The organism is Aporhodopirellula aestuarii, from assembly GCF_023701485.1.
Taxonomy (GTDB): Bacteria; Planctomycetota; Planctomycetia; order Pirellulales; family Pirellulaceae; genus Rhodopirellula; species Rhodopirellula aestuarii.
This window is the reverse complement of sequence record NZ_JAMQBK010000082.1, coordinates 1-48753: the sequence shown is the minus strand read 5'-3', so window position 1 is coordinate 48753 and position 48753 is coordinate 1. Positions and strand designations below refer to the sequence as shown.

The following is a 48753-nucleotide window of genomic DNA, read 5'->3' as shown; positions in this document are numbered from 1 at the left end:
CCAGATGATTCCTGCATACCTGCTTGCAGAGTTCAATCCCCTTCTCCGCGATAAGGTCGAGGACCTGTTGTCAGAGAGGGAAAAAGGGAATGCCGTCCATCCAGGCCACAGCTTCCGGCCCAGTTGGGCTCGGAAGTTGTAGACCTGGAAAGGGTGAGGTTGTTAGCGTCTACAAGTGGTCGACCAAAAAGGCATCTCTACTCCTGAGTTGGCGTTTTGTCCGGATCCGTTTTGTCAAATACCATCTCAGGATGCGCGTCCATATAGGCTTTGATTTCGTCTGTATTTGTCGTTACGGACGGTTCGGGACTCCCACATCCAGCGGCGTGGAACAAGCCGAAAACAACACACATCATCAACAGGAAGCGATTCATCAACGAAACACCAAACGGCAAAGGACTTGAAAGAAGGGAAGGGCAATCAGTTGAGCGTTAGAACTCGCTCGTCGTCTCCCCGGAGGCCCGGGTGCCAAGAGCTCCCCACAACCCGTAGGGGCTTGGAATGCCAGGGACTGCGGAAGGGGAGTGCAGGGAGTGAATCCCAACCTGTCCGAGGCTAGCGTCACCTGATTCGATGGAGTCGGTTACAAATTTCACCGCCCCATCACCCATCAGCACATGCACACCGCCTTGGTGACGACTGCTCGGCGGTGCCACCACGATCGAGATCGCGTTGGAGTTACCACAGAGTTCGGCATTGGGTGGCAAAATAGTGAACACTTGCGTGTAGACCGGGAGTAGCGATGCCCACTTATAGCCACGCCTTTCCTCAACGCTCACGAACAAGGTGTTCGGTGTTGGGGTACTAGACCAAAACTGGGGTCGGGTGGCGTCGATGCTGACCCGGCAACCTAGGTTCCCACCTGCGCTGATGATATTGCCGGACCCCAGAGCCATGATTTGAGTTCGTTTGTCCTGATCGCCTAAGTCCGTCGTGATCTCTCCGGCGAAAATGGTATTCGACAGGCCATCAAGACAGTCGCGAAAGCCGGTTTTAAATTGGACTGCAAACGCGCCCCGCATCGATGCCTTCGCTCGATCGTAAGTCGTTCCGTTGGGCGCGCCCGACAATCGGTTTAGCGCACCTCCAAAACTCGTGTCTGTTGAGTCCCCGACGCAGACGGCATAGTTGGTGCGACCTTGAGCAGGCAGCCCCTGGCCAGGATCACTTGGGCAACGCAAGGATGGAACGTTGGTAACCCATGGATCGTAAGTACCTTGTGTGCCGTAATTGGTCAGCGATGTGTTTGGCCACGGCCCCATCGGATTATAGGTCTTGGCTGTTCCGGAAACGTCAACCAGAAACGGGTTGCTGATCTGTTCCCACAAGGCCTGCTGCTCGATAAAGGGCATGAGGCCAACCAATGCGGAGAGTTCAATCCGGTTGTTTCCGCGAGAATCACTTGCGGCTTTGCCAGCATCAGCCCCTTTCGTGCCGGTACCTTGAGTAGGCAACTGATTGTAAGTTGCGTGGTAATTGTGAATCCCAAGTCCGATTTGTTTGAAGTTGTTACTGCAACTCATTCGACGTGCCGCCTCGCGGGCTGCCTGGACTGCTGGCAGAAGCAGACCTACGAGGACTCCGATAATTGCAATAACCACGAGCAGTTCAACCAACGTGAAGCCCTTCGGCTCATTTCGTTTCCACATCATCTGTAGCACCGTGAAGAAAATTTGCCGCGTCGTTGCGAGAGAAGAGTGCTTGAACAGAACAAGCATGCTGACGCTTTATTTGGTGTAACCACGCAAGTTGCTTTCCTGCATTTCAGGAGGGAAAAAGCGTACGTACACCTCATTGCGCAAAAAATAGGAATCGCGCTCAGACTGGTATTGGAAAATTCAGTTGGCATTCTGAGATTATGCGCACATCTTTTCGCGAGCCATCCAAAGCCTGTTTCGAGGGCACCCACCCGTGGCGTCACGAGGACCCTCTAACCAAAGCAAGGCGTCTCGTGAGGTGGCCTCTTCGGTGCTTCCCAAACCGACCCCTGCTCGCATCGGGTGGCAAGTGAGTAGCCGAACGTTCCGCGGTCGGAAGATGGTGAAGTACCAGCGCGGAGCGTTCGGGCACACTGATCCAACAAGGAGCGGACGGATTCACGCAGTGGCTCAGGACTGGAAGGAAAAAGAATGTGGGCGAACGCTCCGCGGTCGCTGCACTCGCACCAGAGAACCCGGCCGCGGAGCGTTCGGCCACACTGTTCCGGCAAGGAGGGGACGGATTCGCGCGGTCGCTGTACTCGCACCAGAGAAGCCGACTTCGAAGCGTTCGGCCACGTTGCTGAATCTTGCGACGGTGGGGGACTGATCTTGACAGCGGGTGATTAAAAAACGAATGCTGCGGCAGCAGGGGCGGTGATCTTGAATGGTTCTTGCGAAATTCGCTTAAAAAACAGTTGCCGGTGCTCGACTCAAACTTCCTCTATCGTTTCAACACTGAATCTCCGATGCGGATGGTTCATGCTGCTGTCCTCATCGCCTGCGTCGTATTGGCGGCGGGGAATTTGTCGGCTCAGAATGCCGCCGACCCCTACGCGACCAGCGGATACGCGACGCCCGGGGCAGGCTATGGGCTCCCCGCAACTAACATCTTTACGTTTCCTCCCGCTTGGCTGACCGCGAGTCGATCGGCTGGCGGATCGTCCGGATACACTGGGATTCCCAGTGTCGGCTCACTCATCGGCGTCAAGCCCGCCAATTGTTTATGGCTCCGTGGCGAGTATTTGCACTGGTGGACCGAAGGCATGCAGACACCTGCCTTGGCCACAACGAGCCCGGACGGGACCGCCCAAGACGAAGCCGGGGTGCTCGGATTCGATAACACAACGGTGCTGTTTGGTGGCGGGAAGATCAACGACGATTCCACGTCCGGCATACGGCTCAAAGGCGGCTTTTTCCTGACATCGACCGCGGCATTCGGAATCGAAGGCGAGTATTTTTCGCTCAAGGAACACAACGACGGCTTCTCCGGAGGCACCGGTAGGCAAATCCTGGCTCGCCCCTTTTATGACACGGACGCCGATCAACAAACTTCGCAATTGATCGACTACCCCGGGCTGGTCGACGGCAGTTTAGGGATCGGTTCGGATTCGGATTTGACTTCGTATCTGATCGCGGGTCGCGCCTCGCTCTGCCCCACCTGTGGTGGAAACTGCGTCGCCTGTCGCAATACCGATCGCGTCGATTGGATTGTCGGATACCGCCATATTCGCTTGGAAGACGGGCTTTCGTTCTCCGAAAATCTCGAGTCGCTCGATCCAGCGGCCCCTGGGACGATTCAGCTGAGCGATCACTTTCGGACGACGAATGAATTCGATGGGCTTCAACTGGGAGTCGCTTATCAAGCGAATCTCACTCGCATTTGGCTGGAGTCACTTCTCCGCGTCGCCGTCGGTCGAAACACGCAAACGGTCAGCATCGGCGGTCAGTCGGCAGTCACCGAACTCGGGGTTACCGAAAACTACTCCGGCGGATTGTTGGCGCAACGCTTCAATTCGGGCTCGTACGAACGCGATGAATTAACGATGATTCCCGAAATCGGTCTCACCTTGGGCGTCCGAATTTTTGACTGGATGCACGCGACGGCTGGATACACGCTAGTCTATCTGCCTGCAGTCGTTCGCGCCGGTGACCAAATCGATACCGATATCAATCCCAACTTATTGGCGCCTCCGATCGATCCGCTGACCGGTTCGCGGCGTCCAGAATTTAGGTACGTCGAAAGTGACTACTACGCTCAAGGCCTCAGCCTCGGACTGCAACTCCAGTTCTAGGCATCGGGGCTCTTCTCACCCCATGCCGACTGTGTCTTCTCCCAGCCAACCTGCACCGGAAACCGAAAACCTCGATCGCAAGATCCGAGAGGTTTGGATCTCCGCATCCCCGAAGGCTGGCAGCGGCGCGGGACGACATCAAATTGACCGCTTGGTGACCCGGCTCCGCGGCAATGGCATCGATTGTCACGTCACCCACAGTATCGAAGCGTTGCAAAAGCGCATCGCCGACCCGTCCACCTCGACAGCCCATTTTGCGGTCGTCGCCGCAGGAGGTGACGGCACCGTCGCCCTGATTGCTCAAAATATTCCACGCGAGATTCCGATCGTTCCGATGCCGATGGGCACGGAAAATCTGCTCGCCCGCCACTGGGGATTTTCGCCCGACGCCGTCGACGTCGCCGCGACAATCGAACGGGGCGAACGATTCGTGATGGACGCCGGGCTCGCCAACGGTCGGCTGTTTCTCGTCATGGTCACCGCCGGGATGGACGCAGAAGTCGTCCGCGGAATGCATCTAACGCGCCGCGGTCACATTCGCAGATGGAGTTACACGCGACCGATTCTCCGTGCGATTTCTCGATACGCCTACCCATTGATCCGGTCCGTCGAAGCGGTCACGCCCGCACCCGAGCCGGGCAGCGAGACAACCATCTCCGCCGACACTGACGATATTCAGCAACCGCCGATCGAGGCGTGTTGGATGATGGCGTTTAACTTGCCTCGTTACGCCGCCGGTCTCGGGATTGAGCCCAACGCGAAACCCGATGATGGTTTGCTCGACGTGATCGCAATGCGTCGCGGTTTTTTTTGGAGCGGCCTTAACTACCTCGCTCGAATCAAGCTCGGCTGGCACCTTTCGCACCCCGACGTTAGCCGCCGCAGAGTCCGCCGGGTCACCTGGACGGCACCGACACGCGTGCCCTATCAAGTCGATGGTGACTACGCGGGACGGCTTCCCGTGGAAATCGAAGTCCTCCCTGCTCGCGTAACGTTGTTGCGTCCAGCGATTGCGTAAGCGGCTCGTCGTTTCGACCTTCCGAGCGACACAAACTTGTTAGTTCTGTCGGTGCGGTCCAAACGACATGATCAGATGCTTACCATCGGGCGTGTAGATCGGGTCGCGGGCAACGACTTTGTCTGGGATGCCCTCGAATAACACGTAGGGTTCTGATTCGTCGGTCGGTACCGCCACGGGAATCATTCGCCCTTCCGAAATTCCGGTAACAAGCACCGCCGCGCCGCTGGGATGCCAGTCGAAAGATGCACCGTCGGCGACCCACGGCCCATCGACTGGCGGAAGCAGAAACCTCAGGCTCGAGATTCCTTCGTCGACCTGGATCACTGCCGACGCGCTTCCGCTGCCGTCTTTCAGCGTGCCACCGAAAGCGACAACTCGCTCGTCGCCTTTGCTCCATTCAAAATGAAAGCTTAGATTGGAGAATGGTGATTCCTCAGGGCTGAATACATTTGTTGTTTTGCCGCTCGCGACATCGTAAAGACGCAAGCAGGTCTTGGGCACCGTTTCACCGTTGTCATCAATCCCTCCGTGAAAGACGATCGATCTGCCATCAGGCGACCATCTCCCGCCCCACGCGCTGCGGTCGGCCAACATCTTCTTGTTGGTGCCGTCGACGCCCATCATCCAGATTGACATTCCCTTGGCTCCATCTTGTTTGGCGTATTTGGGCGGACGGCTGACCACCAGTTTCGTGCCATCGGGGGAAAACGACGGCATCACGCCATCGGAAATGTCACGGGCATTCTCGCCTTGGATGTCAACAACGATGATGCGAGATTCTTGCCACGTGAAGTCTTCGCTGGCCGTCCAAGCATCGAACGCGACACGCTCGCCGTCTGCGGAAACCTCAGGTGTCCCTTGGCGATCGAACTGATGTCGTAAAGACACGTCTGCAACAAGTGGACGAATGGGTGTGCCGTCCTCTGCGCAGTAGTGGAGCAGCAATCGATGGGGATGCAAAAAGTCCACGTCGATGGAACCGTCCTCGGCGTTCGCAGGTGGGGCAATCAAAAGCAGGATCAACACATAGAGCGAGCAAGGTAGTCGTCTCATTCTCATTCCTTAAATACTCCGCATGTTAACGAAAAGAAGCTGGCCAGTTTTGCGCCAAGCAATTGTTCGCAAGCAAGATCACGACTCTTTGTCATCTCGCCTTGTGCTATGACGTTGCAGTCGGTCCACAACGGTCACTGGGCAAGGTATCACAATTCCAATCGTCCTGCCGAAGATGAACTCAAGATGACACCATGCCGATCGGCGTGATGATGTTGAGGACCATCGCACCACTGCCTGCGGCGAGGAAGACGAAGCTGGATTTCCGCATTTGCAGATGGGGCAATGGGGGCAACATGATAGCGGTGCAAGCAGCCACGGCGAGCCAGCTGCTCGCCCACTGACGCGACCTCAACGCGAGATGCAAACCGGTCTGCGAAAACGCCTCGCTGATTGCGACCAGATTCGGAATCGTCAACGCCAGGTAGTTCGCGACGAACGTCCCCATTGCTAACGTCGACGTAAGTTAGAAGCGACACGGTGAGGCCATGCTTGAAATCGACTTCATGCACGCCTGCCCGCCACCGCTACGTCCGCCACGTTTGCCGATCGCGATCTCCTGTGTGAATTTGTCGCAGGCGTTTCAAAAATACCGATCACGTTGGCGCGGGTCGGTCCAACACTCGCGTGTCCGGGTCGGCTAGACTCTTGACTGCGAAGTGCACAGACTCGAAGATGCGGCGATCGATTTGGAAACCGCGATTCGTTCGTCCTGCTCGCTTTTTGGTGAAAAAATGACCTGTGTCGGCCATCCGGTTCGGGCAGGATTGATAACTAACGCTGAACATAGTTGTGTGGTGCGATCGGGTTGGAAACGCTCTCGGAATTCACGTGCGAATTGTCGGAGTCTCGCTTTCAGAATGGCGTCTGCAGTTCAAGGACGTGGATTCGTTGGCAAGTCAGGTTCGGCTTTGCGTCCAACAGGACATCGCCACTTTGCGCAAGAATATCGTCAATCACCGGTCAAATTTAGCTGTCTGCGCCAGCAGGTGGATCACCGGCGTTTCGCACACTTGTGCGAGCGTTGTTACGTCGACGTTTCGCCTTCCCATTAAGTGCTCGTCTTTTTGCTTCTCTTGGTTGTTTAGAAATCTCATGGTTCAGACATGAATAGAGCATGGTCTAGTTTCGTTGCCGGTCTATTAATCGGCGTGCTCGTGGCGACCGTGGGTTTCGCCAGTTTTCTGCGTCATCAAAGTTCCAGTGGCGGTGGTCGTGCCGATCAAAAGGTGCTCAAACTCGGCCATGGTCTCGACACCAATCACCCGGTTCACGTGGCGATGGAGTCGATGAAGACGCGGCTCGAAGCACTATCCGGCGGAACGATGACTGTTGACATTTACCCCAGTGCCGTGCTGGGGTCGGAAACCGAGTGCATCGAACAGCTTCAGAATGGCTCGCTGGCGATGACTAAGACTTCCGCTGCTGCACTCGAAAACTTCATTCCGACGATGGCCGTGTTCAGTCTCCCGTACGTGTTTCGTGATGAAGCTCATTATTGGAATGTGCTCGAAGGCGACGTGGGTGAGGAACTGCTCGGTGCGGGCGAGAGCAAGTACCTTCGCGGTCTGTGTTACTACGACGCTGGTAGCCGAAACTTTTACACCAAGACCGACCCCATCCGCACTCCGGATGACCTGAAAGGCAAAAAAATCCGCGTGATGAACAGTGCCACAGCGATCGATATGGTCAAGGCGATGGGCGGAGCCCCCACGCCGATCGCATGGGGTGAACTCTATTCGGCGCTGGCCCAAGGCACGGTCGATGGCGCCGAAAACAACGCGCCAAGCTTTTCGACAAACAAGCACTATGAGGTCTGTAAGCATTTCTCACTCGATGGCCATTCCCGGATCCCCGACATGCTTTTGATGAGTCTGCCGGTATGGAATCGGCTGTCGGAACAAGAGCAGAAATGGCTCCAGCAAGCGGCAAACGAATCAGCTGAATTGCAACGAGAACTTTGGCGAAAAGAAACCGAAGCGGCCCTGCAAAAAGCCAAAGAAGAAGGCGTCACGATTTACGACGTCGATGTCGACGCTTTCGCAGCCAAAGTGCAGCCGATGCTCGAACGCATCGACAATGCGGAAATCAAAGCGATGCTCGAACGAATCGAAAACGTGAACTAGAGCGTGAAATAACATGCATCGTTTAATGAAAAATGTTGTGAGTGGTCTGACCGTGTTCTTGCAGTGGTTGTTGATCGCTGCGATGACACTACTCGTCTTTGACGTCGTTTGGGGAGTCCTCACGCGTTACGTCGGTGGCGAACAAGCGAGCTGGACGGAGGAACTCGCTCGATTCTTGCTTATTTGGGTTGCACTTCTCGGCGGCGCCGTCGCTTTCGAAACTAAGAGCCACCTTGGCGTGGATTACTTTGTCGCCAAGTTTGAAGAGAGCGTCCGCAAGAGTGTGAAATTGTTCAGCCATGTCGTCGTGCTGTTTTTTGCGGTCTCGATCTTCATCATCGGCGGCGGACGAGTTGTTTACGACGCACTCGCGCTTGATCAGACGACACCCGCATTGGGTTGGAAGATGGGACACATCTATCTCGCTATCCCGATCGCTGGATTTTTCATGACGCTCTTCACTGTTAGCAATCTCATGGAAACGCTCCTGTCGAGTGGCCATGAAGAGCCCGGGAAGGTGGACTGATGGGTAGCGTCGCTGTCATTCTGATCGTGACTTTCGCGGTCCTGCTCGTTCTCGATGTGCCGATCGCCGTTGCGATTGCACTGGCAAGTTTTGTGGCAATTGTTGCCGAAGGCTCCGACCCGTCTGTGGTCCTGGCGTCTCGGATGGTCAGCGGGGTCAATAGTTTTGCCCTCCTGGCGATCCCGTTCTTTATTCTTTCAGGCCACCTGATGGGCAAAGGCGGGTTGGCTCGGCGGCTGATTGATTTTGCTGCCACACTCGTCGGGCGATTGCCGGGTGGGCTGGGGTATGTCAACACGTTGACGTGCATGTTGTTTGGTTCGATTTCCGGGTCCGCTGCTGCCGCGGTTTCCTCGGTCGGTGGATTCATGATTCCGGAAATGAATCGGAAGGGTTACGCCTGCGAATTCAACGTGGCGGTCACCACGACGGCTGCGACGACGGGGCTGATGATCCCGCCGAGTAACATCATGATTGTCTATTCAGTGGCGGCAGGTTCGGTTTCGATCGCCGCGATGTTCATGGCCGGCGTCTTTCCCGGTGTGTTATCCGGATTGTTCATCATGCTGGTCGCCGGAGTCATTTCGATTTTCGCCGGGTATCGCGGCGAAGTGATTGAGATGCCGAAATGGAAACCCGTGGTCGCCACAACAGTGATCGCGGGCTTGCTCGTCACGGCCATCCTTTCACCTCGCATTGGCGTGACGGCTGCCTTGGCACTTTGCGGGGTGCTCTCTGCCGTGTGCTTGGCTTGTTTCACAACATTCAGACGGGCTTTCTTTACCCTGCTGTTGATTATCATCGTGATCGGCGGAATCCTCGGTGGGATCTTCACGGCGACGGAAGCGGCCGCGATCGCGGTGGTTTACTCGTTCGTGCTTTCCGTGCTGGTGTATCGCGAAATCAAATTTTCCGAATTACCCACCATCGTGCTGGAGTCCGGTATTACCACCGCGGTCGTCATGCTGCTGATCGGAGCCAGCTCGGGAATGAGCTGGATCATGACGATGGCCAACATTCCGCAAACCGTGAGCGCAGCCCTGTTGGACGTTTCTGACAACCCGTTGGTCATTCTGTTGCTGATCAACTTGCTGCTGATCCTGGTCGGGACGTTCATGGACATGACGCCAGCGGTCCTGATTTTTACACCGATATTCTTGCCCGTGGTCACGACGCTCGGCATGCACCCGGTTCACTTTGGAATCATGATGATTGCCAACCTCTGCATCGGATTGTGCACTCCACCGGTGGGCACATGCCTGTTCATCGGCTGTGGCGTTGGAAAGACATCGATAGCCAAAGTCACGCCGACAATGCTTCCGTTTTTTGGGGCGATGGTGATGGCTTTGATGGTCATCACCTACGTGCCGTCGGTGTCGCTGTGGCTGCCCGTTCAAACAAAACAACTCAAAGCGGCTGAAGTGGAGAAAGCGTTTTTCATGTCTGAGTCGCCGTGACGCTGCTGCCCGGGCTGACGCTGGAACGTCAGCACAAGAATTCATTTACATTTGGTTTATGTACCGAGATATCGTTCGAGTCGAGAACGTTTGATTGAAAGAGAAAAACTGATGCACAACATGAAATTGCGATTCGCCTTCATTGCGTTAATGCTGGTGAGCGGCCAGGGGTTTGCCGAGGGCATTTACCACGACGGTTGGATCGACCGTAATAAGAATGGCGAGATGGATCCCTACGAGAATCCGAAACTCTCCATCGATGAGCGGGTGGCCGACTTGATCGGTCGCATGAGCGTCGACGAAAAAACCGCGCAGATGGGAACCATCTACGGACACAAGCGTGTTCTCAAAACAACTCATCCGACCGAAGAGTGGAAGAAACGCGTTTGGAAAGATGGCATCGCGAACATCGACGAACATGCCAACGGTGTTCGCGAAGTGATGGACATGACTGGGCATGCGGAACATGCCGATCTGCTGAACCTGATTCAGCGTTGGTTTATCGAAGAAACTCGTTTGGGCATTCCTGTCGATTTTACCAACGAAGGCATCCGCGGCCTCTGTCACACCCTGGCTAGCAACTTCCCGAGCCAACTCGCGATCGGAGCGACTTGGGATCGCGAACTCGTGCGTCGCATCGGTGAAATCACTGGGAGGGAGGCGAAAGCGTTGGGATACACGAACATCTATTCGCCCATTCTCGATGTGGTTCGCGACCCGCGCTGGGGACGCACCATCGAATGTTATGGCGAGTCTCCCTACCTCGTGGGTGAGTTGGGCAAAGAACAGACGCTTGGGTTGCAATCGCAAGGCGTCGCATCGACGGTCAAACACTTCGCTGCCTACAGCACGCCTCATGGCGGTCGGGACGGACGTGCTCGTACGGATCCCCAGATTCCGTACCGAGACATGCAAGAAATTTTGATGCATCCGTTCGAAAAGGTGATCACCGAGGCGCATCCCAAGGGTGCGATGAGTTCTTACAACACTTACGACGGCATCCCTGTCACGGGCAGCCACTACTTTCTCACCGAATTGTTGCGAGACACGTATGGCTTCAAAGGCTACGTCGTATCCGACAGCGGTGCGGTCTCTCGGTTGCATGAACAACACGAAGTCGCAGAAGACTTTGAGGATGCGATCGCTCAAGCCGTCAACGCGGGCTTGAATGTTCGGACAAACTTCAAGAAAGCCGAAGACTTTATTTTGCCGCTGCGCAAAGTGGTCGCGGACGGCCGCATTACCCAAGAGACGCTTGACGCCCGCGTGGCCGACGTTTTGCGAGTGAAGTTTGAACTAGGGCTGTTTGATGCTCCATTCGTTGACGCTGAGGCGGCTCCGAGCATCGTGCATAGCGAAGCGAACGCCGAGACAACGCTGCGTGCGGCACGCGAAGCAATGGTGCTGCTCAAGAACGACGGCATCCTACCGCTCAGCGCTGAGTCCTGCGGCACGGTTCTCGTCACCGGTCCGGCTTCCGACGACGCATCGCCGATGATCAGTCGATACGGACCCGGCACCTCCGATGTTATCACTCCCTTGGCAGGTATCAAAGCGTTCCTCGGCGATCGTGCCGATGTGATTCACTCCGAAGGCGTTGCTTACTACGACGCGACGTTCCCCGGTTCAGGCATCTTGCCCCAGCCGCCTAACGAAGAAGAACAAGCCAAACTGGATCAAGCGATTGAGGCGGCCAAGAATGCAGACGTGATCATCGCTGTGATGGGCGATAACGATGATACCGTCGGTGAATCACGATCGCGTACCGATCTGAACTTGCCCGGCCACCAGGACTTGCTCGTTCAAGAGATGGTAAAAACAGGCAAGCCCGTCATTGTCGTTTTGATGATTGGTCGTTCCGCGAGCGTCAATTGGATCAATGAGTACGCCAATGGTATTCTCGTTTGTTGGCATGGTGGCGAGAAAGTCGGCCAGGCCGTTGCCGAGACTGTCTTTGGCGAGAACAACCCTGGTGGAAAACTGCCGATCACGTTCCCCAAAACGGTAGGGCAGATTCCATTGGCTGTCCCCCATCGCAATGGTGCATGGGCCAAACAAGAAGCTCGCCACGATCCCAACGGCTGGGGAACCACCCGCGTGCTAGGGCCGCTCTACTACTTCGGATATGGCCTGAGCTACACAACGTTCAGTTATGAAGACATGCAGATCAGTCCGACCGAAGCGACCGCCGATGAGGAAATCACGGTCACCTGCCAAGTCACCAATACGGGCGACCGAGACGGAGACGCCGTCGTGCAGCTCTATACCAAGGACGCCGTCGCATCGGTGACGCCGTTCGAACAGCTCTTGCGTGGATTTGAGCGAGTTTCGCTCAAGGCGGGCGAGTCGAAAAAAGTGACTTTCAAACTCTCGCCCAAACGAGATTTGAAGATGCTCAATCGCGAGAACCAATGGGTTGTCGAGCCTGGCCGTTTTGACGTGATGATTAGCGATTCCTCCGGTGAGGGCGGTATCAAGCACAAAGGCAGCTTCACGATCACCAAATAATTGGTTGCTCGTTTCGCGACCCGATCCATCATCGATCGGGTCGCGTTTTTTTGCGCAGTATCGATACGCACCGAATCGCCGACCGATCACGCGAATCCGAATGCGGGCTCGCGTTTTACACTCTCTCGCAGTGTAAAAACCCAACTTGATAGCTGGCGACGACTTGGTCATCGCTGTCTCGATAGCTAGAGTCGTAGTCCTTGATCAGGGATGCGAGTTCGCCACGATTCAGCGGCGTGTGTGACTGCGACACGGTTCCCCCGGTCAGGCCTTGTTGATGAATCGCAGCGAGCAGTTCGCGAGCCGATGCATGTCGAACCGTAAAGACACGCTGCGAGCGGTGGTGCGTTAGCCAGCCCAATCGAGACGAAACGTCAGAAATATCGGCCAGGGTTGGCAACCGCGATCGAGGCGGTTTGTGCGGCGTGACTCGTAGCCGGGCGTCGTGCAGTTCGCCAAGTGTGTCGTGCAGCATCATCGCCAACACGATTTGACTACCGGGCCGGGCGGCGCGATCGATCGCATCAAACGCTAGGTCAATGGGTGTCACCCAGTGGAGTGCCGAGCTGCTGACGATGAGCGGGAACGGCTCGCTCGTTTGGTAGTCGCACACATCTGACACGATCCATTCGATACGTTCGTTTCCACCCAGATTCGTTTTGCCTTGGTCGATCATCGCGCCGGAAAGATCGACGGCTGTGATCGCCGCATTCGGATAACGCAGACAGACCTTTTGAGTCAGCCGCCCCGTTCCACACCCCAGTTCTAAGATGCGATCCACATCAGATAGAGGGGCGGTGATCTCGATCAATTTATTTGCAACTTGTTCCTGGACGTGTGAATGGCGATCGTAGGTAGATGACGACGCGGTGAATCTCGCGTGAATCGTTCTATCCTGCATCGGGGCGAGCCACATCGGATTTCCAGAAATCAAGTAGGTTGGCAGCGACCCATTGGGGGTCTCGCATGGGTAAGTCGTGACCATTCTCGTCGTGAATTCTTAACTCAGAATTCTGAATTCGTCGCGACAGATCCTGAGCCGCCTCAGGCGAAATGACCTGGTCATCGCGTCCATGTAAAACCAACGTCGGAACGGTAAGGCGATCAGCGACGTCACGCAAATCGGCCTCACGAAGGTATTTTAGCCCTTCCAGCAATTCTTCCCAGTCGTCTTGGTCATGCCAAATGGCGGGCAGTGGGGGATGCGGCAGTGCCGTCTGTCGGCGAAAATTCGCGAGCGTTTGCTGAGGTTGTCGCCGAAACGCGATCGCCATCGACCGCACCTGGGCCGGTGGCACGCCGTGCGGTGAATCGTCGCTCGCACAAAACTTGGCCGTGCTGCCAATCAGTACCAACTTCGAGCCTTGCCGCAGTTTTGCCGCCGCCGCCAGTGCTAACATCCCCCCCAGAGACCAGCCGGCGAGCACGCATTCCTGATCGGCGGGCAATATCTCGGCCAATTTGCCAGGCCGAAGAAGTTCCTCCGACGAGAAACAGGTCACGTCAAATTCCGCCCCCAACTGCTCGGACACCCCCTCAAGGGCCGCCCGACCAAATGCCCATCCACTGACTAAGAACAATTTCGTTTTCATAGTCGCATTTTGCATGATGATCGATCGCAGGGCGATACCCTGGGTTGGCGTGACAGAGCTCGGCTATTGGTCCGTTCGCGTCGTCCACGTGCAACGCCGTCACACATTCCATGCGTGGTTCGGCATTCTGTGATCGGATCGCTGGCTCCGAAAGGTGTGGATGCTGTGCCCAACCAGCACTGGCGTTGCGTTATCATGCGGGCATTCTCATTTATCCGCCGCTTCGAGAGGTTTTGACCGATGCGATCTATCAATCGATCTTTGCTGTTCGCTGTTTTCAGTTGCATGGCTTTCGGGCCGGTAACGTTTGCCGAGGAGTGGACTCGGTTTCGAGGCGAACATGGATCGGGGGTTAGCAACACCGTCGTCCCAACGACGTGGAGCAACGAGCAAAACCTGCGGTGGAAGACGAATCTGCCCGGAGCCGGTGCGAGTAGCCCCGTCGTGATCGGCGATCGGATCTTTTTGACTGCCTACTCAGGCTACGGAGATTCCGTGGAAGATCCGGGATCTCGAGAGGATTTAAGGCTCCATGTCGTGTGTTTGTCGCTGCACAGCGGAGAGGTGCTTTGGGACAAAGAGTTTGAACCCGCACCGGAGGAGCAGCCGATTGGTAAACGTGTCGCCGAACACGGGTACGCCTCTCCGACGCCGTGCGTCGACGAAGCCAATGTCTATGCTTACTTTGGGCCGTCGGGCGTGATCGCATTGACGCACGATGGCGAGTTTTTATGGCGCAGGAACGTCGGCACCAAGACTGTCGGATTTGGTGCCGCGGCGAGCCCGATCGAGTTTGAAGGGCTGGTCATTATGAACGCCTCGATCGAAGGAGGTGCGGTCTACGGATTGGACAAAGCAACCGGCGAAGTGGCTTGGAGAACCGACAACATCGTCAAGGCTTGGACGACGCCGACGGTCGTGAAGCTCGAAGACGGATCGTACGAACTCATCCTGAACCAACAGGGCAAAATCCTCGGACTCGATCCGCGAACCGGCGAGAAATTGTGGTCGTTCGATGCGATCGAGGACTATGTTGTGCCAGCGATCGTCGCCGATGGGAGCACGCTTTACTGTAGCGGTGGACGCAGCAATAAAACGTTTGTCGTGAAAGCCGGAGGTCGCGGCGATGTCAGCGATTCGCATCTCGTGTGGGAGGTCTCCCGCGGCGCCAACGTCACGACCCCGGTTCTACACAGCGGACACTTGTACTGGTCGCACGACAAGGCGATCGCACTGTGTTTGCGGGCGAGTGACGGCGAAGAAATGTTCCGCGAACGGTTGCCCACGCGAAGTCGCGTGTACGCATCGATCGTTGCGGATCGGGAAAAGCTGTTCCTGACGACCCGCGACGAAGGAGTCGTTGTTATCGCAGCGGAACCAACCTACCGTGAACTCGCGATCAACCGAGTCGGAGAAGAAGGCGAGATCTTCAACGCCACCCCGGCGATCGTCAATGGTCAACTGCTCCTGCGTTCCAACCAATCCATCTACTGCATCGCCGGCGACGAGTAAACAGCCTGCATTCTCAGTTGGCTGTTGATTCTATGAACCCAAAGCGGCAATTTTGAAGTCGTGCGTTTGGGATTCAATCGTGCCGGAGGTTCAGCAATTTGACTAGGCCAGTCCAGCGGACTGGGGACACTGAGCGTCCCGCTGGGTTCGCGTTTCTCGATGGCGATAGATCGCTGCTGCTTAGCTGGGTAACCCCAAGCCGCGTGCTGGCATCGGGCTGCGAAGGTTTATGCCTCGACAGGACCGATCGAGTCGGCAGCGCGATCGTGATGGTGGAAGTGCTTCGCTGAGAACTGGGGGCGATTGGAATGCCGCGTGGTCAAGAAGCAAGAACCTACAGGTAGTCGTGATTAGCTTTGTTGACACAGCCTGTAGTACTAGCGATTTCGCACAGCGTCATTGGCGTCAATCGATCGCCCCAGCCATATCTGAAATCATGACGGAGCCCCGTCGCCATGTGATGAACGCACCGACAGATGTCCCCGCGTGAACACGAAGACTAGCCAATCTGTCGCTTTTGTGACGGGCAAATTCGAGGCTGAACTTGCGGAATCGCTTGACTTTGAACAATTCCTACCTTCCGCCGACCTGCGCGAAATTTGCGAGTTGCTTGGGTATCGCATTCAAGATGCAATCGACACACCCGTCGTTACGCTGAAGATGTTTCTTGACCAGACCTTTTTGCCCGGTCATTCAAGTCGCGATGCGATTCCTCGCTTCATCGCTTGGCGTGTCAATCGTAGCAAGCAAAAAGCGGACTCCATTACGACAGCCTTCTGTGAGGCGTGGCGGCGACTTCTCAAAAGGATCGTGGAGACGCCACGTTGAGGAAGGTTCGCAGCGTCAGTGAAAGCCGCCCCATCCCGGTGAGAAACGCCAAGTGTCGATACCACCGCGCACCAGTGGCACGTATGCCCCTGGTGCGTTCTCGTACCTTCTCCGAACGGTCACCCGCCACGATTACGGGGCGACTTTCAGATCGATGCTACTGAGCTAATTGGGCTTCTCGCCACGCCGTGAGACTGGTGATGGTGTCGTCTTCCTGGTTTCCCTTGGGCAGTGTATGAGCCAAGAAGGCGAGTGGATCTTCCATGTCGGCGATCGAATCGATCACGACGTCGGGGCCAAACGCGTAGTGGTCCAAATCTTCCGGTTTCGTCGTACCGGTCAAAGTCAGCACCGTGCGATAGCCCATTTGGACTCCGCCCAAGATATCCGTGTCCATCGTATCGCCGATCATCACGGTTTGTGATGTCGCCAGTCCGAGCTGTTTCCGAGCGGCACGCATCATGATCGGGCTCGGCTTACCGACCCCAAACGCTTTGATGCCGGTCACGGCTTCCAAGTACGCGACAGTCGCCCCGCATCCTGGCCGAGTCCCGTTGATGGTGGGGCAGTTCGGGTCCAGATTCGTTGCAATCAGCTTGGCGCCGTCCATGATCATGTTGACTGCCCGCTCGAGCGTATCGAGCGTGATCGTGCGTCCCTCACCGACGACGACGAAGTCCGGTGAGTGATCAACGATCGAATAACCTTGTCCGTGGAGAGCCTGCAAAAGCCCGCCTTCTCCGATGACATACGCGGTGCCTTGCGGCTTGCGCGTCGCTAAATATTGTGCCGTTGCGATCGCACATGTGAAGATGTGCTTCTCAGCCACGTCAATTCCCATTCGTTCCAACTTTGTCGCGACATCCCGGCGGGTACGCTGACTATTATTGGTCAAGAATAGAAATGGGATGCGCTCACGTTTGAGCGCTTGGATGAATCGGTCGGCACCGGGAATCAGTTGACTTCCCCGGTAGATCACACCGTCCATGTCGATCAACAGTCCTGTCTGCATCGATAGTCCCTTGAGTTTTGCTTCCGTTAGTAAAACGTGTCGATCAGTAGATCGTTCCCCCACTGCCCAGGTCGGTGCCTGCGGGAGGCGAATTGTCAATGGTTGTCGCAACCAATCATTGATCGCCGTGTTGTTGGCAGTATTGCGGTGTCAAAAGAGTGGTCAACCGAGGTTTCGTTGCCCGGCGAGAACACGGACACTGCGCGATCGGGTAGGGAGGAAATCTGACCGGAAGATGACGGCGTTTTTCAATCTTTTTTTGATTTTGCCAATTTGCGAGATATCAAACGCAACGGTTTGCGTGTCAAGAAGCGGAGGTGCCATTAGATTGCGCCGAAGTATCTAGATCACACTGGATAGCCTGGTGAAATCGACGAATGCGGCCGCGAATGATTGGGAAGCGTGACGCATCGCACCAGCTGCACTCGAAGCTGTTTTGCATCGACAAGGATGGCATGATCACCGCAATAGCACACATTCGGCATGTGTGTTTGTCCATAGAACCAGACGAGTGCACCGAAGATTCTGGAGGGCGGCAGTTCTTTGATGAGGCGTGTTTGCTCGAATGTGTTCTGTGCTGGCAAATTCCCATTGAGCTGTATGCGCCGTCCATTATCTCAGATGCCAAATGCGCATTGAGCGAATCGCAGTTCTGTTGAAGCCTTTTACTGATACTCGGTTTGCAGCAACTGACACTAGATAGGTTTCGTGTCGCGCTGAACGTCGGTGTCCGCAATCAACTGAACATTCCGCTCGTTGTGGCGTCGTCGATCTCAGGCTTACGGTCCATTTGTGTAATTGCTATCGTGTTCGGATGAGATGGAAAGACGCAATGCGACTCGCTGCAGCCCGGCTTCGTCGAGAGACGTCGGTGTTGTTTTCACGCAAGGATGACTGGAACGAGCAGATAGCGGGCGTGCTAACGGGCTACACGCCATTTTGCTACGCGTTCTCGCAAGTCAAGCTGAGTCAATTCGAACTGTTGTTCCCGATGACGGTGCCCGATCAACGATATTTGAATCGCCATGCTCGTTACCTACATGGTTCAAAAGCGATCGTACCGTCGGAGGATGTGTTGGACCTCTGCGAGGACAAAATGGCTTGGTCCATGCGTCTCGCCGAACTGGGGTTCGGTGAATGCGTTCCCGCATCAGGCGTGCGTATGGACTACCCCTACGTGTTGAAGAAGCGAGTTTCAGCCTACGGAGATGGAACGGCCGTCATTCAAAACGCAGAACAAGAGCGTGAGTTTGAGTCTCTTCTGCGTGCCGACACGCACTTCGTCCAAGAATATGTCGAAGGAGAGACAGAGTACGCGGCTCATGCCATCGTGGTAAAAGGAGAGATCGTATTCAGTCGAGCGTGCAAGTACTACTTTCCCACCGGACCGTATGTAAAAGGACGTGCGCACCGGGCGATTCATCGCGAGACGTTTGAATGTGCACCACACCTGGACCTGTTTGCCGAGATACTGCGCGCGATCAATTACGAAGGTATCTGTTGTATCGATTTTAAAATAACGTGCGACGGCGGCGTCAAAATATTCGAGATCAATCCGCGTTTTGGTGCGACAATGGCGTTGTTCATCAATGACGCGTTGCCTGCGTACGAACAAGCCGTTCGGGGTTATTAGCGATAATCGATTAGTGATGCGGGGCGAGTTGAGTGTTTGGGGACTACGTCGGTATGCCCCAGGCATGCCGGCTCGCGCTCATTGATCACGGTTGTCGGTCGCAATTGTCGGTCGGACTAACGAGTTATCGTCGCAGGCTTTCACCCGGTCTGCCAAATGGTTATCGTGCTCGGATGATTTGGAAAGACAGATTGAGGCTCGCAGTTAGCCGACTTCGACGCGAGACATCCGTCTTGTTCTCGCGGAAGGACGACTGGAACCAAGAAATTGCCAGCGTGTTGCGCGGGTACGCACCATACTGTTATGCGTTTTCGCATGTTAACATGCGACGCTTCGACTTGGTGTTCCCGATGACGGTCCTGGATACGCAGCACCTCAACCAGCATGCCCGCGATCTTCACGGGGTGAGTGCAATCGTGCCGACGGACGATGTGATCGGGCTTTGCGAGGATAAGCTGGCTCTGACGCAGCGTCTCATCGAACTCGGGTTTGCCGAGCACATGCCGGTAACCGGCGGTGAGCTCGATTATCCCTATTTGTTGAAGAAGCGAGTTTCGTCTTACGGAGACGGTACGTTCGTCATCGAAAACGCAGAACAAGAGCGTGAACTGCAGTCGCTCTTGCTTGACGCAGATTACTTCACGCAGGAGTATGTCGTTGGAGAGGAGGAGTACGCGACTCATGCGATTGCCGCCAAAGGTCGGATTACATTCAGCCGAGCGTGCAAGTACTCCTTTCCGTCAGGGCCGTATGTGAAAGGGCGTAGGTGCAAAGCGATGCACCGCGAGACGCTGGAACGCACGCCGTTTTTTGATCTGTTCGATGACATCGTGCGTGCGATCGATTTCGAGGGCGTTTGCTGCTTCAATTACAAACTGCGTGGCAACCGGATCAAGCTCTTCGAAATCAATCCGCGGTTTGGTGCAACCATGGCCCTGTTCATCAACGACGCGCTGCCTGCGTATGAGCAAGCTGTGTCGAGCTACTGATCCGCCGTCGGGATATTTGCGACGGCGGTTGGTACGGTGATGACCGAGCTGCGCAGGCGATGTTTGTCGCACGCTTCGTGGGGTAAAATAACCGAACAAGCAACTAGAACGCCTCCTCTTGCCAGTACGCTAGTCTTCCATGCTGCGGGAGCTGATTAAAACGAAAGCACTGAAAAGCGAGCACGCCATTGAACGAAACGACTTTGAAAACGAAAAGGATTGCCGTTGTCGGACAAGGAGTGATCGGGCTCGCCAGTGCTCTGCGGTTGATCGAGCGTGGATTTTCGGTGGAGATTTTTTCCAAGGAAGAACTTGCCGCGACTACGTCGATGTCCGCGGGGGCGTATTGGTGGCCGCACAAGGCCTACCCGCAAAATCGAATCGTTCAGTGGGCAAAGTCCACGCACGAGGAGTACGTGCGACTACGAGCTGATTCGGATTCGGGAGTGCACTTTGAAAAGCACTTCCGGTTTTGCATTGACCCCGATGATAGCGCGTACGTGCTCGAGCTCGTCGAGCACTGGGAGAAGATCGACGGGGCACGCTACGGCGTCCCTTGCGGCGAAGCCTACCTAGTTGTGTTGCCTGTCATTGACGTTCCAATATTTGTCACTCGATTGCGAGAACGCGTGACGCAGCACGCCAACATTCATATCGCGGAGATCGGAAACCCGTCCGAGCTCTTCCCCGATTTTGATTTGGTGGTCAATTGCACGGGGGTTTGGGCACGCGAGTTTGTAAACGATCCTGAAGTATTCCCGATCCGCGGGCAAGTCGTGCGGGTGTCGCGTCCGGAAGGACTGAGGGAGTCGACGCGTATCTATCAGAACGATGATGCCCTGACGCTAGTTCTGCCACGCTCGTCTGACGTAATCCTCGGGGGCACATCCGAGAACGGTAATTGGGATCGCAATCCGTCCGAGGCGGACACCGCCGACATCATCCGTCGTTGTTCCGAACTGGTACCGAAAATCAGCGATTGTGAAGTATTGGGAACAACCGTTGGTTTGCGTCCTGGACGACGCGAAGTGCGTTTAGAGCTAGAAATGCTCGCGGAGCATCGCCCGGTAATTCATAACTATGGCCATGGCGGAGGCGGTTATACGGTCGCCTGGGGATGTGCCGATGAAGTCGCCGAGATAGCGAGCGACTATTTTGCAGCGTTGTCCGATTGAGTTCGCAATACGGTCACTTGGACCTGCCTCCTGCGCATGCGTGGGAAACGTTGCTCACCAAGGGCCGGTGTACACACCGCTGCTGTTGAGCGTAATCGCGTTCACCGACTCGTCGTAGGAACCGGTTCCCACCACGATGACTCGGTCGCCTTCGGCCACCCCAATTAGTTTGCGAGCGTCGGTGGTCAGAGTCATGCCGTCTTGGCCGACGAGGTTGACGATTGCCTTTGGTGCTTTCTCTGCACGTCGTTTGCAAAATGGACAATTGTCTTCGTGGTCGGGATCGTCGACGCCATGCCCGTCCGCGGGCAGTTCGCTGAGCATGAACGTCGCCTGACCTTCTTGAAAAGCGGGGAAATCGCCTGCGTCAATACGACCGATCAAGACGACTTCTTGTGAGGCGTTCGGTTCGTTGGGGGCGTCCTCTGGTCCGACCAATTTTTCTGCCGCGTCGGTCAGCGAGAGGACGCTTTCTGGTTTTTGCTTCAAAACCAAATCACTCGAAATCGCTCCCGCAGTCACCGCTGAATCACTGGTCCCGGCGGTTTCTTTGCCGCAGCCCACGAAGGAGACGGCGGTCACGCAAATCGCCATTGTGCCGATCACCGTTGGTAAACCGCGTAGACGACGAGCGACGTTTCGAGTCGGGGAGGCAGGCATGGATCCAATTCTTTTTGTTGAATGGGGCGTGAGTCAAACCGATCACGTGCTACGTCCGCGCCACGCGATTTGTTTTCCTCTTAAATGGTTAAAAAACGCGATCCATTGCAAAAGCAGGAAAATAAAGACTGCGATCGGGTGGAAAATCGCACCGACGACGCTCTGGCGAAACTTTCTCGCGGCGACCCATCGAGGAAGATGGCTGAGGATGATCGCCCCGATACTGGCTAAGACTGCGAATCCGTATGAAATCGAAAGTGTACCGTGTCCACGCTGCGTCAACGCGTAGACCAAGGTGAAGTACGGCAGGATATTGGCCCCACCGAGCAAGATCGTGAACGGAAGCAGCAGTCGCCGATTCGCGATCCCTTCGCTTGCATTCTTGAGCAACCCTCGCACGACCGCCACGGCGCCCGTGTACATGCGACACGTCGCCAGTCCGGTGCCATCGACGCAGTCCGTCATCATCGACTGTTCACGATAGACCTTTGGCAGTTTGAGACCATCGTGGCGGGTCGATCGAATCGCCTCATGTGTACCACAGCGTTGATACGATTCGCGATCGGTCACGAATAGTTGACCGCAGCCCGCTGCGTAGGCCGGATGCGTACTTGATCGCATTCGCGAGATCGGCAAATAGCACAACAGGATGTAGTGCATCATCGGAATCAGCAGTTTTTCGAGCAGCGTACCGGTTTCCTGGTGCGGGAACGCGCTGAGCAAGGCGATTGGCTCTCCTTCGGCAGGTCCACGGATTGCGTATTGGGACTTTCGACGCGTCAACTGCTGTAGCGCCGTCGGGGTAAGTCGGACATCGGCGTCGAGAAACAGAAACATTTCATATTGTGCTGATTCGGCGAGCCGAAAACACGCATGTTGTTTGCCATTCCAGCCGGCGGGCAATTCGATTCCGTCGAGCAATCGTACTCGCGGATCTTCGGCCGACATCGTCCGAACGATTTCGGCGGTGGAGTCCGAGGAGCCGTCATCGAGAACCACGACTTCGAGAACCACACCGGTGTTATCGAGTACCGCTTGCACTGTTTCGCGAATTCCAGCCTCTTCGTCTCGCGCCGGAATCAAAACTGAAATCGACGGAGCTTCTTCCTCCGGGCTCAATTCACCCCCGCGCCAACGCGTGAATCGAGGTAGGTTTCCTGCAAACATCAATCCGGCGATTAACGCGAGCAGCAAAGCCACACTCGGCAACGCCCACAGCATCACGATTACAATCCAATCATTCATCGCTCGCACTCCCGAATTTGTCTCCGTGTGCGGCGTCAAATCGGTGAAATGACATCCACGACTTCAGCCGGCGTGCCCAATCATAAATCCCCGACGCGCCAGATTTGCCGTGCAGCAAATTCTCAAATGGCTCCGCTGATCGCGCGATCACCAATTCCGCGAGCTTGGCCTGATTGTCGCGCAAACGGGCCGTAAGATCTTCCGCCCACTGAGCCTTCGAACGGTTGGCATATTCGGCGAGCGAGGCAGCTTCTCCGAACCGGATCAGGCATTCTGGCAATCGCTCCTCCCAGAACGCGTATTCCAATGACATCGGCACGACCAACCCACGGTCGGTTCGTGAACACAGATGGCTGAGCCCAGGCATCAGCTCAGCCTGATCATCACGAACGTCCGTGAACCGTCCCTCGGGCGTCAACCACAACGCGGTCCCCGACCGACGAAACAACTCAGCGGTTGTTTTCAGAAACGCAGCGGCACCGTGAGACGAGTGCAGCTCGACGCCAAATAAACCGAGCTTCTCGAACACTTGATACTTCTTCAATGCCGCCGCATCGATCGGCGCATACAACTGACGAGGCGCAAATAGTTTTCGATTCACATAATGTGCGAGCAAGGGGTCCCACCACGAGGGGTGATTGCAGTAGACGATCACGGGCTCGTTCAAATTCCGACTGATCGCCGCCGGCATATCCGTTCGCTCAAATGCGATCGCGTGGAAATGTCGTTTCAAATAGGAATCGAGAAATCGGTGAAATCCATTTTGAAACCACGCCGCTGGTGGCGCAATGACGCCTTCGGATGACTTTCCTGTCTTCGCATGGCCATCGGTAGAGGCGTTCGCGTTCAAATCCTAGATCCGGCAGTGGTTGCGAGACGTTGAGCCCGCGCGTCCTGGTCGAGTGAATCGGCGGCAATCCAGCCGCTCATCAGCACCATCGGCATCCCCGGTCCCGGATGCGCGGCACCGCCGGCGAGGTACAGACCGCGAATGTCCTTGCGACGATTCCCCGGTTTGAACGCACCGGTGAATTTACCATGACTGGCTAGACCGTAGATCGCGCCGTTGAGAACGCGGTACCGATTGTGAATGCCCTCCGGCGTCAGTGAATCTTCAGTCACGATGGCGTCGCGAATTCCGTCCATTCCAGCGGTACGCTCGAGTTTGTCCAAGATGACTTCGCGGTAAGCCGGCAACATCGCCTTCCAATCATGCTGCGGACGCAAATACGGCGTGTGAACGAGGATATACAAGGCTTCGCATCCCTCCGGCGCAACACCTGGTTCTGAAACCGACGGAGCACAAACGTAGGCGGTCGGGTCCGGAGCCGGTTCCCCTTTATGGTAGATGTAATCGAATTCGGATTCGGGATCTTTCGAAAAGATGAAATTGTGATGCAGCAACTGCTCGTATCGGCGATTGAGGCCGAGGTACAGCACCACACCACTACACGCGGCTTCGTAACGGTTCTTCCGCACAAACGTTTTCGAGGCACTCGTTCCCTGCAGTAACTCTGTGTAGGTTCGCACCGCGTCGCAGTTACTCACGACTGCGTCACACGGAATCGTCTCACCGTCCGCGATCGTTACGCCGGTAACGCCCGACGCGTCCGTTTCGATCCGCAGCACATCGGTCCCCGTTCGCAAGTCAACTCCGAGTTCCGAGGCCAGCTTGCTTAGCGCCTCGGGTACCGCTCGTGTGCCGCCGATCGGATACCAGATCCCTTCTTCGGTTTGCATGTGAGCGATCCCGCAAAGAACCGCGGGTGACGCGTAGGGAGACGAACCGACGTACTGGGTGAAGTGATCCATCATCTGCGAGACTCGGTGTTCCGGAACGTGCGAACGAACCACCGACGCCACGCTCCGCCCCATCCGCAGCGATAGCACGTCTTTCAAAACCGCCGCCGAAAAGGCACCGCCGACCTCCATCGTGTCGGCCAGCCCACCGATTGATCGCCAAAAGAAAAAGCGATCCGAGACGCGGTGGAGTTGCTCGCTGACCTGCAGGAATTTTTCGTAGCCATTTCCGGCGGTTTCGCCGCCGGTGAAATCGAGCAAGTGTCGCTTCATCGCGTCCACATCGGCGACCAAGTCGAGGACGGTGTTTTCGCTTGTTCCCGCCGCGGCGGTTCCTTCGAAAAAACAACGCCATTGCGGATCGAGTGGCACGATCTCGAGATAATCGTCCATGTTCCGATCGGCTTCGGAAAACACGCGACGCAGCACGCTGGGCAGGGTCAAGATCGTCGGTCCCATGTCGAACCGATAGCTGCCCGTTCGATGCTCAGCAGCTTTGCCGCCAAGCCAATCGTTCTTATCACACAGGGTGACGCGGTGACCACGAGCAGCCAACACACAGGCGGACGACAAACCGGCCAAACCGCCGCCGATGACGACGACATGTTGCGGATCTTTGGTCGGATTCGAGTCGCGAGTAGGTTCAGGGGCGATCATAACGAGCGATTGTATGGTGTTTTGGGTACGAGAGAGGGGCAGGTCAAAGGAATTGACGGTTCAGGATGCGTTTAGCGTCCATACCGCGGAACGTGGTGCAAAACTAACCTCAAAGAATCATTCCGGTGTGCATGCAGCGTCTGCGTGTCGGACAATCGACCGTCGACCGCGACGGGAACCGATCGCGATCCTCGTCAATCGCCGTCCGGTAATGCACGATTGTCGACCGAAAAACGGATACCTGGGTTTTACTCAACGACGCCGCCTCGCGGCAGTAGCCAGACGTCGCAAGGCTTCAATTCGATCGCGAAAACCACGGCTATGGTTGAGTTGTAGGACGCCGGTTAACAATTCCGTATCGGCATCGTTGCGGGGCGAGAGGTGCGGTGCGATACCGCCATGACGCGTCGAAATGACACGGGGAGTGGTCATCGCCAGCAGGCCCTCCGGACCACGCGTCACCCCGAATCCGCTTTCCCCACGGCCACCAAAAGGCAATCTCGGGTCGGCTGTCGGTGCCACGAGATCGTTCACGACAACCGATCCGACCGCCAGCCGCTCGGCAACCGCCTGTGCCTCCCCGGTCGCCCCAAAAACGGAGGCCGCCAACCGATAGCGGCAGGTGTTGATCGCCTCGACCGCTTCATCGACGGATTCCACGGGAAGCAGCGACATCACGGGGGCAAACAAATCCGATTGCAAAACGTCGTGTTCCTGTGGGACGTTCGTTAATACGACCGGATGCATTTGGCCGCTTCGGCGAAGCTCCTCGCCGTTGAATTTGCCGATCCGGTCCACGGCGCCCTGTGCGATTGCAGACTCGATCACGGACGCAACGCTGTCTCGGGCGGCCTGATGGACGAGAACCGCATCCGCGGCACCGAGAGTGGCAATCAAATCCGCGACCCAATCGGGGTCAACGCTGGGCAATTGATGATCCTGCACAAAAATCACTCGTCGCGGACCGATGCAAGTCGCACCGCTGTTGAAGAGAAGCCCGAACCGGATCGCCGAAACCACACGTTGTCGGTCCGCACCTCGCAGCACGATTACGCCGTCGACGCCCGACAATTCCATGATCGCGGGAGTCAATTGTTCGGCGGCTTGGTGGAGAACTTTGCGTCCGGTTTTGGCTGCCCCGGTCAAAACGACTAGGTCGACTCCCGCATCCATGGCCTCCACGGCCGCAGCGGTCGAGCTGTCGAGCAGACGCAGCGAATCGGTCGGAACGCCCGCTCGATAGAACGCGTTCGCCAGTTCCTGGGTGACTTGCTCGCTACCCGCGGCCGGCTTCAAAAGGACTGTGTTTCCACCCGCGAGGGCCTGGGCCGTTTGGACACCAATTAAAAAAATTGGATAATTCCAGGTGCCGAGTATCAGCACCCGTCCCCACGGCACCCGCTGGACCTCACTGCGAACACCCCATATCCAAATGGGGCGTCCGGACAGCCCAACGGGCCGGTTCGATAGTACTTTTCGGCCGTGGCGGCCGATCCACCCTAAAGCGTCACATAAGGGGATTAGCTCCGAGGTGACGGTTTCAAGGTCGTCCGTTCGTTGCTCGCTTCGCGCCGCAGAGATCAAATGATCCGCACAACGGGCTATCTCATGCCGAGCTTTACCGATGATTCGGCACCGTTCGGCCTGGGACCGCATAGCCCACGGCGTCAGTTCGTGATAATTTGTCGCGCGAGTCAATTCGTCCTCGTCAGGTTGGGAAACCGGGTGACAGTCCATCGTACCAGTCAAGCCAGTTCCAAGTGAGTCTCCGGAATCAACTGCTGCCGGGTGTGATCGGTGGATCCCCCGCAATGCGCGAAGTCGATCGCGTGACCCGCAAGGTCGCCGTTAGTAACGCATCGGTGCTAATCCTTGGTGAAACCGGTACGGGTAAAGAACTCGTGGCGTCGGCCATCCATCAGCTCAGCCATCGCAGCGGCGGCCCATTCGTCAAAGTCAATTGTGGGGCATTGAGCGAAAGCCTGCTCGAGAGCGAATTATTCGGACACGTCCGGGGTTCGTTCACCGGGGCGATTGCCAATCGTGCTGGGCGTTTCGAAGCTGCCGACGGCGGATCGATCTTTCTCGACGAGATCAACTCGACGACTATGACGTTGCAAGTCAAATTGCTCCGCGTGTTGCAAGAAAAGGAATTCGAACGGGTCGGCGACACCACCACGCATCACACCGATGCACGTGTGATCGCGGCTAGTAACCGTGATTTGATGCGTCAGGTTCACAACGACCGTTTTCGCGAAGACCTCTATTGGCGACTCAATGTCGTGCCGATCGAAATTCCCGCCCTGCGGCATCGCCGCGAAGACATTCCCGCACTCGTCTCGTTTTTCCTCGATCACTACAATGAGCTCAACGACCGATACGTCACCCACATCTCGCCCGAGGTGATGCTGGCACTGCAAGAATATCACTGGCCCGGAAACGTCCGCGAACTGCAAAACTACGTCGAACGCGCGGTCGTCATGAGCGATACCGACGAATTGACGCTCGATCTTCTGCCCGCCTGTGTCGTCAGTGGCGAAACACCGTTCAACGATTTTTCGAGACCGTTTGCGACAGGCAATGATGTGTCTGGTGAGCCGGGGCAGAGCGGCGATCCCTATCTACCGGTCGAAACGTCTGGCACCGAGAGTACGGGTGGCCGTCCACTCGACCCCAACCAAGCCGCCGTCAGCCCGGCCACCTATGTCGACCGCATGGATGTCAAAACGCTTACACGATTCGTCGTGTCACGAGGACTCGCCGAGGCCGACGATGATGAAAATGTTCACGCATCCGTGGTTGACCAAATCGAAAAAGAACTAATCGCCCAGGTACTCGCCCAGTGTGGAGGCGTGCAGACGAAAGCAGCTTCACGATTGGGCATGAACCGCAACACGCTCTACAAAAAGATCAAACAGTACGGCCTCGGCTGAGTGGAAACGAAGGAGCCAATGAGCTCAGAACGGCGAGCTGTTTCGTCTGAGCGGCGGTGCCGGCATTCGAGTAGTGAAAGCGTTTACCCTATGATCGCCGACGCTCTGGCAAACACAGTTGCCTATCGAGCGCCGTCGTCATTTTCCAAAATGTACGAGGGCGTGTGGAAATGGATGCGGTGGAATTCGCAATCCACCCCCGGCGTTTGATATTCTGGCTAATCTCACCCCTTACTTTATCGGTACGGTGCACGATGGATTCAGCGGATTCGAATCGATGGCAGGCAGCAATGTGGGAGACCGTTCAGGCGTATCGAAGGATGATTGATGCGATCACGGCTCAGCTCACCGATGATGAGCTGTTCGCTCGGCCCTCCGCGAATGTCAACTCCGTCGCGATTATCCTTCGCCATCTCGGCGGCAATTTGAAGAGCCGTTGGACCGATTTTCTGACGACGGATGGAGAAAAGCCTGACCGGGATCGCGACTCTGAATTTTTGGACTGGGAGGGAGATCGGCAATCTTTGATCGAACATTTCGAATCAGGTTGGCGTGCGTTTGAATCAGCCGTCAATGCGATCGATGAGGATACCGCGGGGAAAACGATTTTTATCCGAGGGGAAGCTCACTCGGTCGCTCAGGCCCTGACCCGATCGATAACGCATTTGACCTATCACGTGGGACAAATCGCGATGATCGCGCGGATGGTTCATGTGGGCGAGTGGCGTTGGCTGACCGTCGCACCAGGCGGCTCGTCAGAACACAATGAAAAGTCGTGGGGGACGTCCGCGAGCCGTAGTGTCTTCGCGGCAGACGAAACCGGTCAAAACGCCGATAGGTGACGCCACTTATCGAAGCATTCTGTCTCTATCGCGCAATCCAATGCAATTTAGTTCATCGTAGAACGGTGTTGGTTGCACGCAGAAGCGGTGGTTGAAGTCTTGATGTCGCATCCTGTATTTACGGGATGCAAATGATCAGTCAAGTTTGCTAACCATGCGCGATATGAAATATGTTCGCGTTCCGAATCGAGGTGACCTTGCTGGATAACGCCACTTTCAGGCTGACGTATTGCTGTTTTCGCCTCTTGCGTAGGTGAGCCTCTCGTGACGTCGAATCAATTACTGCGGGATTTCAAAAGTAGCGGAACGGCGTGAGCCGTCTGGTGACTCGGGACCGGACGGTTAGAAAACACACTAAAATAACCAACGTCCCGAGAGACCGAGCTTCGTAAAAATTGACGCTATCTAGCGAGGGTGTCGGTGTCCGGGGACGGTTATGCTGTGACACACGCCTCTGTCTCTACTGAATCCCCTGGTCGTCTCAACGTCAATGCATCCTGTTTTGAGAACCGCGTTTTTTCTGGTTACGATTACGGCCGTGGTTGTCACGGTGATCTATCTTGCGGCGACCACATTTCATGCTGAATCGGCAGGTGCGACGTCGAGTTTAAGTAAACTCTCCGGGCAAACGTTGCAGCAACGGCTCGCGACAATCGATAATTCGCTGAAATCGCTTGCTACGCCAAGCATGAGAACGGGCATCGGGGCAGTTGGCTTTCGCTCCTGGCCAAAACGAGATCGCACAAAAGGCGAGTGGATCCAAATCAATCTTGCTGAACCGGCGACTATTGATCAGGTGGTTCTTGTTCCAACGATTTGGCGTGACACAGCCAACAGATATCGTGAGGACGGTTTTCCTGAGGAATTTCGAATTCGTGTTGGGAACGGAGTCGACGACGAAGGGACCGTCGTCGCAACTTTCTCAGCAGACGAGTCACATTCACCACGTGTTGCGCCGGTGGTCATTGCGATTCATCCGGTAGTTGCTGACTGGATACGTATCGAAGCGTCAGTGCTCTCACCTCGCGGATGGGACGGCATGTATGTGTTGCAGTTGTCCGAGATCCTGATCTTTAGTGGCATCGAAAACGTGGCACTGCGACAGGAAGTGAGTGTGTCGTCGAGTCGCGAATCGCGTCCCGCGACGCCTTGGCACAAGGATTATCTCGTGGATGGATTCGTGCCGTATTTGATTGACGCGTCGGAGGGGACGAAGAGTCTCGCGTATCTCAGTATGGTGGGCGTCGGTGATAGGCCCGAGATCGTGATTGATTTGGAAAGGAAACAACGCATCAACCGCATCCACCTTCACTCGATCGACCAGAGCGATACCGTCCCGCAATCAGTTCCCGAAGACTTTGGGTTTCCCCGAGAGCTAATTATCGAGGGCGCGAATCTGGAGGACTTCTCGGATGCCATTCGACTAACGGACTACGAAATATTATCGGATTACCACTCGGGACCGATCGTCATGCGGCGGTTTCCCGAAGCCGAATGCCGCTATGTTCGGTTGGTCGCTACGCAGCCCTACTACTATTCCGAAAACGACCTGAGTGGGACACGTATTGGATTCGCCGAGATCGAAATTTTTTCCAATGGCGTCAACGTCGCCAAAGGGAAAACGCCGAGCGTGGAGTACAAGACAAGCGGTCCGGCGCGAAACATTTCCGCACTCACCGATGGACACAATCTTTTTGGCAAGATTCTGCCGCACAAGCAATGGCTCGGAGAACTGGCAAGACGGCACGATCTCGAATACGAACGTCCACGCATCGCGGGGGAATTGAACGAACGGTACCTCCGTCAGAAAGCCAATCTGCGATTGTTATCTTGGTTGGTCGGTTTGCTCGGATTCATCATCGTCTGCACGGTATTGTTCGAACGCACGTTGCGTCAAAGGGCCGTCTTTCAAATGCGAGAGCAAATCGCAGCGGACTTGCACGATGAACTTGGTGCGAACCTGCACGCGATCGGATTGCTGGGCGATCTCGTGCAGAAAGCGTCGGATTCACCGGATCGGTTGAGTTCGCTGGTGCGACAGATCCGTGACCTTACCCAACGCAGCGGCGCCGCGACGCGGTATTGCACGAATATGCTAGAATCGACCGGGCTGTTTGAGGACCTCGTTAACGACATGCGACGTACGTCGGCGCGACTGATGGCGGACTTCGAGCATGAACTGACGTTCTCTGGCGAAGAGCATCTTCAAGATCTTCGGCCACGGACGCGCACCGGCCTTTTCCTTTTCTACAAAGAGTGTTTAACCAACATTTTGAAGCATTCGCACGCGACACGCGTGACCACGGAACTGCATGCAATTCCGGGAGAACTGCGTTTAACTGTTACCGATAATGGTCGGGGTTTAAGCGACTCGCAAACGGCGACTGTTCCGAATTCGCTTCGCCGACGTGCCCGACTTCTGAGGGCCAAAGTTTCCGTCGTTCCAGCCCCCGGTGGCGGGACAGAGGTTACGCTGATACTGCATCCGAACCGATTCACCATTTTCCGATAACGATAATCCTGCGAAGTTCCCCATGAAAAAAATCGCTCGCATCATGCTCGTCGAAGACAATGTGGAATACAAAGAGGTGATCCGCATTGCGCTGGAACACGAGCCGGACGTGGAGTTGTTGAGCCATTTTGGCACCGCCGAGATCGCGCTGTGTACACTCCAGGACTCCGCGGCTTGCGACCAGCCTGATCTAATCATTTTGGATTTGCGTTTGCCAGGGATGGATGGATTAACAGCTATCCCGGCGATTCGAAAGATCGCTCCAGATACAAAGATCATAGTACTGTCGCAATCTGATCGAGCGAAAGATGTGCTGCGATCGATCTCGCTGGGCGCCTCGGGATATTTGCTGAAATCCGCGACGCTCAACGAGATCACCGAGAGCATTCAGACGGTGATGAGTGGTGGTGCCTCGCTGGATAAAGGCGTAGCCAAGTTCATCGTTGAAAATTTGCAAACGCGAAATCAGCAAACCGACGAACCGCCGCTTTTGTCCGAACGCGAACTCGAGATCATCACACTGCTCGCACAGGGTTTGGTGAAAAAAGAGATCGCCTCACAACTGAACATCGGCTACTCGACGGTCGACACCCACGTTGCCCACATTTACGAGAAACTCAAGGTCAACAATGCGCCTTCGGCGATCAATCAAGCCCACCGACTCGGCTTGCTCATGCTATAGCAAACTGCAAATCGCTTGTGCGTTGGGCAACCGAGACCCGAAGTTTACTGACACCCTGAGTGCTCGCTGTCGGTTGCTTTGCTAGCCCGTCGCGCAAGCAAGTGATTCCGTTGCTTCACTCGCTTGCGTTTCGGGCGAATGCTGATCCCCCGAGGCAACCCAATTTGACTAAAACAACAGCCCGCTCGCGTCCTGCCGCTAGATAAACGAAATCGAAATACGCGATTTCGTTCCTGCCAATGTTTTACTCGTCTTCCAACGCCGACTTGTAGAACTCGATCAGGTCGTCACGGAGTTTCCTTAGCGAGGGTTCGTGGACGTACATCATGTGACCGGCCTCGTAGAATCCCATGGTGAAATTGCCACGCAGTTCGGCGGGCAAGCCGAGGTGGTGACGAGTGTATTCCATCGCAAACGATGGCGTCGCCAAGTCGTAATAGCCGCATGCCGCGTAGACTCGCAAAAACGGATTGTCAGTGATCGCCTTTCGCAGCGTCGAGGAAGCGTCGACAAATCGATTTTCAAACTCGCTGTAGTCCCATGGATGGACTTTGGATGTCAGGACCTCATAAACGCGGTCTTCTTCGACTTTCAGTTCGTCACGCAGGTATTGGTTCATCGCGGAGGTGAACGGACCAAATACGGCAGAAGCACTCGGGTCATGTTCGGCTTGATCGCCAATATGGTCTCGGTCGACGCCAGTGTATCGACCATCAAATCGTCCAATTACCAACCCGCGAGAACGCAAAAGTTCTTTACCGAATCGCCCCATGTTGACTCGCAGATTGGCACGATCGATGTAGTCAGCGGAGAGGCCCGTGAGTTCTGCCATCCGTGCGATCACCATTTTTCGTTCTTCATCTGAAATCGAATCACCCGCGAGCAATGCTTGCATGTAAGGTTCACGTGCAAACGCTTCGGCTTCCGCGACTACCTTCTCAACGCTCTGCGACTGCAAATGCGCTGGAAGTGCCTTGTGGTACCACGCGGTCGCGGCGTAGGTGGGTAAAAACAATGTATACGCGATGTCATTATTTCCGGCCGCTCGCAAGGTCTGGAAATCAACAACCGCGGATACGAGCACGATTCCGTTGAGATACATGTGGTAGCGGTTTTGCAATTCGCCGCTCAATCCGGCCGCGCGCAATCCACCGTAGCTCTCGCCAAGAAGGAATTTCGGTGAGCCCCAGCGACCGTACTTCGTCGTGAAGTCGTGAATGAACTGGCCAACACTGCGTACATCTTCGTCGTATCCGTGAAACTGCCGTTTGTCTTCGCCTTTCGCCGGGCGACTGAAACCGGTGCTAACAGGATCGATGAACACGAGGTCAGTTTTATCGAGCAGCGAGAACGGGTTGTCGATCATTTCGTGCGGCGGACGGATCGGTTTCGCATCATCACTGAGTTTGACGCGACGTGGCCCGAGCATGCCCAAATGCAACCAAACGGACGACGAGCCTGGACCACCGTTAAAACAGAAGGTGACGGGACGTTTGGATGGATCGGCGTCATCAAGGCTGTAGGCAACGTAAAAGACATGGGCTTTCACCTTCCCCTCATCGTCCTTCATGACCATTTTGCCAGCGGTCGCGGTGTAAGCGAATTTCTTTCCGGCAATCGACGTCTTGTGGTGCGTCACCGATGGTTCGGAGGGCTCGTCGGTCTCGTCAGCCGACTTCTTTTCGGCAGGTTTCTCGTCACTCTTGACCTGTGATTGATCCCCGCTTTGCTGTCCAGACTTCTTCGCATCTGCGGCCGCCGATTGGATCTGACAAAAGGGCACAGCGACGGAAAACAAACCAACAAACAGGAACAAGGCGAGGCAGCGGAGCATGAAAGTTTCGTGTGAGTAGGGAGAGGGGAAACGTCGTTTTCGAAACGACCAACTTTACGCACAAGTATAGTTCGCCCTCGTCTTCTAACCTACGGTATGCAAACACGAATGTGGATTCGTTCCACGAGTGCTCAGGCGTCCATCCGCGTACTGCTTTAGCTCGTTCTGTATTCTCGTCGTTCGTCTGAGGGGCGAGACACATGCCAACTGGGACGGCCACGGCATCAAACGGCCAAGGCAAACGGCTCAGGCAGATCATCAAGCTAGAAGATTGCGGGGCTATTGCCACAGCAATAAGATCTCGCAACGGAACTGCGCAAGCGGGCTGTTGATTTACTTGCCCGCGGCGCATGCAAGGGATTCCGTTGCTCCACTCGCTTGCGCGTCGGTAGTATTGATCCCCCGCAGCAGTCAAATTCGACTAAAACAACAGCCCGAGATCCCTCCGGTTCAGGCAACGCACAAGTTCGGGTTAGACGAAACACCAGACATTCGCCAAAACGACTCCCCTCACCGACAAGGAACACCTACGAGATGAAATTTCGCACACTTGGTAAGTCAAACATCGAAGCCTCAGTCATTGGTTTCGGAGCGTGGGCGATTGGTGGATGGACTTGGGGTGGTACGGACGAACAAGAATCCATTCGGGCGATTCATGCTTTTCTTGATGCTGGCGGGACGCTGATCGATACCGCTCCGATCTATGGGTTTGGACGCAGCGAAGAAATCGTGGGTAAGGCGATCGCCAACCGACGTGATGACGTGGTTCTCGCAACGAAGTGTTCCATGCGTTGGGACCTCGACGACGAACAAAAGAAGCGAGCGCAAAAGAAGTTCTCGACGAGCGAGGACATATTCGACCAACCCGGCGAACGCTCCAAAGACAGTTTTGATGTTTACATCTATGCTGGCGCTGATGGCATCCGCAACGAGATCGAGCAGAGCTTAAAACGCCTTCGCACCGATGTTATTGATCTCTATCAAACCCATTGGCAAAGCGACGAAGTCGAAATTGAGGAAAAGATGGGCGTCCTCGAAGATCTGCGACGTGAAGGGAAAATTCGCGCGATCGGTGTTTCGAACGCCTCCGTGGAACAAATTGCCGAGTATCAGAAGTTTGGCCAAGTCGATACGGATCAAGAAAAGTTCTCGATGCTCGACCGCCAGATGGAGAGCTCAAATCTCGCAAAGTGTGAGAGCGATGAAATCGGATTCCTCGCCTACAGCCCGCTCAGCCAAGGTTTGCTGACAGGAAAAATTGATCCCGATCGCGAATATCCCGACGGTGACCAACGACGTTTCAAAGAACGTTTCAAGCCGGAGAATGTTCGTAAGGTGCATGCGATGCTCGATCCGATGAAGCCGATTGCCGAAAAGCACGGAATCAGCATGGCGCAACTGACCATCGCCTGGACTCTTGCCCAACCGGGGTGTTCGCACGTTCTGGCAGGCGCGCGCAATCCCCAACAGGCGATCGACAACGTCGGCGCTGGGGCAGTCGATCTGGAAAAAGACGAATTGGAGACGATCACTCAAGCGGTGCACAGCTACGACGGAGTCTGAGTTGCTGCGGGGGTGAGCAAGTTTGCTCCTAGGCTGTGAATTGATCCACGTGGCCGTTCGCTCCCGCGAACGAGCGCACCTTTAATCTCCGCTTGCGGAGCATACGGCCATGATGATTCGCCGCTGGCGACTAAATTCACAGCCTATCCGCATCGAGACACGCGTTCAGTGCTCTGATGATCCGCGTTAGATGAAGGCTCGGACGCGTCGGCGTGCACTGCTGCGATTTCGCTCGCGCAGAAAACCGCTTTGGTTGTGAAAAACTCACATTTCGTCGCGGTTGATGTCTGCGGTGTTAAGAGAAAATGAAGCTTCGGCAAATGCGGCCGCATCATGTCGTTCGTCAATTGCACAGAGAAAAATTCGGTGTTGATAATGCCGCCTTAGCATCAACATCCTGTGCGGAGCATAACAACATGTCCAAGGCAACCACGACTTTCGTGCTGGCAAGCATGGCGGCGTTTTTCGTCGGCTGCAGTTCAGAGTCCACCACATCGACCGAATTTCCTGAAAACGGTACGCTGGCAGATAACACTGAAACCATCAAACTGACAGGATCCGGCGCGAGCTTTCCTTACCCGCTCTATGACCGTTGGTTCAAGGACTATAGCGCCAATACCGACGGTGTGCGAATCGATTACCAAGCCAAAGGCAGTGGCGCAGGTATCAAAGACTTCATCAACGGCACAACTGACTTCGGTGCCAGCGACGCCGCGATGAACGACGAAGAAATTGCTCAGGTCGATAAGGGCGTTCAACTGTTGCCGATGACCGCCGGGGAAGTGGTGCTGGCATACAATCTCGCTGGCGTCAACGAACTTAAACTGTCGCGTGAAGCATACGTCGGCATTCTGTTGGGCAAAATCACCAATTGGCAAGATCCGGCCATTGTAAAAACCAACGCCGACATCGATCTGCCTGACTTGGACATCACGGTTGCACGCCGCGCCGACAGCAGCGGAACGACGTTTGTCTTCACACAGCATCTCAGCGCGATCAGCGAAGACTGGAAGAACGGACCGGGCACCGGCAAAACCGTTGTGTGGCCGAACAGCGACAAGTTCATCGCTGCACCCAAGAATGATGGCGTGACCGCCACGATTAAGCAAACTCCAGGTGCGATCGGTTACATCGAGTACGGCTACGCCAAGTTGACAAAGATTCCAATGGTCAGCTTGGAAAATAGATCAGGCAAGTTCGTTCAGCCATCGCTTGCGAGCGGTCAGGCGGCCTTGGCCAACGTCGAGATGCCCGTCAACCTGCGGGCTTGGCTACCCGATCCGGAAGGCGAAGACGCTTATCCGATCGTCAGCTACACGTGGTTGCTGTGCTACAAGAACTACGACGACCCGAAGAAGGCGGAAGCCCTCAAGGGGGCCATCCGCTATTGCCTTACCGAAGGTCAAAAAATCAGTGACGAAATGGGCTATGTACCGTTGCCTCAAACCGTCGTCGAGAAAGTGACCGCGGCGTTGGAAAACATCCGGTAGTCGGGTGTCCTTGCTGGCTTTTTCGTAGCTCGCCACGTTACGCGTTTAATTGGTATTCAGATGGCTATTACTTTGGAAGGTGACGTTCCGATTGATTCGGTTGCTTCACCTCCCTCGCGTCTCGATATTGCGGGAGACCGGACATTTCGGGGACTGACGTATGTCTTTTCTTGGATGACGATTTTCCTGGTCCTCTACATTGTCTACGAAATTGCGGGGAAAGCATTTCCGGCAATTCAAGAATATGGTTTCGGTTTTGTCACCGGGACCACATGGGATGCAAATCGTGGCGAATTCGGCGTCTTTCCTGAAATATGGGGAACGCTCTACAGCTCGATTTTGGCATTGATGCTCGGTGGATTTTTTGGGGTGTCGATTGCGATCTTTTTGACGCAAGATTTCTTGCCACCCAAGCTGGAAGTCGTGTTCAAAAACATCGTCGAACTGCTGGCGGCTATCCCCAGCGTCGTCTATGGGTTGTGGGGGATCTACGTTGTGATTCCAGCACTACGACCGACCGCAAATTGGGTGCACGAACATCTCGGTTGGATTCCGTTTTTCGAAACATCCTTAAGCGGACCAGGCATGTTGCCTGCCGCGATGGTGTTATCGATCATGATCTTGCCAACGATCTCAGCGGTGTCGCGCGATGCACTTTGCTCGGTACCCCATAGACTCAAAGAAGCCGCCTTTGGACTCGGCGCGACCCGGTGGGAAGCCATCTTGGGCGTCATACTTCCGACGTCGGCGACGGGAATCTTTGGTGCCCTCGTGCTCGGATTCGGCCGCGCGTTGGGCGAGACGATGGCACTGGCGATGTTGGTAGGAAACTCGAATCAAGTCAGCTTGTCGCTGTTCTCACCCGCGAACACGTTGGCAGCTTTGCTCGCGAATAACTTCCCGGAAGCTGGAAAGCTCGAGGAAGGCGTTTTGATGTACGCGGCGTTGATTTTGATGGCGATCACATTGCTCGTTAATCTCGTCGGCACCGCGATTATGAACCGTGCGCAGCGGCGTTTGTCGGGAGGCGAACGATGAGCAATCAAATCGAAATCACCCATTCGTTTGCAGGTGTGGACTTCCCTCAATTGGAACGGTCACTGCGTCATCCACGCACGCTGGTGAGTTCATTGTTGAGCTTGTTAACCGGATTCGTCACGGTGGTGGCATGCGTCCCGCTGTTCTCGGTCCTGTTCATGTTGATTTACCGCGGAGGCAAACGGCTGAGTTTGAGTCTGTTTACCCAGACGCCACCGTCGGCGTTCGAGAGCGGCGGCGGATTCGGAAACGCGATCGTTGGTACGCTGACGATGGTCGGAATCGCCGCGCTCATCAGCGTTCCGTTCGGCGTCCTGGCTGCTGTCTTTCTTGCCGAGTTCGGACCGAAGAGTAAAACGGCATCGGCGGTTCGGTTTTGCGCTAAATTGCTGACCGGATTTCCTTCGATATTGGCCGGCGTGTTCGCGTACGCCGCCGTGGTACTGATGACGGGCAGCTACTCGGCGCCGGCGGGCGGTGTTGCGTTGTCGATTCTGATGCTGCCGATCGTAATGCTAACGGCGGAAGAGTCGATCAAGATGGTGCCGCACAAGATGAAGGAGGCCGCCATCGGGATGGGGGCAACACAAACGCAAGTCGTATGGAGAGTGACGCTTCCTTCCGCGATGCCGGGCATGTTGACGGGCGTCATGTTAGCGGTTGCAAGAGCATCAGGAGAAACCGCTCCTCTGCTATTCACAGCTCTTAATAGCAACTACTGGATCATGCAGGACGGAAATCTCGCGTTGATGGAACCGACCGCGTCCCTCGCTGTTCTGATTTTCAACTTTTCAGGCGTCCCGTTCGAAAGCCAGATCGAACTGGCGTGGGCCGCCGCTTTAGTTTTGGTGCTTATCGTGCTGGCCGTCAATATTGGCGGTCAAGTGCTTTCACGCAAACGAGTAACGAGATAATACACGATGATTATGACCAATACGCTTGACAGCAGCATTGTCGCCGAGCCGAATACGAATGGAAAAAACGTCGTCATCGATTGCAAAATCCGCAATCTTTACTACGGAAAATTTCGAGCGGTACGTGATAGCCACATCCCGGTCGAGGAAGGCCAAGTAACGGCGTTTATCGGTCCTTCGGGCTGTGGAAAGAGCACGGCACTACGGTGCCTCAATCGCATGAACGATCTCGTTCGTGGATTTCGTTTCGATGGCCACGTACATTTCCGTGGCAAGGACATTTATCATCGCAACGTTGACCCGGTGGCGGTACGTCGCTATATCGGCATGGTGTTTCAGCAACCGAACCCGTTCGCGATGAGTATCTACAACAACGTTGCGTTTGGTTTGAGGTTGAACCGCGTCAAAGACGACATTCCAGAACGTGTCGAGAGTGCGCTGCGTGGCGCGGCACTTTGGGACGAGGTGAAAGACAAACTGAAAAACAGCGGCTTGTCGCTATCCGGTGGCCAGCAACAGCGACTGTGTATCGCCCGTGCGATTGCTACGGAGCCTACTGTTCTGTTGATGGATGAGCCCTGTTCGGCTCTCGACCCGATCGCAACTCGTCGCATTGAAGAGTTGATGACAGAACTGAAGGAGAAATACACGATCGCGGTCGTGACTCACAACCTGCAACAAGCTCAACGGGTCGCAGATAAAACGGCGTTCATGTATGTCGACACCAGCGACGGCGGTCGCACCGGGTATCTCGTCGAGTATGAAGACACAGGGCAATTATTTGAAGATCCCAAGGAAGAATACACCAAGCAATACATCCGAGGCGAGTTTAGCTAATTGGGTAACGCCGATAGCTGTGCTCGTGTGGCGATCTGGGCGGTTGCGGGAAAGATAAAGTGGTTTCGCACCAGCCGTTTCTGAGTGGGTGCCATCTACTAGGCAGGCCGGGGGCTCAAGCTGAACAGCGTCACTTTTCACGTTGCCCGGTCGCTTGTTTAGGCGTCGGTTTCGCTTACCACACGCCACATTGATTGATGGCTGTCATGCTGTTTCGTCTCGAATAGACAGACGAATAGGCGATTACGCGATACGAGCGAAAAGTGCAACTGACTTGCCAATTGACTCACCCCGGCACGATCGACATTTATGTTACGGTCAAATTCCGGCAAGAATTATTTATCACGCGATGGAGCCCTCAGTGGTATCACGCGGTTTCAGATTGTCTCGAGATGGCTATTCTTTTTCGAAATCGATCAACGTACGGGGCGGTATCGCAACTCGCAGTGCGTTAAGAACGGCGACGACGTCAATCACTTCTTGACAAATCGCGCCGGCGACCGGTGGCAAGTATCCTGCCGAAGCGAACGCCATCCCAACCACGCTTAATACCATTCCACCAATCGCACTTTGCAGTGCGATGCGTCGCATTCGTCGGCTGATGTGTAAGAACTCATCGATCTTCTGCAGGGAACTGTCCATAACGACGATATCGGCTGCCTCAGTCGTGACATCACTGTTTTGACCAAAGGCAACTCCGACCGTAGCCGCCATCAATGCGGGGGCATCGTTGATTCCGTCCCCCACAAAGATAGTGTTTGCTTTCGCGGTCTCCTCGTTGACGATTCTCAATTTTTGCTCGGGACTTTGACTGGCATAGACCTCACGAATGCCAACCTGTTCGGCGAGGTACGCGACTTCCGATTCACGGTCGCCGGAGACCAGCATCGTGCGGCTGATCTTATGTCGTGGCTTGAGGTGGCGAATGAACGAGGCCCCGTCGGTGCGTGGCGTGTCGCGAAAACGAAAGGTTGCTGCGTATTGATCGTCGACCATGATGACGCATTCGAGCCCTCCGGCCTGAGGTGGCAAGAGATCGTCGAGCGAAGGCTGTCGTGCCAACACTTTTTTGCGGCTGGTCACTTCAACTTTGTGACCGTTGACATTCCCTGTCAAACCTTGTCCCGGTGGTTCACTCACTTCGGAAACGGCGTGCTCGACCGAGTTCGCTTTCTTCGCCGCGACCATGATCGCTTGCGAGAGCGGGTGTTTGGAATACCGTTCCAGACTGCTCGCGTACGACAACACTTCGGCCGCTCGTGCTTCGTCAACGTTAAGTTGTGCGATCAAGTTTGGTTCGCCGTACGTGAGCGTCCCGGTCTTATCAAAGATAAGAGTCCGGCATGTGTCCGCGGTCTCCAGCGAAATGGGGTCACGCACGATGATGGCACGCCGTGCGGCGAGAGATATCGAACCGATGATCGCAACCGGGATCGCAATTAGTAGAGGGCAAGGCGTCGCAACAACCATCACCGCCAAGAATCGCACCGGATCTCCAGACGCCAACCACGCAGCTAATCCGATTCCGACGGCCAATGGTGTGTACCAGGCGCCTAGTTTGTCCGCCATTCGCCGCATCTTGGGCTTTTGTTGTTCCGAACTCCGCATCACCTCCATGATCTTTGCGTAACGCGAATCGATGGCGAGTTTGTCGGTCTTAACAATCAACGCGGATTCGCCGTTGATGGCTCCGGAAAGCACCGAAGCTCCGGGAGCTTTTGAAATTAGGTAAGGTTCGCCCGTGAGGTAGGACTCATCCATTACCCCATGTCCTTCGATCACGGTTCCATCGACCGGGCATGTTTCGTGCGGGAATACTGCGACGAGATCTCCGATTGCGATCTCCTTGAGTGGAACGTCCGTGACGACTGAATCAACTCTTCGGTGTGCCAGCGACGGCATCCTTTTGCTCAACGCGCGCAGTACCGACGACGCATTGCTGACCGCGAACGCTTCCAAAGCCTCACCGCCAGACAACATCAAGACGACCAACGCACCCGCCAAATACTCGTCGAGGATGGCTGACACGACGATCGAGATGCCCGCCAGGAGATCCGAGCCGAATTCCCGACGAAACATCTTTTGCAAAAGGTCCCACACCAGCGGGATTCCGCCAAAGGTAAGGACTGCCAATAAAGGCAAATTCCAAATTGTTTCCGACGTCTCGGTTCCGAATCTCAACACGAGGTGAAGCGTGATCATGCCGATGGCGAAGAACGCGATCAACATTTCACGAGACGTCCAGGATTGCGGTGGATCCACCGACGTGGTGCTAGCTGACAAGTTGTGTCCTTTGGCGTATCAGGAACTCGGTCATCGATCGACGTGGACCACACACGTGGCGGTTGCACACTTGCAATGCGTGCGGTTTGGCGGACCATGTCACACCAGCATCTGTCCAAAATACGATGGCAGGCCACCTTTATAGCGAAAATAAACCTTCCAGCGGCAACACCACCGGTGAAGGGCAATGCACGTGCCAAGGAAATGCGTCTAAACGTCGCGGATGAGTGTTTACGGTCCTGGCTTCAATCGGTGTTGTAAAAGAAAGCGGTAGCAAAAACGCGAACGCACGACGATCCGTTGCAGTATCATTGTCAACCCAAACAAAATTCGTTGCGTTCGCCTCCCTTCCCCACCTACCTCAACGCAGGCACGTGATCCATGAAATACATAACACGTCTTCTTTCGATGGTGATCGTTTCAACCGTCTCGTCCCTGATGACACCGGTCGGGCTTGATGCCGCCGAACGCCCCAACATCATCTTGATCATGGTTGACGATATGGGGTTCTCTGATCTCGGTTGTTACGGGAGCGAAATAGAAACCCCAAACATCGACCGGCTCGCGGCGGGCGGTGTACGGTTTGACCAGTTTTACAACAGTGGTCGATGCTGCCCAACACGCGCGACCTTACTGACGGGACTGCATCCACATCAAACCGGGATCGGCCACATGACGTTGTCCCCTGGCAAACAACCGGGAGATCGGCCCGAGAACTATCAGGGGTTTCTTAACCAGAAATGCGTCACGATCGCCGAGGCACTCGCGCCGAGTGGTTACGCCACGATGATGGCCGGAAAATGGCACTTGGGAATGCACGACCGCAGCCTCTTTCCGATGCAGCGTGGGTTTGAAAAGTTTTACGGGTCGCTCGCGGGGGCAACACGTTTCTTCACTCCCGTGCATCCGCGAGGAATGACCAGTGGCAACATCTCGATTGAATCGCCGGAATCCACCACGGACGAACATTTTTACACAACCGATGCCTTCACCGATCACGCGATCCGATTTATCAACGAACATCGCAGCGAATCGCCCGATCAACCGTATTTCTTGTATCTGGCTTACACCGCTCCGCATTGGCCGTTGCAAGCGTTCGAGGATGACATCGCGAAATATCGTGGCACGTACCGTGACGGATGGGATGCGTTGCGGCGAAATCGCTATCAGCGGCAAATCGAACTGGGGCTGGTGGATGAACAATGGCCACTGTCCCAGCCGACAAAGGGCATTCCAGAATGGGAGTCGCTCTCGGAAGAGAAACGCGACGAGATGGATTTGAAGATGGCGGTCTACGCGGCGATGATCGACCGAGTCGACCAGAACATCGGCAAACTGGTTGCTTCGCTTCAGTCATCAGGCACGTTCGAGCATACGCTGATTCTGTTCCTCTCCGACAACGGTGCGTGTGCGGAAGGAGGGATGTTGGGACGGGGGGAGTTTCGAGACCTCGCAAAACGTAACCTTGAGACAGGGAATTCTTACGGTGAGGCGTGGGCCAACGCGTCGAGCACTCCCTTCCGACTCTACAAACACTTCGCTCACGAAGGCGGCACCGCGTCTCCCTTCTTCATGCATTGGCCTGCAACGATTCAACCGAATTCAGATTGGTATCGGTCGCCGGCACAGTTGATTGATGTGATGCCGACGTTGTTGGACGTCGCCGGCGCGAATTACCCGAGCGAACGTGCCGGCCAAACGATTCCACCTCTTGATGGCATTTCACTTCGGCCTGCCTTTCACGGCGAACCGCTCGCCCGCCAACAACCGATCTGCATCGAACATGAACAGAACGCTTTTTTGCGAGACGGCAAATGGAAGTTGGTCGGACGCGGTGTCGCGGGACCGCGTGGTGTGGATGGGACCAAGTGGGAACTGTACGACATGGAGTCCGATCGCACCGAAACCAATAATCTCGCGTCGTCGATGCCCGAGAAAACCGGCGAAATGGCCGTTAGGTGGGAACAGTGGTCTCAACACGCGGGCGTGTATCCGAAGCCGATCCCAAAATCTCGCGCCGGGAAAGCGAAGGATGCGAAATAACGGTTCGGAAAACGTTGCTCAAAAAGGAATCTGACACACACCAAACCTCCGTGCCTCCGGGAGAGTCGTCCCCAGCATGAATCAGCAATGTATTCGGGAACGCCGTCGAAGCTTCGATAATGAGGCGGCGCGGTGGATCTAGCTTTCGCCTGTGCCAAGAGATCGTTTTGGTCCAACGAGAGATCGATGCTGGTCGTAAGGCGGCTCAGCGTTCTGCCAAGAGTTGGTCGATCGTACCGGTGGAGTCGGCAAACCGCGGCATCGGCAATCCCATCATGCGGGCTTGGGTCAGCCAGAGATTCGCCAGCGGCGTGCCCTCGGGCATGTTGATGTGTTGACCTGATTGCACCTGCTCGCCGCCTCCGGCAACAATGATCGGCAGGTCATTGTATTGGTGTGTTGAACCGTCTCCGAGACCGGAACCGTACGTCATGAGCGTGTTATCGAGCAGCGATGTGCCGTCGGATTGCTCAACTCGGTCCATCCGATCGATCAAATACGCAAACTGTTCCATGTGGAAGCGATCAACCTTCAACAGATCATCAATCATCTTGGTCTGGTTGTGTGACATTTGGTGATGGCTGCGAGGTTCGTCAAACAAACTCTCAAACAGAAACGGCGTGTCCCATCGCTCGGGGCCGACCATGAACGTCGCTACGTTGGTCAAGCCCGACTGCAAGGCGACAACCATCAAATCCGCCATCAGTCGAATGTATTCACCTCGCGGCAGGTGAGCTTCCGTGGGCTCTTCGAACGAGACTTTGGCGAGTTCGCCCTTCATTTTTTCGAGTCGGTCCATCTGCCGTTCGATTGCTCGGATCGAATCAAAGTATTCCGTGAACTTTTGCTGGTCGGCATAGCCCAATTCCTGCTTTAACGAATTGGCGTCTTCGAGCACCAAGTCCGTGATGTCGCGATAACGATTGACTTCATTCGATGAGAACAGCCGTTGATACATCTTTCGCGGATCACGAATCGACGGCGCGAGGTGGCCGGTTCCGTACCAAGAAATATTGTCAAAATAGATCGACTCTTTGTTGTCGCGATGACTGTTGCAGCTGAATTCGAGCGTTCGGAACGGTGTCGAATCGCCAACATGGTCCGCAACCAAGTGATCGAGTGTCCGATCGAGCGGCCACGCTGTTCCCTTAATCGTGAATGGCGGCGCGCTGCTGAGGTAGCACGATGCACATTGTGCGTGCACGTCGGTTCCTTGCTGGAACGTCCGATCCATCCCGGTGATCAGGTTGATCTTGTTTTTGAACGGATCGAGCGGCTGCAGCGTCGGCGTCAGCTCGTCGAGGATTTTGACGCTGTAGAACGGGTCCTGTTTTCCCAACGACCGCATCACGTTACCGAGATTGCCTTTCGGAATCACATCGGATGCTTCCCCCGGGAAAAAGCCACGACGTACGACACCGATCGGAACATAGAAATGCACCATTCGTTTGGCGACCGGCGTCGTCGATCCTGCAATCGCGTTGCTCTCCATCCACGGTAATGCCATCACGGCACCGCCAACGCCCTTGAGCAAACTGCGTCGTGTGATGGACTTCATGCTTTCATCCTTTGAGACTATGGAGCTACCGTGATTCGGCGGGCTATTTCGGGCTGGTCTTGCTCAGAAACGGTTCACTCATCATGACTTGTTTCAGCAGCGTCTGCATCTTGTAGCCGTCCGCGGCCGTTGCTTCCGCAATCTTATCGAGAGCGGGACGATCCGCAGCGGTCAGTTCTCGAGCGAGGGCGAAGGACAAGAGGTGTCCGGCCAAGCCTCTCGTGAATCGATCCTTTTCCGTCAAGATCGCATCTTTAAATTCGACAACGTTGTTAAACCCGTGCTTGCGAAACAGCGTTCCGGCCATATCCACTTTGCGTCCATTGGCGTATTGATCGCGCCAGACACCGACCGGATCAAAATTTTCGAGTGCAAAGCCGAGCGGGTCGATCTGTTCATGACAACCTTTGCAATCGGCCCGTTGTCGATGAATCGCGAGACGCTCGCGGAGGGTGAGATGTTCTTCGCCCTCGGTAGGCTTTTCGTCAAGCGACGGCACATTTGCCGGTGGCGGATCGGGGGGATTGTTGAAAATCACGGTTGCGATCCACGCACCACGCGTAATCGGCTGCGTCCGATCGGGACCGGACGTCATGGTCATGACCGCCGCATTGGTGATCACGCCTCCGACGCGACGATCTGAAACCGGGACTCGGTAAAAACGTAATTGAGCGGGATTGTTCGATCCCTCGGAATCAACTTTCTCACCGCTCGCCAATTCTCCGTAACCCGACTGCAACACTGAAGAACGGTACGCAAAATCGGAGTCAATGAGTTGGGTGATCGGCAGGTCCTCGATGAGCACCGTCTCGAAGAGCAAGAGCGGTTCGAGCATCATGTGCATGCTGACTCGAAACTTCGCGAAATAGAACTTGTGATACTTGTCCGGGTTCGGAACCGATGAGACGATCCTCTCGAGTTGCAGCCACTGAGCGGGAAAGCTATCGCAAAACCGTTTAAGTTTTCGATCTTGGAGCATGCGACCGATTTGATCGTTCATTACGTCTTCGTGATGCAGCTCTCCTTTGGCTGCGAGATTTAGCAGTGTTTCATCGGGAAGACTGCCCCATAGAAAGAATGACATTCGTGATGCGAGTTCGATGTCGTTGATGGTCTCTGCGGTATCACTGCTCGACGCCTGGTCGTACAGATAGAGAAATCGCGGCGAAGCGATGGCTGCGCCAGCAATGGATTTCATCACCTCGGTGAAATCAGTTCCGCGGACAAGTTCTTGCAGTGCAAACGAGGTGTAGCGATTGAGAGTTGTCGCGTCGATCGGACGGCGAAACGCTTTGGACAAAAACGGTTCGAGTCGCGCGCGGATCTCCCCGCGTGAATCGTTCTCTGAGTCTGGTGTCGCGAAGAATTTGTCCCATATCCCCACATTGGTCGCGTTGAAGTCTGGGCTCTGGGTTACCGATTCACCAAGACCCAAGAACGCCTCCATTAATAAGGGAGACATCGAAAGATGATCGCCGCGATTGTCGAAGCCGTGTTCTGCACGAAGGTCCTGCGGAAACGCCGCGACGCCTGCCAAACGACGCTCAATCAATTGAGATTTACCCAACGGTCTGCTACCGACGATCACATGATCGGGCATTTTGCCCGTTGCCGGTTGAAAGTAGTTTCCGTGTTCACGCATCATCCGCTCGGGCAGCGTGAACACGGTGCACTGAAGATCAAAAAGATCGATGACCGCGTTATTGTATTGAAATCGATTCATCCGGCGGACCGGCGTGCGAGCAAATATCGTCTCTTTTGCGATCGCCTCGTGCATGATTGCGTTGAGTTCGGCGACGAGCGACGTACGAAGTTGCGGATTCAAAGCCGGTTCATCTTCCGGTGGCATTTCTTCCAATTCAAGCACATCGATGAGGCTTTGAATTAGCTCCACGTCTGCGCGCAGCGAGTCCTCGTCCAGCCTCAACAGATCCACGTCGCCTTCGAGTTCATCATTTGCGCCGTGGCATTTGACACAGTGTGCTCGCAAAGTCGCAATGATTTGCGAGTCGTTTCCGTCTTGCTCCGTCGCGAGGATGGTGTCGCAACGGACGCAAAGAATCATAAAGGCGATTAACGCGACCGCACGATTGAGGTTCGGCATCAAACGGATAGCATGCTGCATCATTCGCATGGCAATCGATGGGCGGAGAGATTTGCGTTGGGGGGGCAGGCGGGGAAGACGTGCGAAGTCCTGGGATGGATTCTAACCGACGCGATACATCACGTGTCGAGAAGAACGGGAATCGCGAGGATTCTTTTTCGAGATCCTGGATGCGGTCGCTTCAATCTGCGGCGCGACGCAACAAGCTCCGGCGTGAGCGAAATCGACGCAATTCGGTTTTAAGTGCAAACGCGTTGGAAGAACGTTATCGATTTAACCGTTTGCGGCCGCCCGCGACGATATCGAGTAATTCTTGCGTACCCGCTTCGCTGCGAGCTGAGAGCAATTGACGCGACGTTGCGGCCATGCTGCTCTCAATCCACTCGATCGCGGATTCCGTTGCCATCAGTCGCATTCCGTGCTCGGCAGCCATTGCATCGAGGAGGATTTCATACAGCGTGATGTAAAGAAATTCTCGCACCGCGACTGTGGTTAGATGGTCGGAAGACACGTACGTTGAGCGACGAAGTGGTTTGGGTATGTCCCGTTTGTTG

The 48753-nt window shown here is 55.3% G+C and carries 37 protein-coding genes; 21 read left to right on the top strand and 16 right to left on the bottom strand.

Features of this window, described 5'->3' with window-relative positions; all coding sequences use genetic code 11:
- Positions 1–431: 431 nt before the first annotated feature.
- Positions 432–1652 carry a DUF1559 domain-containing protein gene (locus NB063_RS26910; protein ID WP_250932156.1) on the bottom strand — a complete coding sequence of 407 codons (1221 nt, stop codon included), beginning with the start codon at positions 1650–1652 and terminating at the stop codon, positions 432–434.
- Positions 1653–2371: 719 nt separating this feature from the next.
- Here NB063_RS26910 and NB063_RS26905 point away from each other — a divergent pair.
- Both NB063_RS26905 and NB063_RS26900 read left to right on the top strand, forming a co-directional pair.
- Positions 2372–3772: a BBP7 family outer membrane beta-barrel protein gene (locus tag NB063_RS26905; protein ID WP_250932151.1), complete on the top strand. Its 1401-nt coding sequence runs from the start codon at positions 2372–2374 to the stop codon at positions 3770–3772.
- Positions 3773–3794: 22 nt separating this feature from the next.
- A complete protein-coding gene (locus NB063_RS26900) occupies positions 3795–4790 on the top strand; it encodes a diacylglycerol/lipid kinase family protein (RefSeq protein WP_250932150.1) in 996 nt (331 codons plus the stop codon).
- A 39-nt stretch (positions 4791–4829) separates the two neighbouring features.
- Here NB063_RS26900 and NB063_RS26895 read toward each other — a convergent pair whose 3' ends face one another.
- Together NB063_RS26895 and NB063_RS26890 are read right to left on the bottom strand one after the other, a co-directional pair.
- Positions 4830–5846 carry a TolB family protein gene (locus tag NB063_RS26895; RefSeq protein ID WP_250932149.1) on the bottom strand — a complete coding sequence of 339 codons (1017 nt, stop codon included), beginning with the start codon at positions 5844–5846 and terminating at the stop codon, positions 4830–4832.
- 181 nt (positions 5847–6027) lie between these two features.
- The gene (locus NB063_RS26890) at positions 6028–6294 is read right to left on the bottom strand and encodes a hypothetical protein (RefSeq protein WP_250932148.1); all 267 of its coding nucleotides are present in this window, start codon (positions 6292–6294) and stop codon (positions 6028–6030) included.
- Between the two features lie 658 nt (positions 6295–6952).
- Here NB063_RS26890 and NB063_RS26885 point away from each other — a divergent pair.
- From NB063_RS26885 to NB063_RS26870, 4 genes are all read left to right on the top strand, one after another.
- Entirely contained in the window at positions 6953–7972 is a 1020-nt protein-coding gene (locus NB063_RS26885) for a TRAP transporter substrate-binding protein (RefSeq protein WP_250932147.1), read from the top strand.
- Between the two features lie 25 nt (positions 7973–7997).
- Entirely contained in the window at positions 7998–8498 is a 501-nt protein-coding gene (locus tag NB063_RS26880; protein ID WP_250932146.1) for a TRAP transporter small permease, read from the top strand.
- Positions 8498–9955 carry a TRAP transporter large permease gene (locus NB063_RS26875; RefSeq protein WP_250932145.1) on the top strand — a complete coding sequence of 486 codons (1458 nt, stop codon included), beginning with the start codon at positions 8498–8500 and terminating at the stop codon, positions 9953–9955. The genes NB063_RS26880 and NB063_RS26875 overlap by 1 nt, the downstream gene beginning before the upstream one ends.
- Before the next feature lie 111 nt (positions 9956–10066).
- Positions 10067–12463, top strand: coding sequence for a glycoside hydrolase family 3 N-terminal domain-containing protein (locus NB063_RS26870; RefSeq protein WP_250932144.1), 2397 nt, complete (start codon positions 10067–10069; stop codon positions 12461–12463).
- 115 nt (positions 12464–12578) lie between these two features.
- Here NB063_RS26870 and NB063_RS26865 read toward each other — a convergent pair whose 3' ends face one another.
- Positions 12579–13364 (bottom strand): methyltransferase domain-containing protein, encoded by a 786-nt coding sequence (locus NB063_RS26865; protein WP_250932143.1) that lies wholly within the window; start codon positions 13362–13364, stop codon positions 12579–12581.
- Entirely contained in the window at positions 13354–14055 is a 702-nt protein-coding gene (locus NB063_RS26860; protein ID WP_250932142.1) for an alpha/beta fold hydrolase, read from the bottom strand. The genes NB063_RS26865 and NB063_RS26860 overlap by 11 nt, the downstream gene beginning before the upstream one ends.
- Before the next feature lie 240 nt (positions 14056–14295).
- On the opposite strand from NB063_RS26860, the gene NB063_RS26855 reads away from it, so the two are divergent.
- Together NB063_RS26855 and NB063_RS26850 are read left to right on the top strand one after the other, a co-directional pair.
- Positions 14296–15567: an outer membrane protein assembly factor BamB family protein gene (locus NB063_RS26855; RefSeq protein ID WP_250932141.1), complete on the top strand. Its 1272-nt coding sequence runs from the start codon at positions 14296–14298 to the stop codon at positions 15565–15567.
- A 486-nt stretch (positions 15568–16053) separates the two neighbouring features.
- Entirely contained in the window at positions 16054–16395 is a 342-nt protein-coding gene (locus tag NB063_RS26850; protein WP_250932140.1) for a hypothetical protein, read from the top strand.
- 157 nt (positions 16396–16552) lie between these two features.
- Here NB063_RS26850 and NB063_RS26845 read toward each other — a convergent pair whose 3' ends face one another.
- Positions 16553–17407, bottom strand: coding sequence for an HAD-IIA family hydrolase (locus NB063_RS26845; RefSeq protein ID WP_250932139.1), 855 nt, complete (start codon positions 17405–17407; stop codon positions 16553–16555).
- Positions 17408–18239: 832 nt separating this feature from the next.
- Here NB063_RS26845 and NB063_RS26840 point away from each other — a divergent pair.
- The 3 genes from NB063_RS26840 to NB063_RS26830 all read left to right on the top strand — a co-directional run bounded on the left by NB063_RS26840 (position 18240) and on the right by NB063_RS26830 (position 21204).
- Complete coding sequence (locus NB063_RS26840; RefSeq protein WP_250932138.1) at positions 18240–19040, top strand: ATP-grasp domain-containing protein; 801 nt, start codon at positions 18240–18242, stop codon at positions 19038–19040.
- Between the two features lie 323 nt (positions 19041–19363).
- Positions 19364–20029 (top strand): ATP-grasp domain-containing protein, encoded by a 666-nt coding sequence (locus NB063_RS26835; RefSeq protein WP_250932137.1) that lies wholly within the window; start codon positions 19364–19366, stop codon positions 20027–20029.
- 188 nt (positions 20030–20217) lie between these two features.
- Positions 20218–21204 (top strand): FAD-dependent oxidoreductase, encoded by a 987-nt coding sequence (locus tag NB063_RS26830; protein ID WP_250932136.1) that lies wholly within the window; start codon positions 20218–20220, stop codon positions 21202–21204.
- Positions 21205–21258: 54 nt separating this feature from the next.
- Here NB063_RS26830 and NB063_RS26825 read toward each other — a convergent pair whose 3' ends face one another.
- From NB063_RS26825 to NB063_RS26805, 5 genes are all read right to left on the bottom strand, one after another.
- Positions 21259–21864 (bottom strand): hypothetical protein, encoded by a 606-nt coding sequence (locus NB063_RS26825; RefSeq protein WP_250932135.1) that lies wholly within the window; start codon positions 21862–21864, stop codon positions 21259–21261.
- Between the two features lie 42 nt (positions 21865–21906).
- Positions 21907–23109, bottom strand: coding sequence for a glycosyltransferase (locus NB063_RS26820; protein WP_250932134.1), 1203 nt, complete (start codon positions 23107–23109; stop codon positions 21907–21909).
- Positions 23102–23959 carry a lysophospholipid acyltransferase family protein gene (locus NB063_RS26815; protein WP_250932133.1) on the bottom strand — a complete coding sequence of 286 codons (858 nt, stop codon included), beginning with the start codon at positions 23957–23959 and terminating at the stop codon, positions 23102–23104. Before NB063_RS26815 ends, NB063_RS26820 begins: the two co-directional genes overlap by 8 nt.
- Complete coding sequence (locus NB063_RS26810; RefSeq protein WP_250932132.1) at positions 23956–25566, bottom strand: phytoene desaturase family protein; 1611 nt, start codon at positions 25564–25566, stop codon at positions 23956–23958. Before NB063_RS26810 ends, NB063_RS26815 begins: the two co-directional genes overlap by 4 nt.
- 252 nt (positions 25567–25818) lie before the next feature.
- A complete protein-coding gene (locus tag NB063_RS26805; protein WP_250932155.1) occupies positions 25819–27222 on the bottom strand; it encodes an aldehyde dehydrogenase family protein in 1404 nt (467 codons plus the stop codon).
- Positions 27223–27377: 155 nt separating this feature from the next.
- Between NB063_RS26805 and NB063_RS26800 the strand changes: the two genes are divergently transcribed.
- The 4 genes from NB063_RS26800 to NB063_RS26785 all read left to right on the top strand — a co-directional run bounded on the left by NB063_RS26800 (position 27378) and on the right by NB063_RS26785 (position 32535).
- Complete coding sequence (locus NB063_RS26800; protein WP_250932154.1) at positions 27378–28499, top strand: sigma-54 interaction domain-containing protein; 1122 nt, start codon at positions 27378–27380, stop codon at positions 28497–28499.
- A gap of 254 nt (positions 28500–28753) precedes the next feature.
- On the top strand, positions 28754–29341 hold the full coding sequence (locus NB063_RS26795; RefSeq protein ID WP_250932131.1) for a DinB family protein: 588 nt from the start codon (positions 28754–28756) through the stop codon (positions 29339–29341).
- 502 nt (positions 29342–29843) lie between these two features.
- Positions 29844–31853 carry an ATP-binding protein gene (locus NB063_RS26790; RefSeq protein WP_250932130.1) on the top strand — a complete coding sequence of 670 codons (2010 nt, stop codon included), beginning with the start codon at positions 29844–29846 and terminating at the stop codon, positions 31851–31853.
- 22 nt (positions 31854–31875) lie between these two features.
- Positions 31876–32535: a response regulator gene (locus NB063_RS26785; RefSeq protein ID WP_250932129.1), complete on the top strand. Its 660-nt coding sequence runs from the start codon at positions 31876–31878 to the stop codon at positions 32533–32535.
- Between the two features lie 244 nt (positions 32536–32779).
- On the opposite strand, the gene NB063_RS26780 is transcribed toward NB063_RS26785, so the two are convergent.
- Positions 32780–34369 carry a S10 family peptidase gene (locus tag NB063_RS26780; protein ID WP_250932128.1) on the bottom strand — a complete coding sequence of 530 codons (1590 nt, stop codon included), beginning with the start codon at positions 34367–34369 and terminating at the stop codon, positions 32780–32782.
- Between the two features lie 534 nt (positions 34370–34903).
- On the opposite strand from NB063_RS26780, the gene NB063_RS26775 reads away from it, so the two are divergent.
- The 5 genes from NB063_RS26775 to pstB all read left to right on the top strand — a co-directional run bounded on the left by NB063_RS26775 (position 34904) and on the right by pstB (position 40211).
- A complete protein-coding gene (locus NB063_RS26775) occupies positions 34904–35932 on the top strand; it encodes an aldo/keto reductase (protein WP_250932127.1) in 1029 nt (342 codons plus the stop codon).
- A 416-nt stretch (positions 35933–36348) separates the two neighbouring features.
- Positions 36349–37422 (top strand): phosphate ABC transporter substrate-binding protein PstS, encoded by a 1074-nt coding sequence (pstS, locus tag NB063_RS26770; RefSeq protein WP_250932126.1) that lies wholly within the window; start codon positions 36349–36351, stop codon positions 37420–37422.
- 60 nt (positions 37423–37482) lie between these two features.
- The gene (gene pstC / locus NB063_RS26765) at positions 37483–38460 is read left to right on the top strand and encodes a phosphate ABC transporter permease subunit PstC (protein ID WP_250932125.1); all 978 of its coding nucleotides are present in this window, start codon (positions 37483–37485) and stop codon (positions 38458–38460) included.
- On the top strand, positions 38457–39374 hold the full coding sequence (gene pstA / locus NB063_RS26760) for a phosphate ABC transporter permease PstA (RefSeq protein ID WP_250932124.1): 918 nt from the start codon (positions 38457–38459) through the stop codon (positions 39372–39374). Before pstC ends, pstA begins: the two co-directional genes overlap by 4 nt.
- Before the next feature lie 6 nt (positions 39375–39380).
- Complete coding sequence (gene pstB, locus NB063_RS26755) at positions 39381–40211, top strand: phosphate ABC transporter ATP-binding protein PstB (RefSeq protein ID WP_250932123.1); 831 nt, start codon at positions 39381–39383, stop codon at positions 40209–40211.
- A gap of 396 nt (positions 40212–40607) precedes the next feature.
- Here pstB and NB063_RS26750 read toward each other — a convergent pair whose 3' ends face one another.
- Complete coding sequence (locus NB063_RS26750) at positions 40608–42440, bottom strand: heavy metal translocating P-type ATPase (protein WP_250932153.1); 1833 nt, start codon at positions 42438–42440, stop codon at positions 40608–40610.
- A 435-nt stretch (positions 42441–42875) separates the two neighbouring features.
- Between NB063_RS26750 and NB063_RS26745 the strand changes: the two genes are divergently transcribed.
- Positions 42876–44537 (top strand): arylsulfatase, encoded by a 1662-nt coding sequence (locus NB063_RS26745; RefSeq protein WP_250932122.1) that lies wholly within the window; start codon positions 42876–42878, stop codon positions 44535–44537.
- A gap of 205 nt (positions 44538–44742) precedes the next feature.
- Here NB063_RS26745 and NB063_RS26740 read toward each other — a convergent pair whose 3' ends face one another.
- The 3 genes from NB063_RS26740 to NB063_RS26730 all read right to left on the bottom strand — a co-directional run.
- Positions 44743–46095: a DUF1552 domain-containing protein gene (locus tag NB063_RS26740; RefSeq protein WP_250932121.1), complete on the bottom strand. Its 1353-nt coding sequence runs from the start codon at positions 46093–46095 to the stop codon at positions 44743–44745.
- A gap of 43 nt (positions 46096–46138) precedes the next feature.
- On the bottom strand, positions 46139–48223 hold the full coding sequence (locus NB063_RS26735; RefSeq protein WP_250932120.1) for a DUF1592 domain-containing protein: 2085 nt from the start codon (positions 48221–48223) through the stop codon (positions 46139–46141).
- Between the two features lie 241 nt (positions 48224–48464).
- Positions 48465–48753 (bottom strand): F0F1 ATP synthase subunit gamma (locus tag NB063_RS26730; RefSeq protein ID WP_250932119.1); only part of this gene is annotated, 289 nt, incomplete at its 5' end.

What these genes read in the sequence shown, in the direction of transcription:
- NB063_RS26910 (WP_250932156.1), bottom strand. Translation starts at nt 1,652, where the DNA reads ATGATGTGGAAACGAAATGAGCCGAAGGGCTTCACGTTGGTTGAACTG.
- NB063_RS26900 (WP_250932150.1), top strand. Translation starts at nt 3,795, where the DNA reads ATGCCGACTGTGTCTTCTCCCAGCCAACCTGCACCGGAAACCGAAAAC.
- NB063_RS26895 (WP_250932149.1), bottom strand. Translation starts at nt 5,846, where the DNA reads ATGAGACGACTACCTTGCTCGCTCTATGTGTTGATCCTGCTTTTGATT.
- NB063_RS26890 (WP_250932148.1), bottom strand. Translation starts at nt 6,294, where the DNA reads ATGGGGACGTTCGTCGCGAACTACCTGGCGTTGACGATTCCGAATCTG.
- NB063_RS26885 (WP_250932147.1), top strand. Translation starts at nt 6,953, where the DNA reads ATGAATAGAGCATGGTCTAGTTTCGTTGCCGGTCTATTAATCGGCGTG.
- NB063_RS26880 (WP_250932146.1), top strand. Translation starts at nt 7,998, where the DNA reads ATGAAAAATGTTGTGAGTGGTCTGACCGTGTTCTTGCAGTGGTTGTTG.
- NB063_RS26875 (WP_250932145.1), top strand. Translation starts at nt 8,498, where the DNA reads ATGGGTAGCGTCGCTGTCATTCTGATCGTGACTTTCGCGGTCCTGCTC.
- NB063_RS26870 (WP_250932144.1), top strand. Translation starts at nt 10,067, where the DNA reads ATGCACAACATGAAATTGCGATTCGCCTTCATTGCGTTAATGCTGGTG.
- NB063_RS26865 (WP_250932143.1), bottom strand. Translation starts at nt 13,364, where the DNA reads ATGCAGGATAGAACGATTCACGCGAGATTCACCGCGTCGTCATCTACC.
- NB063_RS26860 (WP_250932142.1), bottom strand. Translation starts at nt 14,055, where the DNA reads ATGAAAACGAAATTGTTCTTAGTCAGTGGATGGGCATTTGGTCGGGCG.
- NB063_RS26855 (WP_250932141.1), top strand. Translation starts at nt 14,296, where the DNA reads ATGCGATCTATCAATCGATCTTTGCTGTTCGCTGTTTTCAGTTGCATG.
- NB063_RS26845 (WP_250932139.1), bottom strand. Translation starts at nt 17,407, where the DNA reads ATGCAGACAGGACTGTTGATCGACATGGACGGTGTGATCTACCGGGGA.
- NB063_RS26840 (WP_250932138.1), top strand. Translation starts at nt 18,240, where the DNA reads ATGCGACTCGCTGCAGCCCGGCTTCGTCGAGAGACGTCGGTGTTGTTT.
- NB063_RS26835 (WP_250932137.1), top strand. Translation starts at nt 19,364, where the DNA reads ATGCGACGCTTCGACTTGGTGTTCCCGATGACGGTCCTGGATACGCAG.
- NB063_RS26825 (WP_250932135.1), bottom strand. Translation starts at nt 21,864, where the DNA reads ATGCCTGCCTCCCCGACTCGAAACGTCGCTCGTCGTCTACGCGGTTTA.
- NB063_RS26820 (WP_250932134.1), bottom strand. Translation starts at nt 23,109, where the DNA reads ATGAATGATTGGATTGTAATCGTGATGCTGTGGGCGTTGCCGAGTGTG.
- NB063_RS26810 (WP_250932132.1), bottom strand. Translation starts at nt 25,566, where the DNA reads ATGATCGCCCCTGAACCTACTCGCGACTCGAATCCGACCAAAGATCCG.
- NB063_RS26805 (WP_250932155.1), bottom strand. Translation starts at nt 27,222, where the DNA reads ATGCGGTCCCAGGCCGAACGGTGCCGAATCATCGGTAAAGCTCGGCAT.
- NB063_RS26800 (WP_250932154.1), top strand. Translation starts at nt 27,378, where the DNA reads ATGCGCGAAGTCGATCGCGTGACCCGCAAGGTCGCCGTTAGTAACGCA.
- NB063_RS26795 (WP_250932131.1), top strand. Translation starts at nt 28,754, where the DNA reads ATGGATTCAGCGGATTCGAATCGATGGCAGGCAGCAATGTGGGAGACC.
- NB063_RS26785 (WP_250932129.1), top strand. Translation starts at nt 31,876, where the DNA reads ATGAAAAAAATCGCTCGCATCATGCTCGTCGAAGACAATGTGGAATAC.
- NB063_RS26780 (WP_250932128.1), bottom strand. Translation starts at nt 34,369, where the DNA reads ATGCTCCGCTGCCTCGCCTTGTTCCTGTTTGTTGGTTTGTTTTCCGTC.
- NB063_RS26775 (WP_250932127.1), top strand. Translation starts at nt 34,904, where the DNA reads ATGAAATTTCGCACACTTGGTAAGTCAAACATCGAAGCCTCAGTCATT.
- pstS (WP_250932126.1), top strand. Translation starts at nt 36,349, where the DNA reads ATGTCCAAGGCAACCACGACTTTCGTGCTGGCAAGCATGGCGGCGTTT.
- pstC (WP_250932125.1), top strand. Translation starts at nt 37,483, where the DNA reads ATGGCTATTACTTTGGAAGGTGACGTTCCGATTGATTCGGTTGCTTCA.
- pstA (WP_250932124.1), top strand. Translation starts at nt 38,457, where the DNA reads ATGAGCAATCAAATCGAAATCACCCATTCGTTTGCAGGTGTGGACTTC.
- pstB (WP_250932123.1), top strand. Translation starts at nt 39,381, where the DNA reads ATGATTATGACCAATACGCTTGACAGCAGCATTGTCGCCGAGCCGAAT.
- NB063_RS26750 (WP_250932153.1), bottom strand. Translation starts at nt 42,440, where the DNA reads ATGTTGATCGCGTTCTTCGCCATCGGCATGATCACGCTTCACCTCGTG.
- NB063_RS26745 (WP_250932122.1), top strand. Translation starts at nt 42,876, where the DNA reads ATGAAATACATAACACGTCTTCTTTCGATGGTGATCGTTTCAACCGTC.
- NB063_RS26740 (WP_250932121.1), bottom strand. Translation starts at nt 46,095, where the DNA reads ATGAAGTCCATCACACGACGCAGTTTGCTCAAGGGCGTTGGCGGTGCC.
- NB063_RS26735 (WP_250932120.1), bottom strand. Translation starts at nt 48,223, where the DNA reads ATGATGCAGCATGCTATCCGTTTGATGCCGAACCTCAATCGTGCGGTC.